The sequence below is a fragment of the Streptomyces sp. bgisy100 genome, from assembly GCF_057709105.1.
Genome location: NZ_JBYITE010000015.1, coordinates 55,141 through 109,506, shown reverse-complemented (window position 1 = coordinate 109,506; position 54,366 = coordinate 55,141). Strand labels below are relative to the sequence as shown.

Annotated in this window: 55 protein-coding genes, 2 pseudogenes and 1 riboswitch (2 of these 58 cut by a window edge); of the genes and pseudogenes, 25 read left to right on the top strand and 32 right to left on the bottom strand. The window is 72.7% G+C overall.

The genetic code is table 11. The features are described 5' to 3' along the window. Both hypB and hypA read right to left on the bottom strand, forming a co-directional pair. A protein-coding gene (gene hypB / locus AC3EQ1_RS13505) for a hydrogenase nickel incorporation protein HypB (protein ID WP_432094558.1) crosses the window boundary here: on the bottom strand, positions 1 to 466 show its 5' portion. Its footprint begins 323 nt before the window's first position; the window shows 466 of its 789 coding nt (coding positions 1-466); it begins with the start codon at positions 464 to 466; its stop codon lies off the left edge, out of view. A gap of 223 nt (positions 467 to 689) precedes the next feature. Then, positions 690 to 1,034, bottom strand: a pseudogene (gene hypA, locus AC3EQ1_RS13500) (hydrogenase maturation nickel metallochaperone HypA); the annotation flags it as partial. Between the two features lie 102 nt (positions 1,035 to 1,136). On the opposite strand from hypA, the gene AC3EQ1_RS13495 reads away from it, so the two are divergent. Then, entirely contained in the window at positions 1,137 to 1,532 is a 396-nt protein-coding gene (locus AC3EQ1_RS13495) for a helix-turn-helix transcriptional regulator (protein WP_432094557.1), read from the top strand. Between the two features lie 122 nt (positions 1,533 to 1,654). Here the strand turns inward: AC3EQ1_RS13495 and AC3EQ1_RS13490 are convergent, their stop codons facing one another. The 8 genes from AC3EQ1_RS13490 to AC3EQ1_RS13455 form a co-directional block, all read right to left on the bottom strand. Further along, entirely contained in the window at positions 1,655 to 2,359 is a 705-nt protein-coding gene (locus AC3EQ1_RS13490; protein WP_432094556.1) for a hydrogenase maturation protease, read from the bottom strand. Continuing rightward, positions 2,356 to 3,903, bottom strand: a complete 1,548-nt coding sequence (locus AC3EQ1_RS13485) for a hypothetical protein (RefSeq protein WP_432094555.1) — start codon at positions 3,901 to 3,903, stop codon at positions 2,356 to 2,358. Before AC3EQ1_RS13485 ends, AC3EQ1_RS13490 begins: the two co-directional genes overlap by 4 nt. Continuing rightward, a complete protein-coding gene (locus AC3EQ1_RS13480; RefSeq protein ID WP_432094554.1) occupies positions 3,900 to 4,607 on the bottom strand; it encodes a DUF6084 family protein in 708 nt (235 codons plus the stop codon). The genes AC3EQ1_RS13485 and AC3EQ1_RS13480 overlap by 4 nt, the downstream gene beginning before the upstream one ends. Next, positions 4,595 to 5,236, bottom strand: coding sequence for a DUF5947 family protein (locus tag AC3EQ1_RS13475; protein WP_432094589.1), 642 nt, complete (start codon positions 5,234 to 5,236; stop codon positions 4,595 to 4,597). The genes AC3EQ1_RS13480 and AC3EQ1_RS13475 overlap by 13 nt, the downstream gene beginning before the upstream one ends. Positions 5,237 to 5,439: 203 nt before the next feature. Then, a complete protein-coding gene (locus tag AC3EQ1_RS13470; protein ID WP_432094553.1) occupies positions 5,440 to 6,366 on the bottom strand; it encodes a NifU family protein in 927 nt (308 codons plus the stop codon). Positions 6,367 to 6,405: 39 nt separating this feature from the next. Beyond that, positions 6,406 to 8,193 (bottom strand): nickel-dependent hydrogenase large subunit, encoded by a 1,788-nt coding sequence (locus tag AC3EQ1_RS13465; RefSeq protein WP_432094552.1) that lies wholly within the window; start codon positions 8,191 to 8,193, stop codon positions 6,406 to 6,408. Between the two features lie 91 nt (positions 8,194 to 8,284). Further along, the gene (locus AC3EQ1_RS13460) at positions 8,285 to 9,370 is read right to left on the bottom strand and encodes an NADH-quinone oxidoreductase subunit B family protein (protein ID WP_432094551.1); all 1,086 of its coding nucleotides are present in this window, start codon (positions 9,368 to 9,370) and stop codon (positions 8,285 to 8,287) included. A 143-nt stretch (positions 9,371 to 9,513) separates the two neighbouring features. Continuing rightward, on the bottom strand, positions 9,514 to 10,773 hold the full coding sequence (locus tag AC3EQ1_RS13455) for a transglycosylase family protein (RefSeq protein WP_432094550.1): 1,260 nt from the start codon (positions 10,771 to 10,773) through the stop codon (positions 9,514 to 9,516). 335 nt (positions 10,774 to 11,108) lie between these two features. Between AC3EQ1_RS13455 and AC3EQ1_RS13450 the strand changes: the two genes are divergently transcribed. Further along, complete coding sequence (locus AC3EQ1_RS13450) at positions 11,109 to 11,606, top strand: cupin domain-containing protein (RefSeq protein WP_432094549.1); 498 nt, start codon at positions 11,109 to 11,111, stop codon at positions 11,604 to 11,606. Next, on the top strand, positions 11,603 to 12,382 hold the full coding sequence (locus tag AC3EQ1_RS13445; RefSeq protein ID WP_432094548.1) for an SDR family NAD(P)-dependent oxidoreductase: 780 nt from the start codon (positions 11,603 to 11,605) through the stop codon (positions 12,380 to 12,382). The genes AC3EQ1_RS13450 and AC3EQ1_RS13445 overlap by 4 nt, the downstream gene beginning before the upstream one ends. Before the next feature lie 31 nt (positions 12,383 to 12,413). On the opposite strand, the gene AC3EQ1_RS13440 is transcribed toward AC3EQ1_RS13445, so the two are convergent. Further along, on the bottom strand, positions 12,414 to 12,770 hold the full coding sequence (locus tag AC3EQ1_RS13440) for a hypothetical protein (protein ID WP_432094547.1): 357 nt from the start codon (positions 12,768 to 12,770) through the stop codon (positions 12,414 to 12,416). A 278-nt stretch (positions 12,771 to 13,048) separates the two neighbouring features. Then, positions 13,049 to 14,281, bottom strand: coding sequence for a transglycosylase family protein (locus tag AC3EQ1_RS13435; RefSeq protein WP_432094546.1), 1,233 nt, complete (start codon positions 14,279 to 14,281; stop codon positions 13,049 to 13,051). Positions 14,282 to 14,286: 5 nt separating this feature from the next. Next, positions 14,287 to 14,428, bottom strand: a riboswitch (cyclic di-AMP (ydaO/yuaA leader). 702 nt (positions 14,429 to 15,130) lie between these two features. On the opposite strand from AC3EQ1_RS13435, the gene AC3EQ1_RS13430 reads away from it, so the two are divergent. Beyond that, the gene (locus AC3EQ1_RS13430; RefSeq protein ID WP_432094588.1) at positions 15,131 to 16,042 is read left to right on the top strand and encodes a permease; all 912 of its coding nucleotides are present in this window, start codon (positions 15,131 to 15,133) and stop codon (positions 16,040 to 16,042) included. After that, complete coding sequence (locus AC3EQ1_RS13425) at positions 16,039 to 16,800, top strand: TIGR03943 family putative permease subunit (protein ID WP_432094545.1); 762 nt, start codon at positions 16,039 to 16,041, stop codon at positions 16,798 to 16,800. Before AC3EQ1_RS13430 ends, AC3EQ1_RS13425 begins: the two co-directional genes overlap by 4 nt. 84 nt (positions 16,801 to 16,884) lie before the next feature. On the opposite strand, the gene AC3EQ1_RS13420 is transcribed toward AC3EQ1_RS13425, so the two are convergent. Continuing rightward, positions 16,885 to 18,126, bottom strand: coding sequence for an acyl-CoA dehydrogenase family protein (locus tag AC3EQ1_RS13420; RefSeq protein ID WP_432094544.1), 1,242 nt, complete (start codon positions 18,124 to 18,126; stop codon positions 16,885 to 16,887). Positions 18,127 to 18,274: 148 nt separating this feature from the next. Between AC3EQ1_RS13420 and AC3EQ1_RS13415 the strand changes: the two genes are divergently transcribed. Continuing rightward, positions 18,275 to 18,919 (top strand): TetR/AcrR family transcriptional regulator, encoded by a 645-nt coding sequence (locus AC3EQ1_RS13415; protein ID WP_432094543.1) that lies wholly within the window; start codon positions 18,275 to 18,277, stop codon positions 18,917 to 18,919. A gap of 76 nt (positions 18,920 to 18,995) precedes the next feature. Here the strand turns inward: AC3EQ1_RS13415 and def are convergent, their stop codons facing one another. Beyond that, entirely contained in the window at positions 18,996 to 19,550 is a 555-nt protein-coding gene (gene def / locus AC3EQ1_RS13410; RefSeq protein WP_432094542.1) for a peptide deformylase, read from the bottom strand. A 185-nt stretch (positions 19,551 to 19,735) separates the two neighbouring features. On the opposite strand from def, the gene AC3EQ1_RS13405 reads away from it, so the two are divergent. The 5 genes from AC3EQ1_RS13405 (at position 19,736) to AC3EQ1_RS13385 (ending at position 24,410) form a co-directional block, all read left to right on the top strand. Further along, positions 19,736 to 20,980 (top strand): Mur ligase family protein, encoded by a 1,245-nt coding sequence (locus AC3EQ1_RS13405; RefSeq protein WP_432094541.1) that lies wholly within the window; start codon positions 19,736 to 19,738, stop codon positions 20,978 to 20,980. A gap of 26 nt (positions 20,981 to 21,006) precedes the next feature. After that, a complete protein-coding gene (locus AC3EQ1_RS13400) occupies positions 21,007 to 21,735 on the top strand; it encodes a type 1 glutamine amidotransferase (RefSeq protein ID WP_351511364.1) in 729 nt (242 codons plus the stop codon). Positions 21,736 to 21,867: 132 nt separating this feature from the next. Next, a complete protein-coding gene (locus AC3EQ1_RS13395) occupies positions 21,868 to 22,893 on the top strand; it encodes a 6-phosphofructokinase (RefSeq protein ID WP_432094540.1) in 1,026 nt (341 codons plus the stop codon). Between the two features lie 132 nt (positions 22,894 to 23,025). Further along, the gene (locus tag AC3EQ1_RS13390) at positions 23,026 to 23,976 is read left to right on the top strand and encodes a cytochrome c oxidase assembly protein (protein WP_432094539.1); all 951 of its coding nucleotides are present in this window, start codon (positions 23,026 to 23,028) and stop codon (positions 23,974 to 23,976) included. A gap of 266 nt (positions 23,977 to 24,242) precedes the next feature. After that, positions 24,243 to 24,410, top strand: coding sequence for a hypothetical protein (locus tag AC3EQ1_RS13385; protein ID WP_432094538.1), 168 nt, complete (start codon positions 24,243 to 24,245; stop codon positions 24,408 to 24,410). 73 nt (positions 24,411 to 24,483) lie between these two features. On the opposite strand, the gene AC3EQ1_RS13380 is transcribed toward AC3EQ1_RS13385, so the two are convergent. Next, on the bottom strand, positions 24,484 to 24,960 hold the full coding sequence (locus AC3EQ1_RS13380) for a cupin domain-containing protein (protein WP_432094537.1): 477 nt from the start codon (positions 24,958 to 24,960) through the stop codon (positions 24,484 to 24,486). 255 nt (positions 24,961 to 25,215) lie between these two features. After that, complete coding sequence (locus AC3EQ1_RS13375; RefSeq protein WP_432094536.1) at positions 25,216 to 26,016, bottom strand: pentapeptide repeat-containing protein; 801 nt, start codon at positions 26,014 to 26,016, stop codon at positions 25,216 to 25,218. Between the two features lie 567 nt (positions 26,017 to 26,583). Between AC3EQ1_RS13375 and AC3EQ1_RS13370 the strand changes: the two genes are divergently transcribed. Next, the gene (locus tag AC3EQ1_RS13370) at positions 26,584 to 27,390 is read left to right on the top strand and encodes a hypothetical protein (RefSeq protein WP_432094535.1); all 807 of its coding nucleotides are present in this window, start codon (positions 26,584 to 26,586) and stop codon (positions 27,388 to 27,390) included. Positions 27,391 to 27,496: 106 nt separating this feature from the next. Here the strand turns inward: AC3EQ1_RS13370 and AC3EQ1_RS13365 are convergent, their stop codons facing one another. Beyond that, positions 27,497 to 28,510, bottom strand: coding sequence for an XRE family transcriptional regulator (locus AC3EQ1_RS13365; RefSeq protein ID WP_432094534.1), 1,014 nt, complete (start codon positions 28,508 to 28,510; stop codon positions 27,497 to 27,499). Between the two features lie 266 nt (positions 28,511 to 28,776). After that, complete coding sequence (locus tag AC3EQ1_RS13360) at positions 28,777 to 30,174, bottom strand: MFS transporter (RefSeq protein WP_432094533.1); 1,398 nt, start codon at positions 30,172 to 30,174, stop codon at positions 28,777 to 28,779. Between the two features lie 153 nt (positions 30,175 to 30,327). Here AC3EQ1_RS13360 and AC3EQ1_RS13355 point away from each other — a divergent pair, with 153 nt between their 5' ends. Next, positions 30,328 to 31,200 carry a helix-turn-helix transcriptional regulator gene (locus tag AC3EQ1_RS13355; protein ID WP_432094532.1) on the top strand — a complete coding sequence of 291 codons (873 nt, stop codon included), beginning with the start codon at positions 30,328 to 30,330 and terminating at the stop codon, positions 31,198 to 31,200. A 319-nt stretch (positions 31,201 to 31,519) separates the two neighbouring features. Then, positions 31,520 to 32,236, top strand: coding sequence for a lysophospholipid acyltransferase family protein (locus AC3EQ1_RS13350; protein ID WP_432094531.1), 717 nt, complete (start codon positions 31,520 to 31,522; stop codon positions 32,234 to 32,236). An 87-nt stretch (positions 32,237 to 32,323) separates the two neighbouring features. On the opposite strand, the gene AC3EQ1_RS13345 is transcribed toward AC3EQ1_RS13350, so the two are convergent. The 8 genes from AC3EQ1_RS13345 to AC3EQ1_RS13310 all read right to left on the bottom strand — a co-directional run bounded on the left by AC3EQ1_RS13345 (position 32,324) and on the right by AC3EQ1_RS13310 (position 39,844). Further along, entirely contained in the window at positions 32,324 to 33,967 is a 1,644-nt protein-coding gene (locus AC3EQ1_RS13345) for an alpha/beta hydrolase (protein ID WP_432094530.1), read from the bottom strand. Between the two features lie 263 nt (positions 33,968 to 34,230). Beyond that, positions 34,231 to 35,031, bottom strand: coding sequence for an urease accessory protein UreD (locus AC3EQ1_RS13340; protein WP_432094529.1), 801 nt, complete (start codon positions 35,029 to 35,031; stop codon positions 34,231 to 34,233). Positions 35,032 to 35,072: 41 nt separating this feature from the next. Further along, positions 35,073 to 35,777: an urease accessory protein UreG gene (gene ureG / locus AC3EQ1_RS13335; protein ID WP_432094528.1), complete on the bottom strand. Its 705-nt coding sequence runs from the start codon at positions 35,775 to 35,777 to the stop codon at positions 35,073 to 35,075. A 41-nt stretch (positions 35,778 to 35,818) separates the two neighbouring features. Beyond that, positions 35,819 to 36,502 carry an urease accessory protein UreF gene (locus AC3EQ1_RS13330; RefSeq protein ID WP_432094587.1) on the bottom strand — a complete coding sequence of 228 codons (684 nt, stop codon included), beginning with the start codon at positions 36,500 to 36,502 and terminating at the stop codon, positions 35,819 to 35,821. 245 nt (positions 36,503 to 36,747) lie between these two features. Continuing rightward, positions 36,748 to 38,469 (bottom strand): urease subunit alpha, encoded by a 1,722-nt coding sequence (locus tag AC3EQ1_RS13325; RefSeq protein ID WP_432094527.1) that lies wholly within the window; start codon positions 38,467 to 38,469, stop codon positions 36,748 to 36,750. 120 nt (positions 38,470 to 38,589) lie between these two features. Next, positions 38,590 to 38,895, bottom strand: coding sequence for an urease subunit beta (locus tag AC3EQ1_RS13320; RefSeq protein ID WP_432094526.1), 306 nt, complete (start codon positions 38,893 to 38,895; stop codon positions 38,590 to 38,592). 13 nt (positions 38,896 to 38,908) lie between these two features. Then, positions 38,909 to 39,211, bottom strand: a complete 303-nt coding sequence (locus tag AC3EQ1_RS13315; RefSeq protein ID WP_388852271.1) for an urease subunit gamma — start codon at positions 39,209 to 39,211, stop codon at positions 38,909 to 38,911. A 336-nt stretch (positions 39,212 to 39,547) separates the two neighbouring features. Continuing rightward, positions 39,548 to 39,844: a type II toxin-antitoxin system Phd/YefM family antitoxin gene (locus tag AC3EQ1_RS13310; protein WP_432094525.1), complete on the bottom strand. Its 297-nt coding sequence runs from the start codon at positions 39,842 to 39,844 to the stop codon at positions 39,548 to 39,550. An 84-nt stretch (positions 39,845 to 39,928) separates the two neighbouring features. Here AC3EQ1_RS13310 and AC3EQ1_RS13305 point away from each other — a divergent pair, with 84 nt between their 5' ends. The 4 genes and pseudogenes from AC3EQ1_RS13305 (at position 39,929) to AC3EQ1_RS13290 (ending at position 42,977) form a co-directional block, all read left to right on the top strand. Next, positions 39,929 to 40,561, top strand: coding sequence for an ATP-dependent Clp protease proteolytic subunit (locus AC3EQ1_RS13305; RefSeq protein WP_432094524.1), 633 nt, complete (start codon positions 39,929 to 39,931; stop codon positions 40,559 to 40,561). 3 nt (positions 40,562 to 40,564) lie between these two features. Then, on the top strand, positions 40,565 to 40,876 hold the full coding sequence (locus tag AC3EQ1_RS13300; RefSeq protein WP_432094523.1) for a hypothetical protein: 312 nt from the start codon (positions 40,565 to 40,567) through the stop codon (positions 40,874 to 40,876). Positions 40,877 to 42,077: 1,201 nt separating this feature from the next. Then, positions 42,078 to 42,422 (top strand): annotated as a pseudogene (locus tag AC3EQ1_RS13295) (C40 family peptidase); the annotation flags it as partial. Positions 42,423 to 42,584: 162 nt separating this feature from the next. Then, positions 42,585 to 42,977 carry a VOC family protein gene (locus AC3EQ1_RS13290; RefSeq protein ID WP_432094522.1) on the top strand — a complete coding sequence of 131 codons (393 nt, stop codon included), beginning with the start codon at positions 42,585 to 42,587 and terminating at the stop codon, positions 42,975 to 42,977. A 219-nt stretch (positions 42,978 to 43,196) separates the two neighbouring features. On the opposite strand, the gene AC3EQ1_RS13285 is transcribed toward AC3EQ1_RS13290, so the two are convergent. Then, positions 43,197 to 43,625 (bottom strand): ATP-binding protein, encoded by a 429-nt coding sequence (locus tag AC3EQ1_RS13285; protein ID WP_432094521.1) that lies wholly within the window; start codon positions 43,623 to 43,625, stop codon positions 43,197 to 43,199. 369 nt (positions 43,626 to 43,994) lie between these two features. Then, positions 43,995 to 45,149 carry an 8-amino-7-oxononanoate synthase gene (locus AC3EQ1_RS13280; RefSeq protein WP_432094520.1) on the bottom strand — a complete coding sequence of 385 codons (1,155 nt, stop codon included), beginning with the start codon at positions 45,147 to 45,149 and terminating at the stop codon, positions 43,995 to 43,997. A 145-nt stretch (positions 45,150 to 45,294) separates the two neighbouring features. Here AC3EQ1_RS13280 and bioB point away from each other — a divergent pair, with 145 nt between their 5' ends. The 4 genes from bioB to AC3EQ1_RS13260 all read left to right on the top strand — a co-directional run bounded on the left by bioB (position 45,295) and on the right by AC3EQ1_RS13260 (position 49,515). Then, a complete protein-coding gene (gene bioB / locus AC3EQ1_RS13275) occupies positions 45,295 to 46,527 on the top strand; it encodes a biotin synthase BioB (protein WP_432094519.1) in 1,233 nt (410 codons plus the stop codon). After that, positions 46,520 to 47,824, top strand: a complete 1,305-nt coding sequence (locus AC3EQ1_RS13270) for an adenosylmethionine--8-amino-7-oxononanoate transaminase (RefSeq protein ID WP_432094518.1) — start codon at positions 46,520 to 46,522, stop codon at positions 47,822 to 47,824. Before bioB ends, AC3EQ1_RS13270 begins: the two co-directional genes overlap by 8 nt. Positions 47,825 to 47,906: 82 nt before the next feature. Then, positions 47,907 to 48,626, top strand: a complete 720-nt coding sequence (gene bioD, locus AC3EQ1_RS13265) for a dethiobiotin synthase (protein WP_432094517.1) — start codon at positions 47,907 to 47,909, stop codon at positions 48,624 to 48,626. 217 nt (positions 48,627 to 48,843) lie between these two features. Further along, the gene (locus AC3EQ1_RS13260) at positions 48,844 to 49,515 is read left to right on the top strand and encodes a class I SAM-dependent methyltransferase (protein WP_432094516.1); all 672 of its coding nucleotides are present in this window, start codon (positions 48,844 to 48,846) and stop codon (positions 49,513 to 49,515) included. 188 nt (positions 49,516 to 49,703) lie between these two features. Here the strand turns inward: AC3EQ1_RS13260 and AC3EQ1_RS13255 are convergent, their stop codons facing one another. Then, the gene (locus AC3EQ1_RS13255) at positions 49,704 to 50,357 is read right to left on the bottom strand and encodes a TetR/AcrR family transcriptional regulator (RefSeq protein ID WP_432094515.1); all 654 of its coding nucleotides are present in this window, start codon (positions 50,355 to 50,357) and stop codon (positions 49,704 to 49,706) included. Positions 50,358 to 50,381: 24 nt separating this feature from the next. On the opposite strand from AC3EQ1_RS13255, the gene AC3EQ1_RS13250 reads away from it, so the two are divergent. After that, positions 50,382 to 50,795 carry a PaaI family thioesterase gene (locus tag AC3EQ1_RS13250; RefSeq protein WP_432094514.1) on the top strand — a complete coding sequence of 138 codons (414 nt, stop codon included), beginning with the start codon at positions 50,382 to 50,384 and terminating at the stop codon, positions 50,793 to 50,795. A gap of 38 nt (positions 50,796 to 50,833) precedes the next feature. Here the strand turns inward: AC3EQ1_RS13250 and AC3EQ1_RS13245 are convergent, their stop codons facing one another. The 3 genes from AC3EQ1_RS13245 to AC3EQ1_RS13235 all read right to left on the bottom strand — a co-directional run bounded on the left by AC3EQ1_RS13245 (position 50,834) and on the right by AC3EQ1_RS13235 (position 52,151). Further along, positions 50,834 to 51,370, bottom strand: coding sequence for a GNAT family N-acetyltransferase (locus AC3EQ1_RS13245; protein ID WP_432094513.1), 537 nt, complete (start codon positions 51,368 to 51,370; stop codon positions 50,834 to 50,836). Between the two features lie 149 nt (positions 51,371 to 51,519). Then, positions 51,520 to 51,891, bottom strand: coding sequence for a fic family toxin-antitoxin system, toxin component (locus tag AC3EQ1_RS13240; protein WP_432094512.1), 372 nt, complete (start codon positions 51,889 to 51,891; stop codon positions 51,520 to 51,522). Then, positions 51,888 to 52,151, bottom strand: a complete 264-nt coding sequence (locus AC3EQ1_RS13235; RefSeq protein WP_432094511.1) for an antitoxin — start codon at positions 52,149 to 52,151, stop codon at positions 51,888 to 51,890. The genes AC3EQ1_RS13240 and AC3EQ1_RS13235 overlap by 4 nt, the downstream gene beginning before the upstream one ends. 231 nt (positions 52,152 to 52,382) lie before the next feature. Between AC3EQ1_RS13235 and AC3EQ1_RS13230 the strand changes: the two genes are divergently transcribed. Continuing rightward, positions 52,383 to 53,174 carry an ABC transporter ATP-binding protein gene (locus AC3EQ1_RS13230; RefSeq protein WP_432094510.1) on the top strand — a complete coding sequence of 264 codons (792 nt, stop codon included), beginning with the start codon at positions 52,383 to 52,385 and terminating at the stop codon, positions 53,172 to 53,174. A 7-nt stretch (positions 53,175 to 53,181) separates the two neighbouring features. Then, positions 53,182 to 54,366: the 5' end (the start) of an ABC transporter permease gene (locus AC3EQ1_RS13225; protein ID WP_432094509.1), read on the top strand. 1,386 nt of this gene lie beyond the right edge of the window; the window shows 1,185 of its 2,571 coding nt (coding positions 1-1,185); it begins with the start codon at positions 53,182 to 53,184; its stop codon lies off the right edge, out of view.

Genomic DNA, 54,366 nt, shown 5'->3' with positions numbered 1-54,366 from the left:
CCGTGGGGTACTTGAGCGGCTTGTCCTCGCCCTCGGTGACCGAGCCGAGGACGAGCCGCAGGGTCTCCCCGAGGTCGTAGGAGGCGGGGCAGACGAGGTTGCCGACGTTCTCGACGAACAGCAGGCGGGTGCCGTCCGGGAGCCAGCCGTCCAGGTGGCGGCGGAGCATGCCCGCCTCCAGGTGGCAGAGGCCGTCGGTGAGCACCTGCTTGACCGGCGCGCCCGCGGCGGCCAGCCGTCGGGCGTCGTTCTCGGTGGCCAGGTCCGCGGTGACGGCGGCGGCGGGGACGCCCCGGCGGACAGCGCCGGCGAGGAGCAGTTCCAGCAGGGCGGTCTTGCCGCTGCCCGGGCTGGAGAGCAGATTCACCTCGGCGACGCCCCGGTCCGCCAGGTGCCGGCGCAGGTCCACGGCGTGCTCGTCGTTGCGAGCGAGTACGGCCTGGTGCAGGTCAACGGTGCGGCACATGGGCTGCCTCCTCGGGGGTGCCGTCGTCGGGCTGGGGGCCGGCGGCGTGGGATGCGCCGGTTCCGGGTGGGCCGGTCGGTACTTCGGGGTCGGGGCCGGCACCGGCGGTGGTCTCGTCACCGAAGCCGGAGGTGTCGTCGTAGCCGCCGGTGTCACCGAGGTCGCCGGTACCACCGGCGTCGTCGAGGCTGCCGGAGTCACCGAGACTGCCGGTGTCGTCGAGGTCGTGGAACACGACGTCCCCGATGTCCAGTTCGCGTCCGGTGAGCAGTTCCGTCAGCGGCTGGCCGCAGGCCGGGCACCACAGGGCAGGGGGCACCCCGACCGCGGTCTCCCGCTCGCAGACCGGGCACCGGGCCCGTGCCGGGACCGTCTCCGTGATCAGTTCCGCGCCCTCCAGCAGGGTGCCGTCGGAGGCGAGGTCGAAGGAGAAGGCCAGGGCGTCGGGCACCACGCCCGAGAGTTCGCCGATCCGGACGCGCAGCGAACCGACGCGCCGGGCGCCGTGGGCGCGGGCGGCCTCCTCGACCTGTGCGACGACGGCCAGGGCGATGGACAGCTCATGCACGCTCCGTCACCTCCCCGCTCGCCGGTCCCGTGGCGGATCACTACCGTGGACGAAGGAGCCCCCTCCGCAGCGGTGGGACCTTCCCGGCAGGAGACCTGAACCATGACCGTTCACGGCTCGGAGCGGCGCGGGCTGATCGTCCCCGTCCTCCTGCTGCTGCTGGCCGAGCGGCCGGACCACGGCTACGAGCTGCTGCAGCGGCTGCGGGCGTTCGGCTGGTCGGACTGCGACTCGGCCGGTGTCTACCGGGTGCTGCGCGGCATGGAGAAGGACGGCATGCTCGCCTCCTCGTGGCGTGCCTCGGAGACCGGCCCGGCCCGGCGCCGGTACGAGATCACTCCGCAGGGGGCCATGGAGCTGGCGCTCTGGTTCCTGCGGCTCGGTGAACTGCACGAGACCCTCCATGTCTTCCTGGAGCGGTACGCCCAGCTGCCCACGGCCGTCCCGGCCCGGGGCACGGGTGTTCCGGGGACCGGCCGCCGGGCGACACGGCGCTAGAGCCTGTCCTCCCGCGGCCCGTCCGGGGACACACACCGCTCCCGGCCCGCGCACCGAATCCCGCGCCGGTCCCCGGCCACGCACGGTCGGCGGCGTGACCGAAGGCGGGCGGGCAGCCGTCGTCACCGCGTCACATCCTGCGGATCCGCAGGTAGCGCCGGAGGTCCGGCAGGGTCCTCGCCATCACGTAGGCCGCGCCCAGTGCCGTCGCGGCGGCCGCGGCGCCCATCCATATCCGTTCCATTCCGGTCTCCTTCGTGGGAGGTGGGGCGGGAAACCTCGTCGCCGGGGCCGGGATACGGCCGTCCGGCGACCTCCAGGGCCAGGTCGGCCGCGTGGTCGACGGCGGCCTCCACCGGTTCGCTGAGTCCGATTCCCTCGTCGGTGCACTGCGGTTCGCAGGCCACCACCAGGACCTGTCCGGGCACCGATCCCCCGGCCCCGGCGCTCAGTTCCCGTACGAGGGCGAGCACGGTGGCGGGGTCCATGCCGTGGCCGTCGAGACCGCCCGGGGCACCGGCGTCCGGTGCCGGGGCCAGCGTCTGGGCGGTGGCGTCGATCAGGGAGACGGTGCCCGGCTCGGCGCCGTGCGGTGCGGCGTCCACCAGCACCAGCCGGGTGTAGCCGTCGAGCAGCCGGTACGCCAGATGGACGCCCCGGATGCCGACGTCCATCAGGTCGGCTCCGGCGGGCAGTGGCCGGCCGGTGAGTCGGCGGACGGTCTCGACACCGAAGCCGTCGTCGCTCAGGAAGACATTGCCCACCCCGGCGATCAGGGTGCGCCCGTCCGTGGGGCGGGCGGCCGAGGGCCGCGGGGCGGTGGTCATGGCCGCTCCCCGGGTCCGTCCGCCGCACCGGGCGGCGCGTCGTCCAGCGGCTCGACCTCGTCGGTCTTGAAGTAGAGGAAGCGTCCCTGGTCCCGGCGTACGTCGGCGCCGGGGTCCCCGTCCACCACCACGGCGATGTGGACCTCGCCGTCGACGTCGCCCAGCACCGCCTCGACCGTCGCGGACCGGCCGCTGAGGAACATGTCCTGCGCGTCGGTGTGCCGCAGCCCGGGGTGCAGCAGCACCCGGCTGCCCGCCCGGACGGCCCGGCCGGACACCATGACGGCGTCCCGGGCGGGGTCGGCTCCGGGGTCGTTCCCGGGGTCCCACCAGGGCAGTCCGGGCCCGGTCGGCAGGCCGGGAGGGGAGGATGGGCGGGGTGTCCCGGCGGGACCCGCGTCGGTGCTCCCGCGGGAGCGGCGTCCCCCGTCGGTGTCCTCGTCACGGCCCCGGGGGCCGGTGGCGTCCCCGCCCTCGTCGGTGACCTCGTGCAGCCCCCGGACCGCGCCGTGCAGCCGCTCCAGCACCGCGGCCGGCATGCCGTCCACCAGGTCGATGACGTCCGCGGCCCGGTCGTCCGTACCGCGTGCCTCGCGCTTCTCCCGGTCGGTGAGGGCCGCGGTGCGCAGCGAGAGGATCTCGTCGATCTCGGTCGCGTCGTACAGGGCGCCGGGGCTCTCCTCGGCGATCCGGGGGTGGTCCTCCAGGATGATCGGGGAGGACAGCAGGACGTCGTCGCGGCCGCCGGCCCCGGCCGGTACCGGCCAGGTGTGCTCGTTGCGGCAGGCCCCGGCGGCCGGACGGGCCCACTCGGGCGGATCCGCCATCGACAGGAACCGCCCGCCGGGCAGCCCGAGCAGCAGATGGGCGGCGACCGCGCTGTGCGGCAGCGCGGCGTCCCGGCCGGCGTCACCGCCGGGCGTCCACGGCGCGGTGTTGCGCACCTCCGCGATCAGCCGCAGCGCGCCGTAGGGGCCGGGGACGGGTTCGGTGGCGAGCCGGATCTCGCCGTGCAGTTCCCGCAGCTCGCGCACCATGCGGCCGAGCGTCCGGCCGCGGTCGTCCCGGACCGGTTCGTACCCGACGGAACCGGGCCGGTGGAACGTCTCGGTGCGGCCTCCGCCGGCCAGTTCGGCGAGCGGCACGGAACAGGCGATCTCCACGGTCACGCCCTCGTCCCAGGGGACGACGACCCGGTCGGGCAGTTCCAGCTCCGGCACGCCGGTGAAGGTCCGGCCGTCGGCGCCGAGGCGTTCGACCGTGCGGCGGCGCACCCGGAGGAAGCGGAGTTCCACCAGGAGCCGGTCGGCGGACTTGGGCTCGAACAGGCAGTCGGTGCGCTGTCCGGAGTGCTCCCCCGCGGCCTCGCCCCAGCCCGGGGGCACGAGCACCCCGAACTGCCAGCGCATCCGGTTCTTCCCGGCCGACGCCCGGTAGGGGTAGAGGACATAGCCCTCGAACAGCACGGCGTCGGCCACGGTGCGGGCGGCGGTGAACCCCTCGGTGACCCGGGTGACCGCCTCCGGGGTGGCGTCGGTGGTCATGGCGCCCATCCCTCTCCGGCCCGGTCCGGGCCGCCGACCTGCGCGGTTCCCTCCCCGGTCGGGCCTGCTCCGGACGGTCCCGGCGCGCTGCTCAGCAGCTCCTCGACGACGCGTTCCCAGGACGGCAGCGCGCGGGCGGAGCGGTACTGCTGCAGGGCGTCCAGGCAGTCCCGGCGCAGCCGCAGCCATCCGGAGTTCGGGAAGTACTGTTCGATCATCTGCTGCCACACCCGGACGGGCAGCCGGAACTGGGTCTCCTTGTGCCAGGGGATCGGCTCGGCCCGGAATCCCTGGTCGCCGCTGAACACGGTGCCCGAGAAGAGCAGCAGCAGCGGCGCCTCTCCCCCGGCCAGCGCCCGGAAGTACTTGGCGGACGCCACTTCCATGTCGTAGGTGCAGGCCACGGGCAGGTCCGTCTCCGTCGAGCCGGTGAACCCGGGGACGGTGAGGGAGGCGTGGGCGAACTGCAGCGGCTTGAGCGTGGTGCCCCAGCGCCCGGGCTCACCGAAGAGATCGCCGAGCAGCTCCGCCTCGCCCGGTTCGTAGCGGCGGCGCACCGGCTCGATGCGCATCTGGCAGCGGAGGGCTATGGCGTGCACCCGCAGGCCCTCGGTCTCCTCGATGCGGAGCCGGAACAGCAGCGTCGGACCGGCCCCGTACGGCTCGGGGCGGACGTCGGTGCAGCTGAAGGTCAGGTCGGCCATGAGCCGCCCCCTTCGTCGGCCGGGGGGTTCGCCGCCTCGTACGGCCGCGCCCGGTCGCGCACCCGCTCGAAGAAGTCGGCCAGGTCGGCGCGGGCCTCGGCGCCGCCGTCGAACCCCTGCCAGTGCAGCCGCATGCGTCCCACCAGCTCGTAACAGACGTCCACGGGCACCAGATGGCACTCCCCCGGCCCGCCCGGTTCGCGGTGGACCAGCAGGGCTTCGACATCGGGCCGGAGCGCGGCGGCCAGCCGGCTGTCGCCGAGCACGGCCCGCCAGGTCTCCGGATCGAGTTCGCTCTCGGTGGCACCGGCGGGGCTGGGATAGAAGGCGACGAGCCGGTCGAGTTCGGAGTTGCGGAAGAAGAACGCGAGGCCGACCGGGATCTGCAGTCGGTTCCAGTCGGCGTCGTCCAGGGTGAACCCCGGGTCGGACAGATACCGGTCGGGAACGGCGCGGAACCGTCCGCCTCCGGCTCCGGGGCGGGTGAACAGCAGGTGGCAGGCGGTGCAGCAGCACTTCAGCGCGCGCCGCTGGGTGTCGACGAGGTGCCGGTGCTCCTCGGCCAGGGGTTCGTTGCACAGTTCGCAGCGCTCCTGGCCCGGTTCGGGCCGCCGGGTGAAGCGACGCAGGCCGGGGAGCGCGGCGGCGGAGTTGCGCGACGGGCTCCCCGCCGTCGGGCCCGCGGCACCGCCCGGCGGACGTGCGGTGTCACTCCGCGACTGCATGGTCCGGCGCACGGGGGGCGCGGGACTGCCCGGCGCCTGCGCGGTGCCGTCCCTCGGCTGCCCGGAGTCGCCCACATGGCGCGCGGTGCCCGGACCCGGTCGGGCCGTCATGATCCCGCTCCGGCCGGCACACCCGGCAGCGCGACGCGGACCCCGTCGTCCTCCTCCAGCAGGGGGACCGGCTCCAGGTGCCCCCGGCTGCCGCGGCCCGCCCGGTGGACGTCGTACTCCGCGGCGCACTGGGCGCAGCGCAGCCGTTCGCCGTCCAGGGCGCCGTCGTGGAGGGTTGCGGCGCACACCGGGCAGTGGTCGCGGTAGGCGTAGAGGCCGGAGGCGAGCCGGACGAGGAACAGCGGCACTCCGGCGGCCCGGTGCACGGTGCTCCCGCCGACGGCGAGCCGCGGGAGACCGTCCAGCGTGAGCCAGTCGGCCGCGCCCCCGCGGTCGGCGGGGACCGCCGCGGCGGGAGGCGGCGGCCCGGCGGGGTCCGGGGGCCGGGACCCGATCTGGAGCAGGGCGGGCTCGCCCGGCTGCTCCTCCTCGACGCCCTCGACCTCCACACCGGCGACCTCCGGTGCGGCCCGTCCCACCGCCCCCTCGATCGTCCAGCGGACGGTCTGGGCCGAGGACGGGCAGCCGTCGCAGCTGCCGCGCAGCCGCAGCCGCAGGATCCCGGTGCCGGGATCCAGTCCGGTGATCTCCACATCCCCGGCGTGGGAGCCCAGGTAGGGGCGCACCTCGTCGAGTGCGCGCTCCACCCGGGTCATGGTGTCGTCGGGGTGCAGATCGTGCAGGACGAGCAGCCCGCAGACGAGTTCGTCACGGGTCAGGACGTCGACGGGGGGCGTGCCCGGGTCCGCCGACTCCAGCAGTTCCACGATCCGGGAGAGGCCCTGTCCGTAGAACTCCACGAGCGCGCGGACGAGTTCGTCGGCGGTGTCGCGCGCCTCCGGGCCGGCGGTCCGGTCGAGGGCCTCGAGGAGTTCCTCGATCCGCCGGCCGGCCTGCTCCTGTTCCTTCGCTGCCGCACTCATGCCGCACCTCCTGCCGGTCGCCGGCCGGAGCGCCCCGGTTCAGCCGGCCAGTCCGCTCAGGCCGCTGGGCGCGTGGGTCTGCCGGAGGGTCCTGCCGCTGCCGAGGTACATGTGCACCCCGCAGGGCAGGCAGGGGTCGAAGCTGCGCACCGCGCGCATGATGTCGATGCCCTTGAAGTTCTCCACGGGGTTCTCTTCGAAGATGGGGGTGTTCTGCACGGCGTCCTCGTAGGGGCCGGGGGTGCCGTAGGTGTCGCGGACGCTGGCGTTCCACGGGGTCGGCGGGTAGGGGTGGTAGTTCGCGATCTTCCCGTCCCGGATCACCATGTGGTGCGACAGCACGCCGCGCACCGCCTCGGTGAAGCCGACGCCGATGGACTCGTCGGGCACCTCGAAGCTCTCCCAGGTCTGGGTGTGGCCGGACCTGACCTCGGCCATGGCCTGCTCGACGAAGTGCAGGGCGGCGGCCGCCGTGTAGGCCTGGAAGTAGGTGCGGGCCCGGTTGCGCTCGATGGCGTTGCTCCAGCGCGGGATCTTCCACTCGAAGGTGGTCTCCGGCCGGGTCATGGTCCGCGGCAGGTTGATCTTCACACTGTGCCCGGTGGCCTGGACGTAGCCGCCGATGTCGACCAGCCCGTTGAGCGCCGTGGACCACAGTCGGGCGATGGGACCGCCGCCGGTGTCCAGGGCCAGGTGCTCGGTGCCGTTGAACCAGCGCGGCGACATGACCCAGCTGTAGTTGCCGTCGAAGTCCCGCTTCTGCGGCACCGGGATGGTGTGCTGGTTCCACGGGTGGCGGATGTCGACGGGGTTGCCCAGCGGGTCGCGCTCGACGAACTTCTCCTGGCCCGCCCAGTCCTCGTAGTAGGAGGAGCCCAGCAGGATGCGGATGCCGAGGTTGATGTCCACCAGGTCGTTGGTGACGAGTTCGCCGTCCACGACGATGCCGGGGGTGACGAACATCCGGCGGCCCCACTCGCTCATGTTGCGGTAGGTGAAGTCGCAGTACTCGGGGTCGTTGAGGGCGCCCCAGCAGTTCAGCAGCACCCGGCGGCGGCCGACCTCCTCGTATCCGGGCAGCGCCTCGTAGAAGAAGTCGAACAGGTCGTCGTGGAGCGGTACGACCCGCTTCATGAACTCCACGTACCGCATGAGGCGGGTGAGGTAGTCGGTGAACAGCTGGATGGTCGCGACCGTACCGACGCCGCCGGGGTAGAGCGTCGACGGGTGCACGTGCCGGCCCTCCATCAGGCAGAACATCTCCCGGGTCATCCGGCTGACCTGGAGTGCCTCGCGGTAGAACTCGCCCTCGAGGGGGTTCAGCGAGCGCATGATGTCGGCGATGGTGCGGTAGCCGTGTTCGGCGGCGTGCGGGGCCTCGGTGCGCTCGGCCTGTTCGAGCACGCCCGGGTTGGTCTCCCGGACCATCTTTTCGCAGTAGTCGACCCCGACCAGGTTCTCCTGGAAGATGTTGTGGTCGAACATGTACTCGGCGGCCTCGCCGAGGTTGATGATCCACTCGCCGAGGTGCGGCGGTGCCACACCGTAGGCCATGTTCTGGGTGTAGACCGAGCAGGTGGCGTGGTTGTCCCCGCAGATGCCGCAGATGCGGCTGGTGATGAAGTGCGCGTCCCGAGGGTCCTTGCCCTTCATGAAGACGCTGTAGCCGCGGAAGACGGACGAGGTGCTGTAGCACTCGGCCACCCGCTTCTGCTTGAAGTCGACCTTGGCGTGGATGCCGAGGCTGCCGACGATGCGTGTGATCGGGTCCCACGACATCTCGAGCAGGCCGCTGCCGTCCGCCGCTTTCTTCGTCTTCGGTGCCATGGCTTCGGCCACCTTCCTCAGCCGCCGGTCGGGCCGTCGGCCGTCGGTGTCGGACCGCGTCGGTCGGCGGCCCCTGGTCCGCGCGCGGGGATCACCACGGCGGGCGGTATCCGGTGAGGATCCGGTCTCCCTTGCGCCGCCACTTCGGTTCCTTGTCGACCGTCCTGGCGGTGATGTTGCGCAGTCTCCGGATGACGGCGCCGTACGCTCCGCTGGCCGCGCTGGAGACCGTGCCGCCCGGCGGTTCGTCCATGAAGGGCATGAACTTGTCGGGGAAGCCCGGCATGGTGCAGGCGATGCAGATGCCGCCGACGTTGGGGCAGCCGCCGATGCCGTTGATCCAGCCGCGCTTGGGGACGTTGCACTTGACGACCGGGCCCCAGCAGCCGAGCTTGACCAGGCACTGCGGCGAGTCGTACTCGTGGGCGAACTGGCCCTGCTCGTAGTAGCCCGCCCGGTCGCAGCCCTCGTGCACGGTGGCGCCGAACAGCCAGGTCGGCCGCAGCTCCGCGTCCAGCGGGATCATCGGTGCCGAGCCGGCGGCCTGGTAGAGCAGGTAGGTGAGGGTCTCGGAGGCGTTGTCCGGGTGCACGGGGCAGCCGGGGACGCAGACGATCGGGATGCCCGCCGAGGACTTCCAGTCCCAGCCGAGGTAGTCGGGCACGCCCATGGCGCCGGTCGGGTTGCCCTCCATCGCGTGGATGCCGCCGTAGGTCGCGCAGGTGCCGAGGGCGACGACAACCAGGGCCTTGGACGCCAGCCGGTCGATCCACTCACTGGTGGTCATGGGCTGGCCGGTCTCGGGGTTGTCCCCGAAGCCGCACCAGTAGCCCTCCTGCTTGATCGCCTCGTTCGGGATGGATCCCTCGATGACCAGGACGAAGGGCTCGAGCTCGCCGCGGTCGGCCTTGAAGAACCACTCGATGAAGGTGTCGGCGCCCTGGACCGGGCCGCACTCGTAGTCGATCAGCGGCCAGTGGACGGCGACCTTGGGCAGGCCGGGCAGGGCTCCGAGAGCGATCTCCTCGACGCTGGGCTGGGTGGCGGCCGTCAGCGCGACGGAATCACCGTCACAGCTCAGGCCCGCGTTGATCCACAGTATGTGAATCGGGGCGTCTTCCGCTTTTTCTCCGTCGACTGTCCCGGCATCGGCGGAGGTGACGGTCGTGTCGCTCATAAGCGCGTCCTCCTCCGGGTCCCTCGGGCGCGCCAGGATGCGGCCCGCCCTCCTTATCCGGCATAGCCCACGCATGCGGGCGCCGGTAAGTGCGGGAAGCCCCTATCGCCTCGAAGGACCCAGGAGGAGGAACACGCGGTGGATCAGATGCCGACGCCCTTCCCGCGCAGGTAGGCGAGGGGGTTGATGTCGGAGCCGAAGCCGGGCCCGGTGCGGACCTCGAAGTGCAGATGGGGTCCGGTGCTGTTGCCTGTCGAGCCGGAGCGGGCGATCCGCTGGCCGCCGCCGACCTGCTGGCCGGCCCGGACGGAGAGCGCGGAGAGGTGGGCGTACTGGCTGTACTTGCCGTCGGCGTGCCGGATCACGACCTGGTAGCCGTACGAGCCGGCCCAGCCCGCGGAGACGACCTCGCCGGCGCCGACGGCCTTCACCGTGGTGCCGGTGGGCACGGGGAAGTCGACCCCGGTGTGGTAGCCCTTGGACCAGCTGCCGCCGGCGGCCCGGTAGGCGGTGCCGGGGGTGACGGCGCCGACCGGCGCCGTGAAGCCCCGGGCCACGGCGGGCTCGGCGGCACGGTGCCGCGGTTCCGGCTGCTGCTTGGGCTTCGGCTGCGGCTTCGGTGCGGCCTTCCTCGGGGCCGGCCGACGGGGCTCCTCCCGGTCCGCCCGCGGTTTGCCGCGGGGCTCCGGTGTGGCGTCCACCGTGAGCCGCTGACCGGGCAGGATGAGGTCCGGGTCGCTGCCGATCACCTCGCGGTTGTCCCGGTAGACCCGCTCCCAGCCGCCGTCCAGGTCCCGCACCCGGGCGATGGTGTACAGGGTGTCACCGCTGGCGACGGTGTAGTTGCCGGGCTTCGTCCGGTCGGCGCGCCCGGCGCGCTCGTCCGCCTTCTCCCGCTGTGCGCCGGGCTTCTCCCGGTGCCCGCCGGACGCGTCGCGCTGCGCCGCGGCCGGCGCACCGCCGGTGGCGCTCTGCGGCGCGGCGGGCGCCCGACGGGGGGCCGGGGCGGCCTGGGGCGCCGGGCCGCCGCGCGCGAGTCCCGCCTTCACCGAGCACACCGGCCAGGCGCCGGGGCCCTGCCCGTCGAGCACCTTCTCGGCGACGGCGATCTGCTGCTCCCGGGTGGCGAGATCGGCCCGCGGCGCGTAAGCGGTGCCGCCGTACGCCTCCCAGGTGCTCTGGGTGAACTGCAGGCCGCCGTAGAAGCCGTTGCCGGAGTTGATGTGCCACTGGTGGGTGCTCTCGCAGGCCGCCACCCGCTCCCAGGTGTCGGCGGACGCCGCCTCGGCTCCGGAGACACCGACCAGCGGCAGGGCTATGCCGGCGCCGCCGGCGGTGACGGTGAGGGATGCCTGGGAGATCCGGTTCGGCTGGTAACGGCGATGGCGTCCACGTGGGGGCATAGAGCTCTTCCTCTCCTGCGCGGGCGCGCCGGGGGTGACGGGAGGCATTTCACGGCCACCAGAGTGTGCCAATTACTGAAGATCGATAGGGTGGTACGCATGAAAGGGCATCACTTTCCTTCGGGAGCAATCCCGTTGTGTCCGGGACGGCGCCCTGAGAATTGACGCGAAGAAACTCGTCCGGCTGTTGAAAATGGCCGGAACATGGCCGTCCGGGCGCAGAGAGCGAAGCGGAATGGCATCTACTGTGAGGTGCGTCACACACCATCAACACTGGCCCCGGACGTCTGAATTCTCCCTTTCCGTGCAACCGGACCCCCCGACGGAGGCAGCACATGCCGGACCCCCTCCCTTCCACGGACGAGCTCGCCCGGATGTACGGCCTGCGGCCGCTGCCCCTCGAAGGCGGCCTCTTCCACCGCACCTGGGCCGGACCGGAACAGCCCGACGGACACCCGGCCGGATCGGCCATCCTGCTGCTGCTCTCCGCCGAGGAGGGCCACTTCTCCGCGCTGCACCGGCTCCCGCGCGACGAGGTCTGGCACTTCCACCTCGGCGACCCGGTGGAGCTGCTCCTCCTGGAGCCCGGCGGCGACTCCCGGGTGGAGGTCCTGGGCCCGGACATCCGCGCCGGAGCGCACCTCCAGTACGTGGTGCCCGGCGGCACCTGGATGGGGGCCCGGGTACGCCCCGGGGGCGCCCGGACGCTCCTCGGCTGCACCATGGCGCCCGGCTTCTCCCCCGTCGACTACGAGGGCGGGGAGGCGGACGAGCTGAGCGCCCGTTATCCGCTGCACGGGGACCTCATCCGCACCCTGTGCCGTACCGCATGACCGGGCAGGGGCGACTGCCCGCGCTCGACGGGCTGGTGGCCGTGGTGACGGGCGCCGCGGGCACCGTGGGGGCGGGCATCGCCGGGGAGTTCGCGCGGGCCGGGGCGCAGGTCGTCGTCCACCACCACACCGGCGCCGAGCGCGCCCGGAACGTGGTCGAACGGATCACCGGCGAGGGCGGCACGGCATGGGCGGTGGCGGCCGACCTCACCGACGAGACGGCGTGTGAACGGCTGATGGACGCCGCGGCGGCGCGCTTCGGCCGGGTGGACGCACTCGTCAACAACGCCGGGGTCCAGCCGGTCCAGGAGCTGGCGTCGATGACCGCCGCCGACTGGCGCGCCGTGGTCGACACCAACCTCATCAGCGCGTTCTGCTGCACCAAGGCGGCCGTACAGGTGATGCGGCGGGCGGGCACGGGCGGCACGGTCACGCATGTCGCCTCGATCGAGGGGTCCTCCCCCGCGCCGGGGCACGCGCACTACGCCGCGTCCAAGGCGGCCCTGATCCAGCACGCCCGGGCGGCGGCGGTGGAGTACGGACCGTCCGGGATCCGGGTGAACACCGTCTCCCCCGGCCTGATCAGCCGCCCCGGCATCGAGGAGGCGTGGCCCGAGGGGGTGGAGCGCTACCGGGCCGCGGCGCCGCTCGGGCGGATCGGCAGCCCGGCCGACATCGGCCGTGCCTGCGTGTTCCTCGCGTCGACGATGGCGGACTGGGTCACCGGCCACGACCTGGTGGTGGACGGCGGGGTGACGGCCCGGTCGCCCTGGTAGGCACCGCACCGGACACGGTCGTCCCGGTACGTCACCAGGCGAGAAGCCGGGGGTCCACCCGGGTGGCGGGCTCCGGCGCCGGGGGCTGCGCCGGGGCCGGGACCGTGCGCGCCGAGCGGCTCACGGTGCGGGGCGGCAGGGTGACGGTGCTGCCGGCGGCCTGCCGGAGCCAGCGGACGATGGTTCCGACGGCGTCCTCGTCGAGCTGCGCGAGATCGTGGATGACCCGCAGGTCGTCGGGGTGCGGCGGGACGGCGGCCCGGGTGAGTTCGGCGTGCAGCATGAGCCGCAGCCCGTCGGCCGGCGTCAGATGGCCGCCGATCCGGGCCGGGTCCGGGGCGTCGGGCCGCGGGGGGAGCTCCATCGTGACTGCCGTCGGATCGGCCATGGTCGGTGCCTTCCTTCAATTCCCCATCGGTCAGGGGGAAATCATGGTCTCCCGTTCCGACGGCCGGTTTCTCCCTCCGGTTGCGGATCGGCCTCCGGGATCACCCATCCGGCCGCACGGCGGGGCCGTTCCCCGCCCTCGGACATCCGCGGTCGCGGTCCCGGACCGCTCGGCCGGGCGGGGGACGGCGAGGCACGGGCGGGCCGCGCCTCGGTCCGTCGGTGAGGCCGGTCGGTCGCCCCGGGCCTCGGTGCCACGCGCCGGGCCGGCGCGTGGGCTCAGATGCTGACGCCGTGCTCGCGCAGGTAGGCGACCGGGTCGATGTCCGAGCCGTAGTCCGGACCGGTGCGGACCTCGAAGTGGAGGTGCGGGCCGGAGGAGTTGCCGGTCGAGCCGGACAGGCCGATCTGCTGGCCGCCGGTGACCGACTGGCCGGCCGAGACGGACAGCGAGGACAGGTGGGCGTACTGGCTGTACTTGCCGTCGGCGTGCCGGATGACGACCTGGTTGCCGTAGGAACCGCCCCAGCCCGCGGAGACGACCTCGCCCGCACCGATGGCCTTCACCTTCGTGCCGGTGGGCACGGGGAAGTCGGTGCCGGTGTGGTAGCCGCTGGACCAGCTGGAACCGGACTGGTGGTACGGGGTGCCCACGGAGAGGTCGTCGACCGGGGCGGTGAAGCCGTCGGCGGACTTCTGCGCGGCGGCCTTGGCCGGGGCGGCCTGCTGCTTCGGCTCGGCCTTCGCGGCGGGCTTCGGCGCGGCCTTGTGCTCGGCGGCCCGGTGGGCCTCGTGCTTGGGGGCCGGCCGCTCGGACTCACGCTTGGGGGCGTCGTGATTCGGGGCGCCCTGCTCCTTGCCGCCCAGGGTGAGCTTCTGGCCCGGGAGGATCAGGTCCGGGTCGCCGCCGACGACCTCGCGGTTGCTCTCGTAGACCCGGTGCCAGCCGCCCTTGACGTCGTGGGTCGTGGCGATCTTGTACAGGGTGTCGCCGCGGACGACGGTGTACGAGCGGGTCCCGGACCCGGTGCCGGCCTTGCGCTCGGCCGGCTTGCCCTGCTCGCCCTGGGGCTTCGGGGCGGACTCGGCCGGGGCGGCCTTCCCGCCGTCGGGGCTGATCTGCGGGGCGGCGCCGCCCTGGGTCAGCCCGGCCTTGCCGGAGCAGACCGGCCAGGCACCGGGGCCCTGGCCGTCGAGAACCTTCTCGGCGATGGCGATCTGCTGGTCCTTGGTCGCCTGGTCGGCGCGCGCGGCGTAGTCGCCGCCGCCGAAGGCCTGCCAGGTGTCGTTGGTGAACTGCAGGCCGCCGTAGAAGCCGTTACCGGTGTTGATGCTCCAGTTGCCGCCGCTCTCGCACTCCGCGACCTTGTCCCAGGTGTCGACGGAGGCGGCCTGCGCCGAACCGACACCGATGAGCGGAAGGGCGATTCCGGCACTACCGGCGGCGGCGATGAGAGAAGCTCGGGAAATACGGCCGGGGCTGTACCGGCGGTGACGTCCGCGTGCAGACATAGGGGTATTCCTCTCCTACGCCTGCGAGGTGAGCTGTCGGGTTCGGGCTGGAGTTGCCCGGCCACGCCCTGAGCAGCGTCGTGCGCTGCGGCGCGTCTTCACCCCAAGCCGTTCCTCGCCTGTTGCGCGGTCCGGCACCTACCTGGTTCCCCCGCTCCTGCCGTGGTGCGTTTGTTGTTTCCCCTCCACCGGCGGCAGGACTCGGCGCTCCGACAGAGTATGGCCCGCCCTTTCATGGGCAGGCAGCGGTAAAAGTAAGCGCACCGAATTCTTTCCGACAAGTGGCGAGTATTCCCCGGAATCGCCTTTCGGTAGATCCACTCGGGACGGCGTCACACTGAGCTCCGGATCTTGATCCGAGAGCTATTCGCATTACTACTGAACGACTCTCACGTTCGGCGGGCGGTAACCGAGTTGCCCGGATTCACGCTTTTCGCGTGTGCGACATCACACCCCGGAAATACCTTTGTGAAATGGGTCACCACGAAGCCAAATGTCCGCTTTTGGGGCTCAATTCGGCTTTACAGGCAGTCGGCAGTATTGATGAGTGTTCGCGGCATACGTCCCGCCGGCCATCATCCGTACCCCGAACCACTCCCCCAGCGGCGCATATCCGGCGAAACGGATGATTCACCGACCCGCTCACCGCAGTGGCAACCCCGGCGGCAGCCTCTCCCCCGGTTATCGTGTGGTCCTTGATCGCGGACGTGCGGAGTCAGTGTGCAGAGAGCGGAAGAGCTGATCGACACCTCGCCGCCGGTGCGGCGCGCCTCCGGCGCGACCGCCCTGCTCCGGGGGCGCAACCGTTCCGCGACTCCCCTGATCGCCGTCGCCGCAGTCGCGGTTGCCGTGGCGGCGGCGCTGGCCCTGGGCGGCGGGAGCCGGCTCGCCCACCCGGGCGTCCAGGCCTGGCGGACGGTCAGCGTGGCCATCGTGATCCAGGCCCTTCCGTTCCTGCTGCTGGGCACGGCCGTGTCCGGCGCCATCAACGCCTTTGTGCCCGCCGACGCGTTCAGCCGGCTGCTCCCGAGGAAGCCGGCGCTCGCCGTCCCCGTCGCCGGCGCCGCCGGTGTGGTGCTGCCGGGGTGCGAATGCGCCTCCGTACCGGTGGCCGGAAGCCTGATCCGGCGCGGCGTCGCCCCGGCCGCCGCCCTGACGTTCCTGCTCTCGGCCCCGGCCGTGAATCCCGTGGTGCTCACCGCCACGGCCGTGGCCTTCCCCGGGAATCCCGGCATGGTGGCCGCCCGGCTCGTCGCCTCGCTCCTCACCTCGGTGATCATGGGATGGCTGTGGATCCGGCTCGGCCGCGCGGAATGGCTGCGCCTGCCGGCCCAGGGCGGCGGCCACACGGCCGGGAACAGCCGGTGGGAGGAGTTCCGGCTAGGATTCCAGCACGACTTCCTGCACGCGGGCGGATTCCTGGTGCTCGGGGCGATGGCGGCGGCGACCTTCAACGTCGTGGTACCGGGTTCGGTGCTGGACGCCTTCTCCGGATCGCCCTGGCTCTCCGTCCTCTTCCTCGCCGGGCTGGCGATCGTCCTCGCGGTCTGCTCCGAGGCGGACGCCTTCGTCGCCGCGTCGCTGACCGGCTTCTCCCCGACGGCCCGGCTGGCCTTCATGGTGGTGGGGCCGATGGTCGACCTCAAGCTCGTCGCCCTGCAGTCGGGCACCTTCGGGCGGGCCTTCGCCGTCCGGTTCTCCTCGGCCACGGCCCTCGTCGCCGTCGGATGCAGCGCGCTGACCGGCTGGTGGCTCCTGTGAAGCGGAACATCCAGGTGCTGCTGCTCCTGCTGTCGGGCGCCGGGCTCCTGCACATCGCGCTCTTCAGCGACATGTACCTGCGCTACGTGAAGGAGGGCCTGCGCGTCCCGCTGGTCCTCTCCGGTGTCCTGCTGGTGGCGCTGGGTCTGGTGGGGGCGGCGCGGGACGGCTTCCCGTTCGCCGGTCCGGGCACCGACGGCGCCGGGACCGGCGAGGAGGGGGACGCGGACGCCACTGACCACGGCCACGACCACCGCCGCGGGCCGCGGGTCGCCTGGCTGCTGTTCCTCCCGGCCCTCACCCTGCTGTTCTTCACCCCGCCCGCGCTCGGCTCGTACACGGCCGCCCGGGAGCGCGTCCCGGCCGCCGAGGAGCAGCAGCGCTTCCCCGCGCTGCCGCGCACCTCCCCCGTGCCGCTGGCCCTGTCGGATTTCCAGGCCCGGGCCCGCCAGGACACGGCGCGCAGCCTGGCGGACCGCCGGGTCCGGCTGACCGGCTTCGTCACCCCCGGCAAGGGCGAGGTCTGGTACCTCACCCGGCTCGTCCTGAGCTGCTGCGCCGCGGACTCCCGGTCCGTGAAGGTCGAGATGCGCGGCATGCCCGAGCCGCCGGCCGACTCCTGGGTGAGCGTGACGGGCACCTGGCACCCCTCCGGCACCCCGGGCAGGCCGTCGGCCGGAGCGGCCCTCGACGCGGACGACGTGGAGCACATCGCGCAGCCGGCCAACCCGTACATGGACTCCGTGCCCCGAATCTGAGCCCGGCCCCCGCCACCGAGGCCAACGTGCCGGTACCGGTACCGGCACGGTGGCCTCCCGCAAGCGGGCTCCCGCCGCGAACCGTCAGCGGATGGGAAGTCCGGAGAGCGTGCGGGCGATCACCAGGCGCTGGATCTCGCTGGTCCCCTCGAAGATCGTGTAAATGGCGGCGTCCCGGTGCATCCGCTCGACGGGGTACTCCCGGGTGAAGCCGTTGCCCCCGAAGATCTGGATCGCCTGGGCGGTGACCTCCTTGGCGGTCTCGCTGGCGAACAGCTTGGACATCGACCCCTCGGCGGAGGTGAACGCCTTGCCCGTGGTCGCCATCCAGGAGGCCCGCCACACCAGCAGCCGGGCCGCGTCGATCCGGGTGCGCATGTCGGCGAGCTGGAAGGCGACGCCCTGGTTGTCGATGATCGGCCGGCCGAACTGGGTGCGGGTCCGGGCGTACTCCAGGGCCTCCTCGTAGGCGGCCCGGGCGGTGCCCACGGCCATGGCCCCGACCGCGGGGCGGGACGCCTCGAAGGTGGCCATGGCCGCGTTCCGCAGCCGCTCGCCGCCACCGGCCGGCGCCGCCTCCCGGGCCCGCTCACGGGCCCGGGCCAGCCGCTCGTCCAGCTTCTCCTTGCCGCCGAGCAGGCAGTGGCCGGGGACCCGGACGTCCTCCAGGACGACCTCGGCCGTGTGCGAGGCGCGGATGCCGTGCTTCTTGAACTTCTGCCCCTGGGAGAGCCCGGGGGTGTCCGGCGGGACGATGAACGAGGCGTGCCCCCTGGAGCCGAGCTCCGGGTCGACGACCGCCACGACCACATGGACGTTGGCTATGCCGCCGTTGGTGGCCCAGGTCTTGATGCCGTTGATCACCCACTCGTCCTTGGCCGCGTCGTACACCGCTCGGGTGCGCATGGAGGCGACGTCCGAGCCCGCGTCCGGCTCGGAGGAGCAGAAGGCGGCGACCTTCACGTCGTCCGGTTCGCCGTACATCTGGGGGATCCAGGTGCCGACCTGCTCCTCGGTGCCGTTGGCCAGCACGCCGACCGCCGCCAGGCCGGTGCCGACGATGGACAGGGCGATCCCGGCGTCACCCCAGAAGAGCTCCTCCATCGCCATGGGGATGCCCAGGCCGGTCGGGTCGAAGTACTGCTGGGCGTAGAAGTCCAGCGAGTACAGGCCGATCTTGGCGGCCTCCTGGATCACCGGCCACGGCGTCTCCTCCCGTTCGTCCCACTCGGCCGCGGCCGGGCGGATAACATCCGCCGCAAATCCATGGACCCAGTCACGGACGGCCTTCTGGTCGTCGTTCAGCTCGAGCGAGAACTCGGGCATCGTCCCCTCCACCTGCCGGTTACTTGCGGTAACGTCAGTGTGTTACCGGCCAGTAAAGCCTGTCAACTCCCTGCTCCCGCTCCGACCTTCCGAGCAGGCAGGTGTTACGTTGCGCGGGTAGCGAGCGCACGGGCGGGGAGTACACGTGATGGAGACCAGTCAGCGGGACAGCCAGCAGCGAAGCGCGGACCAGCGGCGCAGGGAGCTGCTCGAGGCCGCCGACCGGGTGGTGCTCCGTGACGGGCCGGGTGCGTCCATGAACGCCATCGCCGCCGAGGCCGGCATCACCAAGCCGATCCTCTACCGGCACTTCGGCGACAAGGGCGGGCTGTACCGGGCGCTGGCCGTACGGCACACCGACGCCCTGCTCGACGGGCTCCGCGCCGCGCTGGACGCCCCGGCCGAGCGCCGCCAGCGGGTGGAGGCGACGCTGGACACCTATCTGGTGGCCATCGAGGCCCGGCCCCAGGTCTACCGGTTCCTCATGCACCCCGCCGACGACACCCAGACCGGTGACCAGGGCTTCGACGTCGGCCGGCACTCCGCTCCCCTGCTGCGCCGGCTCGGGGAGGAACTCGCCCAGGTCATCGCCGAACGCGTCGACCTCGGCCCGGAGAACGACGAGGCGGCCCGGGTCTGGGGCCACGGCATCGTCGGCATGATGCACGCGGCCGGGGACTGGTGGCTGCGCGAACGCCCGGTCTCCCGCGCCACGTTGGTACGGCATCTGGCCGACCTGCTCTGGGGGCGGCTGGCCGAGGCGGGCGACCGCCCCGGCGGCCCCGCCTTCTGACCCCGCCTCTCCTGACACCGGAGCGAACTCCCGGCCGGTCCACCGGAACTTCCGGTCCGTCCACCGGAACTCCCGGTCAGGAGGTGGCCGCTCCGTCCGCCCAGGGGGCGCGCCGGGCCGCACGCAGGGCGCGGCGGCGCCGCAGCCCGGCCAGCCGGTCCGTGAAGACCCCGCCGTCCAGGTGGTCCATCTCGTGCTGGAGGCAGCGGGCGAAGAAGCCGGTGCCCTCCACCCGCACGGCGGCGCCGGTGCGGTCCGTGCCCTCGACCACCACACGGTCCGGCCGCGGTGTGCCCGCCTCGATGCCCGGCAGCGAGAGACAGCCCTCGGGCCCGCGTACGGTGACGCCGTCCGCGGCGACCAGACGCGGGTTGACCACATGGCCGAGGTGCCGGCGGTCCTCGTCGTCGGGGCAGTCGTACACGAACACCCGCAGGGGCAGCCCGATCTGGTTCGCGGCCAGCCCGACGCCGCGGGCGGCGTACATCGTGGCGTACATGTCCTCGATGAGCTGGCCGAGCGCCCCGTCGAACGCGGTGACCTCCCGGCAGGGTGCATGGAGCACCGGGTCACCCAACAGCCGCATCGGCCGCACAAGTCCTGAACTACCGGGAATCACACTGTGTCGCACGCCCCAAGAGTACGGTCCGCCCCCTGAACGGCAGGTCGGCCGGGTGGCTGGGTTCGGGCCCGCGGGCGGATCTCGATAGGCTGATCTCCGACCGAAGTCTCCCGGCCGGATTCGGCGCGGAGGGGGCGTACTCACCGGAGGACCGGGGGCGGGCGCGGCGCCGGATGCAAGGAGGAACAAGGACGATGGCAGGCGAAGGCAACTCGGATCCGCTGTCGCCGCGGGCCAAACTGGCCGTGACGGCGGGCAGGGCGGCGGCCGCGGTGTCGCGGGCAGCGGGCCGCGGCAGCGGGTCGGTGATCGGCGGCAAGGTGGCGCTCAGGCTCGACCCCGATCTGCTGGCACGGCTGGCGGGGCACCTGGACGTGGTCCTGGTGTCGGCGACGAACGGCAAGACCACCACCACCCGGCTGATCGCCGAGGCGCTGCGGGCCAGCGGCCCGGTCGTCTCCAATGCGCTGGGCGCGAACATGCCGGCCGGCATCACCTCCGCGCTGGCCGGGGGCTCCGACGCCCGGTACGGCGTGATCGAGGTCGACGAGAAGTACCTCGCGGGTGTCGCGCGGGACGTCACGCCGAAGGCCATCGCCCTGCTGAACCTCTCCCGTGACCAGCTCGACCGGGCCGCGGAGACCCGCATGCTCGCCGAGAAGTGGCGGGAGGGCCTGTCCGGCACCAAGGCCACGGTGATCGCGAACTGCGACGACCCGCTGATCGTCTGGGCGGCCTCCTCGTCGCCGAACGTGGTCTGGGTCGCGGCCGGCCAGGAGTGGAAGGACGACGCCTGGTCCTGCCCGTCCTGCGGCGGGGTGCTGCAGCGGCCGGGCGACGACTGGGGCTGCGGCGAGTGCGGCTTCCGCCGTCCCGCCCCGAGCTGGGCGCTCAACGGCGACCACGTCCTGGACCCGCACGGTTCGGCCTGGCCGATCCACCTGCAGCTCCCGGGCCGGGCGAACAAGGCCAACGCGACCACCTCGGCGGCCGTCGCCGCCACCTTCGGGGTGCCCCCGCAGGTCGCGCTGGAGCGGATGTACCAGGTGCAGGCGGTCGCCGGCCGGTACGACGTCGTCGGTTTCCAGGGCCGTGAGCTGCGGCTGCTGCTGGCGAAGAACCCGGCCGGCTGGCTGGAGACGTTCTCGCTGATCGACCCGCCGCCGACCCCGGTGATCCTCTCGGTGAACGCGCGCGGCGCGGACGGCACCGACACCTCGTGGCTCTGGGACGTCGACTACACCCGGCTCGCCGGGCACCCGATCTTCGTTCTCGGCGACCGCAAGCTGGACCTCGCGGTCCGGCTGGAGGTCGCGGGCCTGGACTTCCGGGTCTGCGACAGCATCGACGAGGCGGTCTCGCTGGCCCCGCCCGGCCGGATCGAGGCGATCGCCAACTACACCGCCTTCCAGGACCTGCGCCGCCGCGTCGGCAACTGACCCCGGACCCGTAGAGGATTGTGAGCATGAGCGACAGCAGCCTGCGCCTGGTATGGATCTACCCGGACCTGCTGAGCACCTACGGCGACCAGGGGAACGCCCTGGTCGTCGAGCGCCGGGCACGGCAGCGCGGACTGGACGTGGCACGTGTGGACGTGCGCTCCGACCAGCCGCTGCCCACCTCGGGTGACATCTATCTGATCGGCGGCGGCGAGGACCGGCCGCAGCGGCTGGCCGCCGAGCGGCTGCGCCGGGACGGCGGCCTCAACCGCGCGGTCGCCAACGGCGCGATCGTCTTCTCGGTGTGCGCCGGCTACCAGATCCTGGGGCACGAGTTCATCAACGACCTCGGCGAGCGGGAGCAGGGCCTCGGCCTGCTCGACGTGGTGAGCACCCGCGGCGAGGGCGCCCGCTGCGTCGGTGATGTGCTCGCGGACATCGACGAGCGGCTCGGCCTGCCGCCGCTGACCGGCTTCGAGAACCACCAGGGCGTCACGCACCTCGGCCCCACCGCACGGCCGCTCTCCCGGGTCCGGTTCGGCAACGGCAACGGCACGGGCGACGGCTTCGAGGGCGCATACAACGACACCGTCTTCGGCACCTACATGCACGGCCCCGTGCTGGCCCGCAACCCGCTCATCGCGGACCTGCTGCTGAAGCTCGCGCTGGACGTGAACGCGCTGCCGCCGGTCGACGACCGCTGGTACGAGGCGCTGCGCACCGAGCGCATCGCCGCGGCCACCCAGCCGGCCTGACCGGCCGGCTCCGCCCGACCGCCCACCAGGCGGACAGGTGTGTCCCCGCCTCCCGGCGCTTGTAGGGTGGCGGGGATCCATCCGGACGACGGGGTCCGGCCGTCCGGACCCTTTGCAGAGGTATTTCGAGCAATGCGCATTGGTGTGCTCACCTCCGGTGGCGACTGCCCCGGTCTGAACGCCGTCATCCGCTCCGTCGTGCACCGCGCCGTGGCCGACCACGGTGACGAGGTCATCGGCTTCCACGACGGGTGGAAGGGCCTGCTGGAGTGCGATTACCGCAAGCTGGACCTCGATGCCGTCGGCGGCATCCTGGCCCGCGGCGGCACCATCCTCGGATCGTCCCGGGTACAGCCCGCGCACCTGCGCGACGGGGTGGAGCGCGCCCGGGGCCATGTGGCCGAGCTCGGTCTGGACGCGATCATTCCGATCGGCGGCGAGGGCACCCTCAAGGCGGCCCGGCTGCTCTCCGACGCCGGTCTGCCGATCGTCGGGGTCCCGAAGACCATCGACAACGACATCGCGTCGACCGATGTGACCTTCGGCTTCGACACGGCGGTGGGTGTCGCGACCGAGGCCCTGGACCGGCTGAAGACGACGGCCGAGTCCCACCAGCGGGTGCTCATCGTCGAGGTCATGGGCCGGCACACCGGGTGGATCGCGCTGCACTCGGGCATGGCCGCGGGCGCCCACGCGATCGTCGTGCCGGAACGCCCCTTCGACATCCACGAGTTGGCCGAGGTCGTCGGCGCGCGTTTCTCGGCGGGCAAGAAGTTCGCCATCGTGGTCGTCGCGGAGGGCGCGAAGCCCCGCGAGGGCTCCATGGAGTGGGACGAGGGCGGCAAGGACGTCTACGGGCACGAGCGGTTCGCCGGTGTCGCCCGGCAGCTCTCCGTCGAGCTGGAGGAGCGCCTCGGCAAGGAGGCCCGCCCGGTGATCCTCGGCCATGTGCAGCGCGGCGGCACGCCCACCGCGTACGACCGGGTGCTCGCCACCCGCTTCGGCTGGCACGCGGTGGAGGCCGTGCACCGCGGCGAGTTCGGGACGCTGACGGCGCTGCGCGGGACGGACATCACGCTGGTGCCGCTGGCCGAGGCCGTGGAGACGCTGAAGACGGTGCCGGCCGAGCGCTACACCGAGGCCGAGTGCGTGCTCTGACCTGACGCGCCGCCCACCCGGAGACCGGCCGGACCGGTCCGGGACACCGCGGAGCTGCCCCCGGCCGGAGCCCCGGCCGGGGGCAGCTCTAGTCTGGAGCGGAACATTCGGGTGCGAATCAGGAGCGAGTGGATGGATCACGGCGGGCACGGCATGACGATGGATCTGCCGCCGTTCACGCTGGGGCGGGGTCTGGAGTTCACGGGAGAGCCGTTCTTCCTGATCGGCTCCGTGGTGGCACTGGGGCTGTACGGCTGGGCCGTCGTCCGGCTGCGGCAGCGCGGCGACCACTGGCCGGTGAGCCGCACGGTCGCCTTCGTGACCGGGGTGCTGACGGTCGCGCTCGTCATGTGCACCGCGCTGAACGAGTACGGCATGGTCATGTTCAGCGTGCACATGGTCCAGCACATGGTGATCAGCATGCTGTCGCCGATCCTGCTGCTGCTCGGCGCTCCGATGACGCTCACGCTGCGGGCGCTGCCGTCCGCGGGCCGGGGCCGTACGGGGCCGCGGGAGCTGGTGGTGGCGCTGCTGCACAGCCGCTACATGCGGATCATCACGCACCCGGCGTTCACGATCCCGCTGTTCATCGCGAGCCTGTACGCCCTCTACTTCACCCCGCTCTTCGACTTCCTCATGGGCAGCAAGGCCGGGCACATCGCGATGATGGTGCACTTCCTGGCGGTGGGGCTGGTCTTCTTCTGGCCGATCATGGGCGTGGACCCGGGGCCGCACCGGCCCGGCTATGTGATGCGGATGCTGGAGCTGTTCTCCGGCATGCCGTTCCACGCGTTCTTCGGCATCGCGCTGATGATGGCCACCGAGCCCATGGTGTCGACCTACGCCCATCCGCCGTCCTCGCTGGGGCTGGATGCGCTGTCCGACCAGAACGCGGCGGGCGGCATCGCCTGGGCGTTCAGCGAGATCCCGTCGGTGATCGTGCTGGTGGCCCTGGTCTTCCAGTGGTACCGGTCCGAGCAGCGGCAGGCACGGCGCACGGACCGGGCGGCCGAGCGGGACGGTGACAAGGAGCTGGAGGCGTACAACGCCTACCTCGCCTCGCTGCAGGCCCGCGGCCGGTGACGGTGCGGCGGGGCCATGCGGCGGGGTCGGTAGGGTCGGGGCCCGTACGTCTGGGTCCGTAGGTCTGGGTCCGTGCGGCGCCGGGGCCGGTGGCACCCGGGTGCGTGGGCCGATGCCACGCGTACGCCGGGCTGCCGCGCCCCGCTGACCGGCCGTGCCCGTGACCGGGCGGTAGCGGGAGGAGCCGCCCCGGGGGGACGATGGACTCCTGGGTACCGCCCGGGGCGGAGCGCCGCCCCCGGCCGGGCCCGGGAGGAGGCTGCGGGATGCCCGGATCTGCGAAGGCGATGGCGGGGTGCACGGTGGGCGGCCTGGTGCTGGTGACCGCGTACACCGTGGCACTGGGCGGCAACGGCTGGCTCTGGTTCGCGTGGGTGGTGCTCGGTCTGGTCACCCTGGGCGTTCTGGCCACGAGCGGCACACGCCGCGTCTGACCTGGGCCCTCTCGCTCCCCACCACCGGTGGCCTCGCCGCGGGGGCGGACCGGCGTCGGCCGGCCCGCCTCGTTCAGCTCTGGTGGGAGGCGGTGCGGTAGCGGCTGCGGAATTCGGCGAGCAGTTCGTCGGTGACCTCGGCACCGGCGGCCACCGCCGCGTGCACGTCACGGAAGTAGCCCTCGTACCCGGCGGGCGTGTAGAGACAGAGGGCGCGGCACGTTTCCGTACCGGCGTTCCGGAAGCCGTGCGGGGTGCCGCGGACGGCCGCCAGGAGATGGCCCGGCCCGACGGTCACCTCCCCGTCGCCGTTGTGGAGGGTCAGCTCGCCCTCGAGAACGTAGAAGTATTCGTCGTGCCCGGAATGGACATGGGGCCGGGCGCCGAGCACCCCCGGGGCGAGGGTGAACTCCTCGAACGAGAACTGTCCTCCGGTGTGTTCGGCGGTCAGCCGGAAGAAATGCTGCACTCCCGCCACGTCGATGAGTTCACCGTCCTCGGGGCGGCGTAACAGGGCGCGGGCATCGGAAGAACTCTGCGACTCGGTCATGTCCGCATCCTCGCAGAGGCATTCGGCAGGATCCCCGGAAATGCGACACAGATCACGTACGGACGGACCGCGATACGGCACCACCGCACCGGAACACCGATTTCCGTTCACGAAAAGGGAGTTCACGGCTCCGGTAGTCTCGTCCGGGTGCGGCCACCCGCAATTCCTGGCGGAGTGCGGGGCGGCCGGAGTCCGGCCCGGCCCGCTTCCGGGTACGCGGGCCGAGCCTCCCTGCCGGAGGGCGGGCCGTCCGGATCACCAGTGCGCGGGGCGGTTGAGTCGCGAGGGCAGCCGGGTCCGGTCGTCGCCTCTGGCCGCCTGGAGCTGGGGCTGCGTGAGGAAGAGACTCCCGGTGAGGTCGGCGCCGCGCAGATCGGCGTCCCGGAAGTCCGCGCCGATGACGTCCGCGGTCCGCAGATCGGCCTTCCGCAGGTCGGCCGCGATCAGCAGGGCTCCCCGCAGGTTGGCACCCCGCAGATCCGCTCCGCGCAGATCGGCTCCGACGAGATCGGCGCCCCGGTGGTTCCGCCGTCGGCCGGGGACGCCGGCCCGCACCAGTTCGCCGGCGCGCAGCAGCAACTCGCTGACCTCCCCGCGGAGGGCCGGCACATCGGCCGCCAGGACCGCCTCGGCGCTGCCGCGGGCGAGTCCGTCGAGGGTGCGCAGGGCGCGCCGGAGGTCGGCGTGCAGGGGGCGGGCCCGGGGCAGGGACAGGGCCTCGGTCAGATAGTGGAGCAGCTCGTGGAGCTGCCGCATCACGGGGAACACGGCGAACATCTGCGGAGCGAGACCGGGAGCCTGCCGCCAGTCCTGACCGCCGAAGGTCTCCTGGGAGACCCGCTGTCCCGCGCCGAAGCAGTCGAAGACGGTGCAGCCGGAGAAGCCCCGGTCGCGCAGGTCGGCGTGGATACCGCAGCGGAAGTCCCGCTGGAGGTTGCCGCAGGGCCGCCCGGCGGCCTTGTCGACGGCGAAGTCGGCCGAGGCGGCGAAGGGCAGCGCGACGCAGCACAGCCCGAAGCACGCTCCGCAGTCGGCGCGGAGGGCGGCGGGGTCCACTCCGGTACGGTGAGTGGATTTCTGACGGGACAACAGGACCTCTTCCAACGCTGGGCGGTCACCGGCCGACGACGTATTCGGCAACGGCCGCCATTCTCCTCGATCACCACGCCTCTCCGGCACGGATTTTCCCGCCCGGATCCCCGGGCCCTTCCCGGCGGACCGGGCCAGGGCCGGCGGGCTCTGCCGGTCGTCCACCTGTCGCACCCGGCGCATCCCGTGGCGGCACGGTCGTTTGCGGCTCGCGGCGGGGCCGCTCAGGGCGTACGCCTGGAGCGCGCGCCCGGCCTTCCCCGCGCTGCTGACAATCGGCCACCCCAGCCATAACGTCGTGACGTGCCGTCGGCCGGGGGCCGTCCCTGCCGCTGCGGTCCGGGATCGAGGAAGCCGACGGCTCGGCATCGGTACGCCGCGCACGGCACAGGGGGAGTTGTGGGCGCCCACGCACGTCGACGGCAGTCCATCGAGGGTCGGGCCGGACTTTTCGGGGTCGGCAGCGATCGACGAACGACACGAAGACGCATCCCCCTGGACGATGTTCCCTTCGGGAAGCGCACGTTGCTCGCCGTGGTCCGAGCAGAGCAGCTTCCGGAAGGCCGGAGGGCAACCCTGCTGACGGCACATCGCATGCCGCCCCGGCGGACTCTCACCGGGACGGACGGCGTGCTGATTGCCGGTGCCCGGGGAATCCGGACTGCCATCGCCGACAGCCGCAGGAGAACTCGCCGACAGGCTCTGGGAATCCTGCCGGTCACTCAGGATGAGGCGGGCGTCTTCACCTACCCTGACGGACACCCCAGCCTCGGCACGGTGTACGCGGTTCATCCCTATGCGCACGACACCTACTATCCGCTGACCGACGTTCACGGATACCTGCTCAGAGCATGGGTTCAGGATCTGGCGGACCTGCTTCGCGCGGCAGGTGCAGGGTGCCTTCTCATCCAGGCGGCGGACACCGCCGGCCGGCAGGAGCTCCGCTCGGCCCTCGGCCTGCCCCTGGTCACGGAATCGGGCCTCCCCCCGGGGCGGCCCGACGTCGGCCTCTCGGCCACCCGGCAGCAGCGGGTGGAGGTGGCGTACCGGTGGAAGAGGCAGGGGCCGCCTTGCGTCGATGGCACGGCCAGTCCGCTGTCGCACCCCCTGCTGTCCACGGAACCCTTGATTCTGGACATCGTGCGGACCCTGTTCGACGGAACGGCGACCGAGGCTTCCGCGACCCTCCGGTCGAGCGGCGATTTCGGCTACACGCCCGCACTGGTGTCGAGCATTGAGGGGCAGGGCTTCGAGGTGGGCGGTGCCTTCCGCCGGCATGTGGCGACTCGGCTCGTCGTCCGTGCGGCTCGGGACCCGGAGGGCTTCGCACTGGACGCATAGGAGGAAGCTCAGGGATTCCGTGCACCGCTGCACGGTTGGGTGCAGCCCGCGTCACCTGATCCGGTGCACCGCCGCTCGCCCACGAGGGGGCTCCGGTGCTGACCCGTCATCCCGCCCGGATGAGGAACCGCTGGTCGGCCGCGCCGGTGCATCCTTCCTGGGTCGCCTCGGCCCCCTCGGTGGTGTCGTTGTCGACGATGCCGATGCACCGGCTGCTGTGGTCCGGGCGCAGCCGGAAGCCTGCGGTGCCGCCGGTGGCGGTGGGCTCCAGACGGAACAGGGTGGCCCGGGCACAGTTGTCCCGGGGTTCGAGCATGTTCCTGACCGGGCCGGCGCTCATGACCGTCAGGCACCCTTTCCCCAGTTGCGGATGGTGCCACTGGATGCGATAGAGGCCCTCGCCGGCGGGTTCGAGGTAGGTGCGGGGCACGGTGGCCCGGGCGCAGGGGAGCTGGACGGCGACGGCGCTGGGGTAGGCGGCGTCCCGGTCGCGTCCGTCGGTCAGGCAGAGGCCGGGCGTACGGGCGGGGCGGATGGTGACCCAGCCGTCGGCGGGGGCCCGGGGCGTGGTGGGCGTCGTGGGTCCGGTGGGCTTGGTGGCCGCGGCACCCGGTGTGCTCGGTTCCCCGGAGCTGTCGTGGAGGAGGACCCAGGCGGCCAAGGCGGTGAGCAGGACCGCAAGGGCGGTGGCGAGCGCGACCGTGCGGCTCCTGACGCGGCCCGACCGCGGGGCCAGGGGCTCCGCAAGCTCTGCGAGCTCCGTGGGCTCCGTGGGCTCCGTGAGCTGCTGGGTCTGCGGTTGCGGCTCGGGCCCGGGCGCCGCGGCCGGCTCGGCAGCGGTCTCCGCGGCGATCCGGTCTCTGGCCTCCAGCCAGGCGCCGACCCGCTCCCCGTCCCCGCAGGCGCGGACGAAGGCGGCCAGCACGTCGGGGCGGGGCAGGCTCGTCCGTCGGAGGATGTCGGCCAGTGTGCTGCGCGCCAGCACGTCGCCTTTGCGGGTGGCCCGCTCCTCCAGTTCCCGGTAGGTCAGTCCCGAACGGTCCTTGAGCCGGCGCATCAACAGGACGAAGCCGGCGGCGTCCTGGGCTTCGAACGGTGACAACTCCCCCGGGTGCCCCATGGAACGCCATCCTGCTACGGCCGTGGCAGGGGGAACAACGGCGGATCCCGCCATGTCCTCGTTGTCGGGTCACGACCCGGGCAAGGTCGTGACCCGCACGGACGGTACGGGCCTGCCCGGGACGGCCGGTTGCCGCAGCTCGTGCCCACCGCCCCGTCGACGTCACGACGGCGCCTCTCGTCCGGGGCAGCGTCCAGGGGCGAATCCCCCCATCGCGCTCCGGGTGTTCCGGACGCCGAGCCGAAGACGGCGGTTGCGCCCCGGCCTCACCGCCGTGGCAGCAGTGCCGCCGCGCCCAGCGTCGTGGCTACCAGCAGGCAGGCGGCGAACAGGAAGCTCGCCCGCATCCCCGCCACGAAGTCCCCCGGGAGGAGCGCTCCGAAGACGGCGATGCTGATCGCTCCGCCCGTCTGGCGGCTGGTATTGAGCAGCGCTGCTGCCGTCCCTGCCCGCTCGGCAGCGACGCTGTCGAGTACCAGGGAGGTCAGCGCCGGCATGGCGATGGAGCCGCCGACGCCCAGCGGGATCATCAGCAGGGCCGTCAGCCACGCGGCCGTACCGGTGTCGACGCCGAGCAGAACGCCGCAGCCCAGCGCCGCGGTCAGCAGCCCCGCGACGATCACCGTCCGCGGCCCGAAGCGGGAAACCGCCCGCGGCGAGGCGTAGTTGAAGCTTGCGGTGATCACCGCCATCGGCACGAACATCAGCCCGGCCGACAGCGTCGACTGCCCCCGTTGATCCTGGAAGAAGAGGCTCAGTACGAACACTCCACCGTAGAAGGCGGCGTTGAGGGCGAAGCCCGCGATGACCGGCACGGTGACCCCGCGCCGCCGGAACAGCTCCAGCGGCAGCATCGGCGTGCGTCGTCGCGCCTCAACGGCCACGAAGCCGGCCCCGGAAACCACCGCGACTCCAGCGGCGACGAGCACCGTGCCGGTGAGCCCGGCGTGCCCGCCCTCGATCACCGCGAAGGTCAGGGAGGCGAGCGCCGACACCGCGATCAGCTGCCCCGGCACGTCGAACACAGCCGACTGGCGCGGGGACCGCGCCGCCCGCAGCAGGAACAGGAGACCGGCGAGCCCAGCGGGCGCGTTGAGGCAGAACACGGCGCGCCAGCTCCACTCCGTGGTGACCAGCCCGCCCAGGACGGGCCCGGCAGCGATGGCCACCGCACCGCCGACCGTCCACAGGGCGATGCCACGCGCCCGGGCGCCCGGCTCGGGGAACGCCTGTCGGATCAACGCCAGCGAGGAGGGCACCATCACCGCTGCCGCGCTTCCCTGCACCACGCGCGCCGCCGTCAGCACCCCGAGCGTCGGGGCCGCCCCGCAGGCCAACGAGGCGAGGACGAACGCGCCGAGCCCCCAGGCGTAGGCGCGTCGCGCGCCGACGGCGTCCGAGAGCGCACCGGCGGACAGCATCAGCGCGGCGAACATCAGGGTGTAGCTGTCGGCCACCCACTGGAGGCCGGACAGCGAGCCACCGAGGTCCTCCCGCACAGCGGGCAGCGCGATGTTGACACCGGAGACGTCGACCGTGATCACGAAGAAGCCGAGGACCGCGGCGGCCAGAGCCGCGACCGCGGAGCCCGGCCGTTCCCGCTCGTCCCGGGTGCCGGCCCCCGCCTCGGCTCCCGCGCCTGCCCCGTACTGCGTCACGCTCATGGTGCACTGCTCCTCACTGTTCGCGTGGCCGGATGCGGAGAACAGCGTGCTCGGCGCGTGCGGGCCTCCGGCAGGCCGAGCGGTACGGGGGAGCACTGTTCCGGGCCCTGACACGGCCTCCCTGCCCGGTCGGCCCTTTGCGATAGTGGACGGATGAGCGAAGGTACGGAACTGGGCCGCTTCCTCCGCGCGCGCCGTGGGCAGATCCGCCCGGAGGACGTGGGGCTGCCCATCGGCACCGGCATCCGCCGTACTCCGGGACTGCGCCGCGAGGAGCTGGCGACGCTGGCGGGAGTCAGCATCGACTACTACACACGGCTGGAGCGCGGTCGCGAGACCCGGCCTTCACCCGCCGTCGTCACCGCGCTCGGGGAGGCGCTCCGGCTCTCGGACGACGCGCTGCACCGGCTGCACGAGCTGGTGTCGCTCGCGGCGGGCCAGGTGCCGGCGCCGTCCCCGGGCCCGGCGCGTGCGGTGCGCGAGTCGGTCCGCGCCCTGCTCGAGACGCTGCGTCCGTCACCGGCGTACGTCGTCAGCCGCACCAACGACCTGCTGGCCGCCAACCGGCCCGGCCTGCGCCTCTTCCCCGGCATCACGGACTGGCCGCGGGAGCTCCGCAACACCACGCGCTACATGTTCCTGCATCCCATGGGCCGCACGCTGTACCGGGACTGGGAGAAGATGGCAGCCCACAGCACGGCCCACCTGCGGGCGATCGCGGGCGCCGACCCGGACGCGCCGGAGCTGGCCCGGCTGGTCGGTGAACTCATGCTGAAGAGCCCGGAGTTCGCCCGGTTGTGGGACCGGTACGACGTACGGGCAGGCGGTGGCGGCCGGAAGCATTTCCAGCACCCGGAGGTCGGCTCGATGCACCTCACCTTCGAGGTGATGGCGATCCTCCGCACCGACGGCCAACGCCTCGTCACCTACCAGGCCCGGCCCGGCACCCCGGACCACGACGCGATGCTGCTGCTGGACATGGCCAGCCCCGAGGATGCGGCGCTCCGCGAACGGACCGAGCGGTAGCCGGCCCGGGTCGCCGGAATGCACACTCCTGCTCGCCCGGGCGGGGGGGCGAGCGGCCACCGCCGAGTCGGTACGGCGCGGCACGCCGCCACCGGAGAAACGGCGCTGGATGGCATCGTCTACTAACGGATCACCACAACCCGTAGTTAGAATCCTCACCTGACAAGCCATCATCAATTTCAGCAATGAATCGGCATGCGCTCCGATCAGCGATGGTTGAAGGCGGCGATAATTGCACACAGAATGACCAACCCCGCAACACCGGTTGACCTGGCAAACACAGCCCCGGAGCCGATCCGGTACAGTTGGGAGCGAACCTGTGTTCTATTACGTGCTCAAATACGTGATCCTCGGACCGTTGTTGCGACTGCTGTTCCGGCCACGGATCGAAGGTCTCGAGCACGTACCCGAGGAAGGGGCGGCGATCGTCGCCGGCAATCATCTGTCCTTCTCGGACCACTTTCTGATGCCCGCGATTCTGCGCCGCCGGATCACCTTTCTCGCGAAGGCGGAATACTTCACCGGGCCGGGACTCAAGGGACGACTGACGGCCGCCTTCTTCCGCAGCGCCGGGCAGATCCCCGTCGACCGCTCGGGCGGCAAGGCGGGCCAGAACGCCATCCGGGAAGGACTGGGTGTACTGCGCAAGGACGAATTGCTCGGCATCTATCCCGAGGGCACCCGGTCGCACGACGGACGGCTCTACAAGGGCCGGGTCGGGGTCGCGTCCATGGCGGTCCAGGCGCAGGTCCCGGTGGTGCCCTGCGCCATGGTCGGCACGTTCGAGATCCAGCCGCCCGGCCGGGTGCTGCCGCGGATCAAGCGGGTGACGATCCGGTTCGGCGAACCGATGGAGTTCTCCCGGTACGCCGGGATGGCCGACGAACGCGCCGCCCTCCGAGCGGTCACCGACGAGATCATGTACGAGATCCTCCGGCTGTCCGGCCAGGAGTACGTCGACCGGTACGCCACCGAGGTGAAGGCCGAGCTGAAGGCCGGGACGGCCGAACAGCACCGGCACCGGCTCGTGCACTGACGCGAAGGCCCACACCGGGCCACGGACACGGATGAGGGGACGACCCGGAGATCCGGGCCGTCCCCTCAGTGCTGCGCGGTCGTGCGGTCAGCGCACGGTGGGCAGATCCGCCGCCTTGGCGGCGGTCTTGGCAGCGGCCTTCGCCTCGGCGGGCTTCGGCGTGGCGTGCGGGTCGCACGTCACGTCGCTACGGCCGAGCGTGCCCTTGAGCAGGTAGTCGTCCACCCGCTCGTTGATGCACGGGTTGACCAGGCCGGTGACGCCGTGCGAACCGGCGTTCCGCTCGGTGATCAGCCGCGAGCCCTTGAGCCGCTTGTGCAGCTCGACGGCGCCGTCGTACGGCGTGGCGGCGTCACGGGCGGACTGCACGATGAGCACCTTGGTCGCGCCCTTGCCGGTGCCGACGTTCAGCGGGGTGCGCTGCGGAGCGCCCCACGTGGCGCACGGCAGGTTCATCCAGGCGTTGGACCAGGTGAGGAAGGGGTAGTCCCGGTGCAGCCGGGTGTTGTCCCGGTTCCACTTCTTCCAGCTGGTGGGCCACTTGGCGTCGGCGCACTCGACGGCGGTGTAGACGGCGTTGCCGTTCTCCGCGGAGATGTTGCCCGCGGTGTCGGACAGGTCCGGGCCGGCCGCCTCGACGAGAGCCTTCTCGTCACCGGCGAGGTACTTGCTCCACACCCCGGCGACCTGGGACCAGGACGAGTCGTAGTACGGCGCGCTCTGGAAGAAGCCGAGCAGCTCGGCCGGGCCGACGACCCCGCCGATCGGGTTCTTCTTCGCCTTGGCGCGGAGCTTCTCCCACTGCTTCTGGACCTTCTGCGGCGTGTTGCCGATGTGGTAGGCGGCGTCGTTCTTGGCCACCCACGCCTTCCAGTCGTCCCAGCGCATCTCGAAGGCGACGTCCTGGTCCAGGTTGGCCTGGTACCAGATCTTCTCGCGCGACGGGTTGACCACACTGTCGACGATCATGCGGCGGGTGTGCTTCGGGAACAGCGTGGCGTACACGCCGCCCAGGTAGGTGCCGTACGAGACGCCGAGGTAGTTGAGCTTCTTCTCGCCGAGCGCGGCACGGATGACGTCCATGTCGCGTGCGGTGTTGGGCGTGGTCATGTGCGGGAGCATCGTCCGGCTGCGCTTCTTGCAGCCGTCCGCGTAGTCCTTGGCCAGCTTGCGCTGGACGCGCTTGTCGGCCTCGCTGTCGGGCACCGGGTCCAGCTTGGGCGCCTTCACGAACTCCTGGGGGTCGACGCAGGAGATGGGCGTGGAACGGCCGACACCGCGCGGGTCGAAGCCCACGAAGTCGTACGCCTTGGAGGTCTTGGTCCACAGCGGGTTCTTGCTCGTGACCCGGAGCGGGAACCTCATTCCGGAGCCACCGGGGCCACCCGGGTTGTAGATCAGGGCGCCCTGGCGCTCCCCGGCCGTGCCGGTGTTGCCTATGCGGTCCACCGCGATCTTGATCGTGCGGCCGTTCGGCTTGGCGTAGTCGAGCGGAACGCTCACGTAGCCGCACTGGATGGGCTTGGGAAGGCTCCAGTCCGCAGGACAGTCCTTCCAGTCGATGCCCTGCTGCGCGGCGCGGGCCGCGGCGGCCCGGACACCCCGGGCCTCGGCGTTGCCGCCGTTGTTCTGCTGTGCGTCGGCGCTGGCGCTGGGGGCGGTCATGGCCCCGACGATCAGCGTTCCCGCTATCAGAGTGCCGGCCGAGCCGAGCACTGCTGTGCGTCTCACGTTGTTTTCCCCCTGCTGGGTACGCCACCTGGGGCGGCGGTGATCACAGAGCTTGCAGGAGGATCCTTCCGTCTCCGCCCGGTGGTGCGATAGATCGTGCGACCGAATCTTTACCAAGACGTCAACTTCCGTCCCTCCGCATCCCTTACCAGGGCATCCACAGGACCGGGCCCGGACGGGGCACCCCGCCCGGCCGGAGGGCGCCCTCGGGAAACGCCGGCCCGCCGTCCCCGGTACCGCCGCGGACAGGCAGCCGGCTCCGCTCACCCGGGGCCGGGCAGCGCGGAGTCGAGCATCCGCCGCAGCCGCAGCGCGTCCGGCGCCAGCGCGGTGGCCAGGACCGCGGGACCGGGGAGCGGGGTGACGGCCCCTTCGCCGTCCGCCGGTCCGTTACCGAGACACCGGACCTCGGGGACGTCGTCCTCGAAGGCCGGGTCGACGACGAGGAGTTGGCCGACCGCCCGGTGGGTGTCCAGGACGGCCGGGGTGTCCCAGCCGGGGGCCCCGGGACCGTAGGACGTCTCCTGGTCGAGCAGCAGCCGGTCGCCATGGCGCACGGTGAGCCGGGTGACGAGCCGGCCCGGTCGCTCGCCGGAGCGGCCGAGCACCTGTTCCTCGCGCAGCACCAAGCGGGCCGTCGGAGCCAGCCGGACGCGGGTGGTGAGGAGCAGATCACTGCCGGCGGCGGAGATCAACGGCTCGGGGAGCCAGTGCAGTTCGGCCCCCTCCCCCACCCATACGTCGACGTCGTACGTCGCGGGCCCCGCGGCGCGGCCGGGCAGGGCGACGGTGGCCGCGGCCGCGGTCACCCGCAGCGCCGCCCCCGGTTCCACGGCCACGTCGAGACGGATCCGGTCCCCGCCCAGCGGCGCGCTCATGGCACCGATGACACAGACACCGGCAGCGGATCCCGGGGCCCGGACCCGGCGGAGGGCGAGCGGGCCGTCCCCGTCGAGAACAGGGAGGGCCGTGCCGCCGCGCCCGTCCGGAGCGGCGGTGATCCGGGCGGCGGCCCGGACGGCGGCACCGCTCGCCCGCGAGGCGGGCGCCTGTGCTCCGTTCACCGGTGAACCGCCCACTCGGTCCCCGCTGTTACCGCGTCCGCTCATACGGGTTCCGCGAGCCACGCGGCGCGGCGCTCCCGCACCCAGTCGGCGATCGGCTCGACGCCGTTCTCGGCGACGAGCGAAGTCATCACGACCGGCAGGTCGCCGCGCTGCTCGGCGGCGTCCCGGGCCATGCGGTCCAGGTCGGAGCCCACGTAGGGGGCGAGGTCGGTCTTGTTGACGACGAGCAGGTCGGCGGTGGTGACGCCCGGTCCGCCCTTGCGCGGGATGTCGTCGCCACCAGCGACGTCGATGACGAAGATCTGGGCGTCGACCAGTCCCTTGGAGAACGTGGCCGTCAGGTTGTCGCCACCGGATTCGATGAGGACGAGGTCGAGCCCGCCCGCGGGGGCGATGGCCTCCTCCAGCTCCTCGACGGCTTCGAGGTTGGCGGAGATGTCGTCGCGGATGGCGGTGTGCGGACAGGCTCCGGTCTCGACCGCGGTGATGCGATCGGAGGGCAGGACGGCGTTGCGCAGCAGGAACGCCGCGTCTTCACGGGTGTAGATGTCGTTGGTGACGACGGCGACGGAGAGTTCGTCGCGCAGGGCGCGGCAGAGCGCGGCGACCGTGGCGGTCTTGCCGGAGCCGACCGGTCCGCCGAGGCCGACGCGCAGCGCACGGCGGGTGCCGTCGGGCCGCACGGCGTCGGGCGCACTCCAGGTGTGCCGCTCGGGAAAGGCTTCCGGGTGATCCAGGTGCATGTCGGCTCCAGTGGTTCGGGATCGCGGGGCGGAGATTCCGGTTATGAGGCGAAGAGACGTACGGGCCAGCCGGCGTGCCGCTCGGCGGCGATGTCGAGGAGCGGCGCGGATGCCGCGGGGAGGGCGTCCACGCCCTCGTGGAGGGCCTGTTGGGCAGCGAGGGCGGCCTGCCCGGCGACACGGTCGAGCGCGGGTGCGAGCCGGGCCAGGACCGCGGCGGCCTGGAACGGGTCGAGACCGAGCAGCCGCACCGCGGCGGTGGCCGGGGCACTGACGGATTCGTATGCGGCGGCGTGCGCGGCGTCGAGCGGTGTCAGCCCCGCGGCGCGGGCGGCCAGGCCGAGAACGACGGGCTGGTGCACCCCGCGCGGCCGGGCGGCGGCCAGGGCGTCGAGCTCCGGGGAGGGCCAGACGGCCCGCGCCGCCCGCATCATCTGGCGCCCGAGCCGCCGCGCGGTGACACGGAGAGCGGGTGAGGGGGTACGGGCGTCGGCGGCCTCGTCCAGCAGGACCGGGTCGAGGCCCGTGGCCGCCGCGGCGGCGAGCGCGGCGGCCACCAGCCCCGCGGTGTGCAGCCGGCCGCGGCAGAAGTCGCTCAGGGTCCCGGCGTCGCGGATGCGGCCCGCGTCCACGGCGGCCTCCGCTCCCCCGGAGTGGGCGTGTCCGCCCGCGGGGAACCGCCCGTCGGCGAGCACCAGCAACGCCGCACGGCCCGCGGGCGGCACGGCCCCGTCCGGGGCGCCGGCGGCCGCTGGGGCGCTGCGGCTCGCGGTGACCGGGCCGTCAGGCGATTCCCTGGGGTCGGCGAGGGGCCCGCCGGGGCCGGGCGCGGTGCCGCTGGTGCCGGACGCGGGCGGCGGGCCGGCGGTCGGCGCGGAGTCCACCGTGACGCCGGTGGCGGCCTGCCGTACCGGCCGGCCGAGGGGGGTGCTCATCGTGCGGGCCGCCCGTTTCAGAGGTTTCAGAGATTTCAGAAGAGGAAGTACCGCTGGGCCATGGGCAGTTCCTCCGCGGGCTCCGGTTCGACGGCCGTGCCGTCGATGGTGACCGTGAAGGTGTCCGGGTCGACGACGACCTGCGGGCGCGCGTCGTTCTCCCGCATGTCGGCCTTGCCGACGCCCCGGGTGCTGCTGATGGCGGCGAACCGTTTGTCCAGACCGAGCCGTTCGGGCAGCCCGTCCTCGAGTGCCGCGGGAGCCACGAAGTTGACGGAGTTGGCCGCCGGTGCCCGGCCGGTGGCCCCGAACATCGGGCGGGGCATCACCGGCTGCGGGGTGGGGATGGAGGCATTGGCGTCACCCATCTGCGCACAGGCGATCTGCCCGCCCTTGAGCACCAGCCGGGGTTTGACGCCGAAGAACGCCGGGTCCCAGAGCACCAGATCGGCGAGCTTGCCGGTCTCCACGGACCCGATCTCGCCGTCCAGGCCCTGGGCGACGGCGGGGTTGATGGTGTACTTCGCCACGTAGCGCCGGGCGCGGTGGTTGTCCGCGCGGCCGTCCCCGGGCAGAGCTCCCCGCCGCTTCTTCATGACATGGGCGGTCTGCCAGGTGCGGAGCACCACTTCGCCGATGCGCCCCATGGCCTGGGAGTCGGAGGAGATGATCGAGATCGCTCCGAGGTCGTGCAGCACGTCCTCGGCGGCGATGGTGCTGGGCCGGATGCGGGATTCGGCGAAGGCCAGGTCCTCCGGCACCGCCGGGTTGAGGTGATGGCACACCATCAGCATGTCGAGGTGCTCCTCGACGGTGTTCACGGTGTGCGGGCGGGTCGGATTCGTCGAACTGGGCAGCACATGGGGCTCGGAGACCACGGTGATGATGTCCGGCGCGTGCCCGCCGCCCGCTCCCTCGGTGTGGTACGCGTGGATGGTGCGGCCGGCGATCGCCGCGAGGGTGTCCCCGACGAATCCCGCCTCGTTCAGGGTGTCGGTGTGGATGGCGAGCTGGGCGCCGGTCTCCTCGCACACGCCCAGAGCGGCGTCGATGGCGGCGGGCGTGGCACCCCAGTCCTCGTGGATCTTGAATCCGAGGGCGCCGCCGCGCAGTTGGCTGTGCATCGCCTCACGGGAGGTGGTGTTGCCCTTGCCGAGCAGCCCGATGTTGACCGGAAACGCCTCCATCGCCTCGAACATGCGGGCCAGATGCCAGGGGCCGGGGGTGATGGTGGTCGCCTTGGTGCCCTCGGCGGGTCCGGTGCCGCCACCGACGAGCGTGGTGACGCCCGAGGCCAGGGCCTCGTCGACGAGTTGCGGGCAGATGAAGTGGACATGCGCGTCGATGGCGCCCGCGGTGACGATCCTGCCGTTCCCGGCGATGATCTCGGTTTCCGGCCCGATGACCAGGGCGGGATGGACGCCGTCCATGGTGTCGGGGTTCCCGGCCTTGCCCAGACCGGTGATGCGGCCGTCCCGGATGCCGATGTCGGCCTTGATCACGCCCCAGTGGTCGAGGACGACGGCGCCGGTGATCACGGTGTCCGCGGCGCCCGCGGCCCGGGTGGTACGGGCCTGGCCCATGGACTCGCGGATCACCTTGCCGCCGCCGAAGACGGCTTCCTCGCCCGCCGCTCCGGGGCCGCCGGCCAGGTCGCGCTCGATCTCGACGAGGAGGCCGGTGTCGGCGAGCCGGATGCGGTCGCCCGTGGTGGGACCGAAGAGATCGGCGTATGCGGCACGCGAGAGTTCAGCCATGGTGCACCTCGTGGTGGGTTCCGCCGCGGGTGCGGCTGTGCTGCGTACCGGCTGCCTCGCCGCGGTGCCGGGGGCCGACGGCCCGTCCGGAACCCGCTCCGGCGTTCCGGTGTCCGCCGTTCACAGGGCGCCTCCGGTCTCGCCGCGCAGTCCGGGGACGATCCGGCGCCCGGCGATCGGCACGAGCTCGACCTCGACGGGGATGCCCGGTTCGAAGCGGACGGCCGTACCTGCCGCGATGTTGAGCCGCAGGCCGCGGGCTGCCGCACGGTCGAAGTCGAGACCGGGGTTGGCCTCGGCGAAGTGGTAGTGGGAGCCGACCTGGACGGGCCGGTCGGCGGCGTTGAGAACGGTGACTCGGGTGACCGGGCGGCCGGCGTTGAGCGGCACCGGCGCGTCCTGGAACAGCACCTCTCCGGGGATCATGCGCACACTCCCGTCAGCTGATCGGCTCGTGGACGGTGACGAGCTTGGTGCCGTCCGGGAAGGTCGCCTCGACCTGGACGTCGTGGATCATCTCGGGGATGCCCTCCATGACGTCGTCCCGGGTGAGCACCTTGCGGCCGGAGCGCATGAGTTCGGCGACGGTACGGCCGTCGCGGGCGCCCTCCAGGATGTGCGCGGTGATGAGGGCGACGGACTCGGGGTGGTTCAGCCGCACCCCGCGGGCCCTGCGCTTCTCGGCGACGTCCGCCGCCACATGAATGAGCAGCCGTTCCTGCTCGTGCGGGGTCAGTTGCACGCTTCCCACCTCACCGTCGTCGACGCTCCCGGTCCTGCGGCGGGAGCTGCCCGGATACCGTCCCCGGGCTGCGGCGCGGCGCGTCGCGGAAACAGGCGTACCACGCGCCGTGGCGGTGGCCGCCCTGCCACACCGGCCCGCGGGGACGGCCCTTCCGGGTTCGTTGCCGCAGGCTACTTCGTGGGCGTTTCGGTGACGTTAACTCTGCCGGTCGCCGGTGCCGACCGGTCCGCGGCATCGGCATGAGGCGCCGTGATGCGGGTGCCGCCCTGACGGTGCTCACCCTGTGAAGGCGCCGCTCCGCGAACGGCCCGGCACGACACCGGAGTTGCGCGGTCAGCTGTCCCGGTTGCGGTCCCCGGCCCCGGGACGGCGGTGTTCCGCGGCAATGCCGAAGCGGCGGCGTTCGCCGACAGCGGACTCGCCCTCGCGCACCACCGAGACCGTGCTGATCACCCGGTCGTCCGGGGCGCTCTCCGCCTCTTCGAGTTGTTGCAGGTCAGCTGCTGACACCAGCGCCACGAGGGGCTTGCCGTGGCGGGTGACGACCACCCGCTCACCGCCGTACACGACGCGGTTGATCAGTTCCGCGAGCTCTGCGCGGGCTTGCGTCACCGGAATCTCGTAGGCCATGCTCCCCATTCTAACGGGATGTACGTCCTGTACATTTTTTACAGACGCTTCGCTCCTTCCGGAGCACCGACGAGAGGTGTACCGATGGACCGCCCCACCGCCCGCCACGTCCTGCCACAGTTCTCCGAGCGCACCGGCTCGGAGGTGCGCACGACGGATCCGTACTCCAAGCTCCTCGAGGAGCGGATCGTCTTTCTCGGCTCGCCGGTCGACGACACCTCGGCCAACGACGTCATGGCGCAGCTCATTCACCTGGAGCACGCCGCACCGGACCGCGACATCTCGCTCTACATCAACTCCCCCGGCGGATCGCTGACCGCGATGACGGCGATCCACGACACGATGCAGTTCGTCACCTGTGACATCGAGACCGTGTGCCTGGGGCAGGCCGCGTCCGCGGCCGCGGTGCTGTTCGCGGCCGGGGCGCCCGGGAAGCGGCTGATGCTGCCCGGCTCCCGCATCCTCATCCACCAGCCGTCCTTCTCCGAGCCGGTCCAGGGGCAGGCGTCGGAACTGGAGATCCACGCGAACGAGCTGCTGCGACAGCGCGATCTGCTCGAGGAGCTGCTCGCGCGGCACACCGGCCGGCCACGTGAGCAGATCGCCCGCGACATCGAACGGGACAAGATCTTCCGGGCCGAGGACGCGGTGGCCTACGGGCTGGCCGACCACATCCTGGGCAGCCGCAAGCAGTCGGACCTCCGACGGGCCGGGTGAACCGTGAAGCCACTGCCCGAGCTGCCCCCGCTGCCCGCCCTGACCCGGGCGGAGTGCGAGCTGGTCGACCGGTATCTGGAGGTGCTGGATCTGGTCGGGCGGATCAACCCGACGCGGGGCACCCACACCTACACCGCTCTGCGCGCGGCGCAGGCCCTGGTCGGCAGGGCCACCGCCCTGCGGGACGCACTGACCCTCATGCACGACCGCGGGGAGAGCCGGCTGCACGCCACGACTCTGACGCGGGCCCTGCGGGTCCTGGACGGCGAGCGCCGCGCGACGCGGGCCACCCTGCCACCGGACAGCGAGGGCTGACGGGTCGCCACGTGACACATCGCGCGACCGTCCGTCGGCATCATCCGACGGTCCGTCACCTGACGTGTCCTCAGTTGCGGCTGAACGGACTCGCTCAATCGATGGACCTTCGGACAGACCGTCGCACTGATCGACTTGCGCACAGGCCGGAGCGGATGCAGGCCCGGCGCGACCCGGTCGACACCAGGCTTCCCCCGCATAAGGCAGGAATGCAGAAAAGAGCACTACTCACCCGAACGACATACATGTGATGAACGTCACACAGGTCGCGTCGGTCCGGAATCCTCGGCGGCGGCAGGGAGCATCCGGGGAACGACAAGCCCCCGCCGCCGCGGCGGGGCAGTCCGGACGGACGCCGAATCCTGCCGCCGTCCCGGATGCCGGGTCGACAGAGAGTGCTTTCGGCAGGAGTGGAGGACCCGAGCAGTGCGGGGCGGACCGCGGCCGTGGGCCGGGCAACGGTCCGCTCCTGGGGTGAAGCCGCTGCCCGCGGCCGGGCCACTTCGCCGTCCCGAACCCGACAGGCCATCCCTCACAGGCGGCTGACGAAGGGTCGCACATGGCCGCACCAACGCACGTCCCCTCCCTGTTCTCCCGGGCGGGCGCCGCATCGGCGCTCACACTCGCCGCTGTGGGCGGTACCCTGCTGGGCCCCGGCTCCGCCCCGGCCCAGGCCGCGCCCGTTCCGGAGACGTCCCAGGTCAGTACGGTCTCCCCGGCGCCCGGCGCAGGAGGCACGGCCACGGCGGGGAGCGGCGTCCGGCCGCCCCGGGGCACGACGGCGCCGCCCGGCACCGAGCTGCCCCGCTCCGGACCGCCAGCGCCGCCCGGGATGGCTCCGCCCATGGTCGAGCGGGCCGCGCCCGGGATGGAACCGCCCCCTGATCGGACCGGCCCGCCGGACGCCCCGGGCAGACCGGCCGGCCGGCCGGCTCCGGGAACGGGCGGGCCGGCGGCCCGGCCCCCGAAGGCCGACGCCTCGGGAACGCTGCCGCGGCCGAAAACCGAACCGCCACGGACGGCGCCGGAGCGGCCGAAGGCGCCGAAGGCCGAGCCACCCAGGAGGAAGCCGCCGCGGCGCGAACCGCCGAAGGCCCAGGCGCCCCGGGAGGAGCCAGCGAGGCCGGCGCCCCGCAGGCCCAGGCCCGCCAAGCCGACGAAGCCGAAGGCGCCCCGGCACAAGCGGACCACGTTGGCGCCCGGGATCCGGGCGCTGGCGATCGCCGCCTCGAAGCAGGGCGCGCCCTACGTCTGGGGTGCCGAAGGGCCATACCAGTTCGACTGCTCGGGGCTCACCCAGTACGCGTTCCGGCTGGCGGGCAAGCAGCTTCCGCGCACCGCCGCCCAGCAGTACCACTACACCCGGCACCTCCCGGCGTCCCAACGGCAGCCGGGTGACCTGGTCTTCTTCGGCTCGCCGGGCGGGATCAACCATGTGGGCATCTACGCGGGCGACAACAAGATCTGGCACTCGCCGCGGACCGGCGCCCGGGTCCGGCTGGAGACGATCTGGACCCCAAACGTCACCTATTCACGGGTGAACTGACGAGCCGACGGAGTCTGCACCGACCAGCGTACGGGCCGTCCGGGAACGGCGGCCCGTACGACGGCACCGGCGGCCGGTGCTGACTCCCGTACCGGCTGTCGGTGCCCCGGAGCAGCTTCGGCGGCACCAGTGGACCTCCGGCCCCGGCGATCTGGGAGCAGCATGCCTTTTCTCAACCCCGTCCGGCACATCACCGTCGACTCCCGTGACCCGCACGCGCTGGCGCGCTTCTGGTCGGCGCTCACCGGCTACCGCGTCGAGGACAGCGACCCGGCGGACGATTTCGCGCTGCTCACCGCGGGCGAACCGGGCGTGCCCGGGCTCCTGTTCATGCAGGTGGCGGAGGAGAAGTCGGTGAAGAACCGGATCCACCTGGACATCCAGCCGGCCACCGGCACCCGGGACACCGAGGTGGAGCGGCTGGCCGCCCTCGGCGCCACGGTGGTGGCCGACCACCGCGACGGCGAGGGGCTCGGCTGGGTGGTGATGGCCGACCCGGAGGGCAACGAGTTCTGTGTGGAACGGAGTGCTGCGGAGCGCGGGTTGACGGCATGAGCAGCTGCGCCGAACAGGGCTGGGACACGGCAGCTGGGACACGGCAGGCGGGCCGAGACACGACAGGCCGTGCCCTGAGAGCGGGGCCACGTGCTCCGGTGTGCCCGATCGCGGGGCGCCCGGCGGACGATGCGTGCACGGACGAAGGCCCGTGCCGGACGGGGCGGGACCCGGGACACCCGGACGACGGGGCGCGGCGGCGGTCAGGGGCCGGGGTGGTCAGCGGGCCGGGGTGATCCAGGGCAGCCGGATCCAGACCGTCTTGCCGCCATCCGCCGTGGGTGTGACCGAGAGCTTGCCGCCGGATTCGGCGGTGAGCGACCTGATGATCACGAGGCCGCGGCCGTTGTCCTGCTGCACCGCCGCGGGCAGCCGCTGCGGCCAGCGGGGGTGACTGTCGGTGACCCCGATGCGCAGGGTCTCGTCCCGTTCGAGCTGCAGGACGACGGTGAAGGTGGGCGACTGGCCGAAGGTGTGCAGGATGGCGTTGGTGGCCAGCTCGGACACGATGAGGCGTACGGTGTCGGCCGCTTCGGCGCCCTCCGGCAGGCCCCACTCCGTCAGCACCTCCGTCACCTGGCGGCGGGCTGTGGCGACCGAGACCGGATCGCTCGGCAAGGTGACGGAGGCTTCCAGGTGGTCTGCCATGGCAACGCTGTCCCTTCCCACCGTCCGGGGTCCGACGCGTTGCACGACGGGGTCGGGCTCGGGTTCGGACGGCCGCTTCGCGTCAGAGTGCCACTGATACTGCGGTGTCGGGGGTGATCCCCCAAGATGTACGGAATTCTGTCGCCCGAAGCAGTGAACTCTCCGACGGAAGACCGGATGTGGACAGCGCATGACCCCGGCGGGACAACTCCGCGACAGGGGGCTCTCCGTGGCAGGGGACCATCCCCGGCAGGGGGCTCTCCGCGACAGGAGGCCATCCCCGGCAGGGGACTCTCCGCGACAGGAGGCTCGCAGCCCGTCCGGGAACCGTCCCGGCGCGCGGTCCGGAGCCCGGGCACTGCGGCGGGGTCAGCCGGCCGCCGCCCCGTCCGGGGCCGTCGCGACGATGGTGGCGACGGCCTCCTCGATCTGCCGGTCCGACAGATCGGCGCGTGCGGTCAGCCGCAGCCGGGAGATGCCGTCGGGCACCGACGGGGGGCGGAAGCAGCCGGCGACCAGCCCGGCGGAGCGGCAGTCGGCCGCCCATTGCACGGCCGCCTCCGGGGAGGGGGCGCGCACCGAGACCACACAGGCGTCCGGCCGGACGGCGGCGAGGCCGGCCGCCGTGAGCCGTCCGTGCAGGCCGGAGGCGACCGCGCGGGCCCGCTCCGCCCGCTCCGGCGAGCGCGCGAGCAGCCGCAGGGCCGTCAGGGCGGCGCCGGTGGCGGCCGGCGCGAGCCCGGTGTCGAAGATGAAGGTCCGGGCGGTGTTCACCAGGTGCTCGATCACCCGGGCGGGGCCGAGGACCACGCCGCCCTGGCTGCCGAGGGACTTGGAGAGGGTGGCCGTGGCGACCACGTCCGGTGCCCCGGCCAGCCCGGCCGCGTGCAGGGCGCCGCGCCCGCCCTCGCCGAGGACGCCCAGCCCGTGGGCGTCGTCGACCAGCAGGGCCGCCCCGTGCGCGCGGCAGGCCGAGGCCAGCTCGGGCAGCGGTGCGGCGTCGCCGTCGACCGAGAAGACGGAGTCGGTGACGGTGACGGCCGGGCCCTCGTGCGCCCCGAGGGTCTTGCGGACGGCCGCCGGGTCGGCGTGCGGGACGACGGCGGTCCCGGCCCGGGAGAGGCGGCAGCCGTCGATGAGCGAGGCGTGGTTGCCCGCGTCGGAGACCAGGAGAGTGCCGTGGCCGCTCAGCGCGGTGACGGCCGCGAGATTGGCGGCATACCCGGAGGAGAGCACCAGAGCGGCCTCGAAGCCGCAGAACCGGGCGAGTTCCCCCTCGAGCTCGGCGTGCAGCTCGGTGGTGCCGGTGACCAGGCGGGACCCGGTCGCTCCGGCGCCCCACCGGCGGGCGGCAGCGGCGGCCGCCTCGGTGACCTCGGGGTGGCGGGCCAGCCCCAGATAGTCGTTGCTCGCCAGATCCAGTAGCGGGGAGCCCGCCGGTCGAGGCCGCAGCGTGCGGACCAGCCCGGCGCGGTGGCGCGCCCGCGCCTGCTCGTCGATCCAGTCGAACGGGTCGTGGGGCATCGGCCGTCCTCGCGTCTGTGGGGTCTGCCCAAACCGTAGTCGGGGGATGCGCCGGGCAGGGTGTGGCAATACACACACCTCGATAGGGGCGTCTTGTGCCGTCCCTCCTTGGCCGGGAGCGGTGCGGTAGGCAAGGATCTGCGCCATGGATCTGCTGAACACGCTGGTGGACAAGGGGCTGCGTCGCGAGCTGCCCACCCGGGACGAGGCGCTTGCGGTACTGGCCACGTCGGACGACGAGCTGCTCGACGTGGTGGCCGCGGCCGGGAAGGTGCGCCGCCAGTGGTTCGGCCGCCGGGTGAAACTGAACTACCTGGTCAACCTGAAGTCCGGGCTCTGCCCGGAGGACTGTTCGTACTGTTCCCAGCGGCTCGGCTCGAAGGCCGAGATCCTGAAGTACACCTGGCTGAAGCCGGACGAGGCCGTCGCGGCGGCGGATGCGGGCGTGGCCGGCGGCGCCAAGCGGGTGTGCCTGGTGGCGAGCGGACGCGGGCCGACCGACCGGGACGTGGACCGGGTCACGAAGACGATCGAGGCGATCAAGGAGCACAACGAGGACGTCGAGGTCTGCGCCTGCCTCGGGCTGCTCAACGACGGCCAGGCGGAGCGGCTGCGCGCGGCGGGCGCGGACGCGTACAACCACAACCTCAACACCTCGGAAGCCACCTACGGCGAGATCACCACCACGCACACCTACGCCGACCGGGTGTCGACGGTGCAGCAGGCCCAGGCCGCGGGCCTGTCCGCCTGCTCGGGTCTGATCGCGGGCCTGGGCGAGACCGACGAGGACCTGGTGGACGTGGTCTACTCGCTGCGCGAGCTGGACCCGGACTCGGTGCCGGTCAACTTCCTCATCCCGTTCGAGGGCACCCCGCTCGCCAAGGAGTGGAACCTCACCCCGCAGCGGGCGCTGCGGATCCTCGCGATGGTCCGTTTCGTCTGCCCGGACGTCGAGGTGCGGCTGGCCGGCGGGCGTGAGGTGCACCTGCGGTCGCTGCAGCCGCTCGCGCTGCACCTGGCCAACTCGATCTTCCTTGGTGACTACCTGACCAGTGAGGGCCAGGCCGGCCAGGCCGACCTCGACATGATCGCCGACGCGGGCTTCGAGGTGGAGGGCGCCGGTACGACGACGCTGCCCGAGCACCGGGCCGACGCCCTGGCGGCGGCGGGCGGCGGCTGCGGCTCGCACTCCGGCGGCTGCGCGCCCTGCGGCGACGGCGGTGCCGAGGCCGCACCGGCCGCGGAGGCCGGGACCGAACCGGTCGCGGAGGCCGGGGCCGAGCCGGTGCCCGCGCAGGCCGCGCCGGGCGACGTCCGGCCGGACCTGGTCGCGGTGCGCCGCCGCGGGGCGGGGACGGACGTCGCGCCCAATGCCTGAGCCGCTGACCACGGGCGAGCTCCTCGCCCTGGACCGGCAGCACGTCTGGCACCCGTACGGCCCGATGCCGGGGCGGCAGGACCCGCTGGTCGTGGAGTCCGCGGCCGGGGTCCGGCTGCGCCTGGCGGAACCGGTCGAGGGGCACACCGAGCTGATCGACGGCATGGCGTCGTGGTGGTCCGCCGTCCACGGCTACAACCACCCGGTGCTGAACGAGGCCGCGCGCGCCCAGCTGGACCGGATGAGCCATGTGATGTTCGGGGGGCTCACCCATGAGCCCGCGGTCCGGCTGGCCGCCCGGCTGGTGGAGATCACCCCGGAACCGCTGCAGCACGTCTTCCTGGCCGACTCCGGCTCGGTGTCGGTCGAGGTCGCCGTGAAGATGTGCCGCCAGTACTGGCGCTCGGTCGGCCGCCCGGCGAAGCAGCGCCTGCTGACCTGGCGGGGCGGCTACCACGGTGACACCTGGCAGCCGATGTCGGTGTGCGACCCGGAGGGCGGGATGCACCACCTGTGGTCCGGCACCCTGCCGCGGCAGATCTTCGCCGACGCCCCGCCGTCCGGCTTCGACGCCGAGCCCGACGAGGCGTACGCACGGCATCTGCGGGAGCTGATCGCCCGGCACGCCGACGAGCTGGCCGCGGTGATCGTCGAGCCGGTGGTGCAGGGCGCGGGCGGGATGCGCTTCCACTCCCCCGACTGCCTGCGCGTGCTGCGGGAGGCCTGCGACGAGCACGACGTCCTGCTGGTCCTGGACGAGATCGCCACGGGCTTCGGCCGCACGGGCACGCTGTTCGCGGCGGAGCACGCGGGCATCTCCCCGGACGTGATGTGCCTGGGGAAGGCCCTGACCGGCGGCTATCTGACGATGGCGGCCACCCTCTGCACGTCCCGGGTGGCCGACGGCATCTCCCGCGGCGAGGTGCCCGTGCTGGCGCACGGCCCGACCTTCATGGCCAACCCGCTCGCCGCGGCCGTCTCGCTGGCCTCGGTCGACCTGCTGCTCTCCCACGACTGGCAGGGCGAGGTGAAGCGCATCGAGGCCGGGCTGCGCGAGGGCCTGGCGCCGGCCGGGGAGCTCCCCGCGGTCCGGGACGTACGCGTCCTCGGCGCGATCGGGGTCGTCCAGCTCGACCACGAGGCGGACATGGCGGCGGCGACCCGGGCGGCGGCCCGCGAAGGGGTGTGGGTGCGGCCGTTCCGCGACCTCCTCTACACCATGCCGCCCTACATCACGGGTGACGAGGATCTGGCCCGGATCGGTGCGGCCGTGTGCGCGGCCGCAGCCGCGGGCTGAGGACCGGCCCCACCGCTTTCGGTGGGGCCGGAGCACGGCGGTGCGCCCGGGAACCCGGCGGACCGGAAGGCGGAGGAACGACATGGCAGTTGTGGTCGTCTCGGGGACGGGCACGGAGATCGGCAAGACGGTGGTGACCGCCGCCGTGGCCGCGACGGCGCTGGCGGCGGGCCGCTCGGTGGCGGTGCTGAAACCGGCCCAGACCGGCGTCGGACCGGACGAGCCCGGCGACGCCGCGGAGGTCACGCGGCTCGCCGGCCGGCTCACCACGGCCGAACTGGCCCGCTTCCCGGAGCCGTTGGCCCCCTCCACGGCCGCGCGGCGCGCCGGGATGGCCCCGGTCCGCCCCGACCGGATCGCCGAGGCCGCGGAGAAGCTGGCGGCCGAGCACGACCTCGTCCTGGTCGAGGGGGCGGGCGGCCTGCTCGTCCGGTTCGACGAGCAGGGGGCGACGCTGGCCGACGCGGCGCGGCTGCTGTCCGCCCCGGTGCTGGTCGTCACCACCGCGGGGCTCGGCACGCTGAACGCGACGACGCTGACCTCGGAGGCCCTGCGGGCACGGCGGTTGACCTGTGCGGGCGTGGTGATCGGCAGCTGGCCCGACGACCCGGACCTGGCGGACCGCTGCAACCTGGCGGAGCTGCCGGAGGTGGCGGACGCGCCGCTGGCGGGCGCCGTTCCGCAGCGGGCCGGGGCGCTGAGCCCCGCGGACTTCCGCGCCGGGGCACCGGGCTGGCTGGGGCCCGAGCTGGGCGGCACCTGGTGCGCCCGGAGCTTCACCGCGGGGATGGCGCCGGAGTAGACCCGGCCGGTGCGGGGAGCGTACGGGGCACGGCGCGTACGGCAGGCACAGCGCCCCCGGGCCGCGGCCGGAGGTCCCAGTGCTCTCCGGCGGCTGAGGCCAACCGCCGGACCGGCCGAAACCGGGGCCGGACACGTCCTCCGTACGGAACGGTGCAAGCCCGCCCCACCGGGGGAGAATTCCGGGTGACGCCCGCTGCCGGGAGAAGGGACCTGCCATGGGTCTGCGCCGCAGCACGGTTCCCCGGGACGCCGTGCACCACCCGCTCTTCGCCCGCTTCTACGCCCGGCTCAGCACCGCCGCCGAGGACAGGGGCGGGATCGCCGCGCACCGGGAGGAGTTGCTCGCCGGGCTGTCCGGGCGGGTGATCGAGCTCGGCGCGGGGAACGGACTGAACTTCGCCCACTACCCCGGGGCCGTGTCCGAGGTGGTGGCGATCGAGCCGGAACGCCATCTGCGCAGGCTGGCCGCGGAGGCCGCGCTGCGCTCGGAGGTCCCGGTCGATGTCGTACCGGGCACGGCGGAGGCGCTGCCCGTGAAGAGCGAGGCGTTCGACGCGGCGGTCGCCTCGCTCGTCCTGTGCAGCGTCCGGGATCTGCCGCGGGCGCTGCGCGAGGTCCACCGGGTACTGCGGCCCGGCGGTGAGCTGCGCTTCTTCGAGCACGTCCAGGCGGAAGGACGGGCCATGGCGTTCACCCAGCAGACGCTCGACCGTACGGTCTGGCCCCTGTTGTTCGGTGGCTGCCATACGGGCCGGGACACCCTGGCGGCGGTGCGGGCGGCAGGGTTCGAGCCGGCGCGGTACCGGCGCCTGCGCGTCCCCGAGGGCGGCCCCGCCCTGCCGGTCTCCTTCCACGTGCTGGGGACGGCGAGGAAACCCCGGACCTGAGAACCCGGGACCTGAGAACCCCGGACCTGAGCGTCGCCGGCCGGCGGCGCGCGGGTCGTCGGGTGGAGCGACGGGCTGCCGGGTGTGTCCTTGGCGACGTCGGCCTTCCCACAGGGCGGGCGCTGCTCCTCTCCCGGCTCGGTCCCGAGCGGTGAGCGGGCGGTGGGCCTGTTCGCCGGTGGGCCTGTTCACCGGAGGAGGGACGTGAGCAGCGCCTCATAGGTACGTCCCGCACCGACGACCGTCGAGGCACCCTTCATCGCCACCTCGTGCCCGAGGTAGGTGAGCGCGCCGAGCAGCGCGAGCGCGAGCCGACGGGACGCCTCGGTGTCGGTGTCGTCAGCGTCGGTGTCGGTGTCGGTGTCGGTGCCGGTGTCAGTGCCGGTACCGGGACCGGGACCGTTTCCGCCGGTGGGACGAGCCCGCTCCACGAGCCGGACCGTCGTCGACAGCCACCACCGCTCGTCGATCTGCCGCCACCGTTCGTAGCCGAGCACGGCGGGCGCGTCGAGCAGGAGCAGCCGGGCCACGGCAGGGTCGGCGCACAGGCCGAGGAACGCCTGCCCGGAGCGCAGGAGCCGCGCGACGGGCTCGTCCTCGGCGTCGAGGGACCGGATCCGTACGGCGAGTTCCCGGTGGATGTCGTGCACGACATCCACCAGCAGCGCTTCCTTGCCCGCCCAGTGGTGGTACAGCGCACCGGCCGTGAGCCCGGAAGCCTTCACGATCTCCGCGACGGTCGTCGCGGAATACCCGCGCTCGCCGAACAACTGCCGTGCGGCCGCGATCACTTGGGCACGGGTGCCCGCGGTTCGTTCTGCGTTGGACCGGCGCGTCGACATACCGAATGACGCTATGTTATTTCGATGATGGATGTCGACGCAGCCCAAGCCGTCCTCGACAACAGCCCGTTCGGACCCTGGTGGGGATTCACCGTGGAATCCGTCGGAAAGGGCGAGGCCAGGGTCTCGTTACCCCGGCGCCCGGAACTCTTCCGCCCCGGCGGCGTCCTCCAGGGCGGGTGCGCGATGACGCTCGCCGATGTGACCTGCTGGATCGCGATCATGTCGCTGTTCGGCGAGGACGATCCGTCCGTCACCCAGCAGATGACGACGACCTTCCTCGGCCCGGCGCGCACCGACCTGGTCTGCGAGTCGACGATCGTCCGGCCCGGTCGCCTGATCGTCTACGGCACCGCCGCCACGACCGGCACCGACGGCAAGCTCGTCTCCCACCACACCCTGACCTATGTCCGGCCACCGGAGCGGAACGGAACCTGACGCGTCCGGCCGGCCGCCGCCCCGGGAGGGCGTCCCTGTCAACGAGTGGTCGCGGCGTACTGGTGCGACGACAACTCGAACACGCGCACGCGCCGACCGCCGGTGGGATTGACGGTCTCACGGACCGGACGCATCCCCAGTTTGGTCATGATCCGCTCGGAAGCGTGGTTGCCCACTTGAGCGATGCTGACGATCCGCTCCAGCCCCCGCTCTTCGAACCCGAACCGTACGGCGGCCGCGGCGGCCTCGGTGGCCAAGCCCCGCCCCCAGTGGGACCGCCCCAGCCGCCAGCCGACCTCGACCGCCGGCAGCACCTCCGGCAGGAATCGCGGCACCGAAAGGCCGGTGAACCCGGCCAGCTCGCCGGTGGACCGGATCTCCACGGCGAACAGGCCGAAGCCCTGTGACTCCCACTCGCTCTCCCATGCCCGGACCCCGCCGCGAGTCTGCTGTTCGTCACGGACGCTGCCGTCCCGGATCCACCGCATGACCTCGGGGTCGGCATTGACGGCAGCCATGGGCGCAACGTCTTCCTCGCGCCAGCGGCGCAGGATCAAACGGGGAGTCTCAAGCATGACCATCCCATCATTCCGGATCCCGAATAAGGCTCTCCGCCATCCTCACCAGGCACTCTCGATACACGTCCCAGTGCTTCAACTGCGTGAGTCCGCGGGGGTGTCGGCTTGCGGCGCCGACCGCCCGAGGTGTCTCCGCCCTCAGAGCACTAGAGACTCCAGGTACGCAGTTCGTCGGCGATGGCCCGGACGTCGGCCGTGCCGTCCTTCACCAGCCGGGCCAGGTCACGGACCTGCTCGGGCGAGGTGGTGACCTTGAGTCCACTGGCGACGAGATACGCGTAGGCGACGGCGGAGGCGAACATGGCGTTCGACCGCTCCAAAGCCGGTACATGCAGCAGCAGTTGCAGCAGGGCGGCGGCGCGGTCCTGGGGATCGGCGTAGACCGGTACGCCGAATATCTCGGCGTCGTGCCGGCTGACCGCGGCCACCAGGGCACCCCAGTCGGTGACCTGGGGGTCTCCGGGGGTGTTGCGCTCAGCGATCATGAGGAGCCAGGCGAGGTCGATGCGGAGCGTCACGTGGTGGTGCGGGGGTCGTCTCCGGGAAGCGAGCTCTGCCGGGTGCCGCGCTCCTCGCCGAACTCCTCGGCGAACACGTTCTCGTACTGCTTCATGAAGTCGGCGGCGGCTTCGACGAAGGTATGGCCGACCTCACCGGCGTCCTGCCGGACGAGTTCCTCGATGTAACGGTTCATGCTGAGCCCCCTCTGGAGAGCACGCTGCCGGGCCGTCTCCGCGGTGCTCTCGTCCACCCGCACGTTGAGCTGTGTCTTCGCCACCCCTCAAAGCTAGCGCTCCCCTGCTAGCTCCGGCAAGCGCGGGCCGTGCCGCCACCCGGTCGCCGCCCCGTCGGCGCGGGGCGGCGGGGGACGAGGAGGTGCTCCGGGGCCCCGGGGGCGGGCGGTGCGGGCGACGCGCCGAATCCGCCCGCCGAGGGGATGCCGCTCCGGCCGGTACGGGCCTACGCTCAGGCGCGTACGGACGGTACATCCCGGTTCGGGGAGGCGGCCTTGTCCACATCTGCGGCAGACCCGGCGTCGGGCGCGGCGGCGGCACCCGGCATCGCCGCGCGGGCCGCGGCACTCACCAAGGCGTACGGCTCGGGCGAGACGGCCGTCCTCGCGCTGGACGCGGTGGACGTGACCATCGACCGCGGCCGCTTCACCGCGGTCATGGGCCCGTCGGGGTCCGGCAAGTCCACGCTGATGCACTGCCTGGCCGGGCTGGACACCGTGTCGGCGGGCCAGGTGTGGCTCGGCCGTACCGAGATCACCGGGCTCAACGACCGGGAGCTGACCCGGCTGCGGCGGGACCGGGTCGGCTTCATGTTCCAGTCCTTCAACCTGCTGCCCACCCTGAACGCGGCGGAGAACATCACCCTGCCGATGGACATCGCGGGTCGCACGCCGGACCGGGGGTGGGTGGACCGGGTGATCGACACCCTGGGGCTCCGGGACCGGCTGGAACACCGGCCGGCCCAGCTCTCCGGCGGGCAGCAGCAGCGGGTCGCCTGCGCCCGGGCGCTGGCGTCCCGTCCGGAGCTGATCTTCGCGGACGAGCCGACCGGCAATCTCGACTCGCGGTCCGGGCTGGAAGTGCTGCGCTTCCTGCGGGAGGCGGTGGACGCGCTGGATCAGACGGTGGTGATGGTGACCCACGACCCCGGGGCGGCGGCCCACGCCGACCGGGTGCTGTTCCTGGCGGACGGGCGGATCGTCGACGAGCTGGCGCGCCCGACGGCGGAGGCCGTGCTGGAGCGGATGAAGCGGTTCGATTCCGTGGCCACGAGCGGGAAGGGCTGAGCGCCCGGTGCTGCGGACCACGCTGCGCAGCTTCCTCGCGCACAAGGGGCGGCTGCTGCTGTCGGCGCTCGCGGTCACCCTGTCGGTGGCCTTCGTCGCCGGCAGCCTGATCTTCTCGGGCACCGTCAACCGCACGTTCGACCGGCTGTTCGCCTCCACGGCGGCGGATGTCACGGTGGTGCCGAAGTCGGCGTTCGAGGAGTCGGGCGGGCCGATGTCCGGGCAGATCCCGACGCTGCCCGCGCGGCTGCGGGACCGGGTCGCGGCGGTGCCCGGCGTGGCCGACGCCCGGGCCGACGTACGGGTGCAGAACATCACCGCGGTGAACGCCCGGAACGAGCCGGTCGGACCGACCACCGGCGCCCCCACCGTGGCCACCGACTGGAGCCCCGGCGAACAGCGCCCCGTCGAGCTGACCGGCGGCCACGCCCCGCACGGCCCGCGCGAGGCGCTGATCGACGCGGACACCGCGCGGCGCAAGGACGTGTCCGTCGGCGACACCCTGCGGCTGGTCGCCGCCCCCGGCTCCTTCCGGGTGCGGGTCGTGGGAATCATGACGTTCACGACGACCAACCCGGGCGCGGCGCTGATCGCCCTCGACACGCCGACGGCGCAGAGCCGGCTCCTGGGGAAGGCGGGGGCGGCCACCTCCATCAAGGTCACGGCAAAGGCGGGGACCGGTGACCGGGCGCTGAAGCAGCGCATCGCGGCGGAGCTCGGTCCGCGCTACGACATCCGGACGCGCGGCGAGCAGGCCCGGTCCGCCACCGCCCAGCTGGGCGGCTTCCTGGATGTGATCAAGTACGTGATGCTGGGCTTCGCCGGGGTCGCGGTGCTGGTCGGGATCTTCCTGATCGTCAACACCTTCTCCATGCTGATCGCCCAGCGCACCCGGGAGCTGGGGCTGTTGCGGGCGCTGGGCGCGGACCGCCGGCAGGTGCGCCGTTCGGTGCTCGCGGAGGCCGTTCTGCTCGGCCTGACGGGCTCCACGTTCGGGCTGGTCGGGGGCATCGGTCTGGCGGCCGGGCTGATCGCGCTGATGAGCCTGCTGGGCATGCGGCTGGACGCGGCGGACATGGTGATCCGGTGGACGGCGCCGGTCTCGGCGTACGCGGTGGGCGTGGGGGTCACGTTCGTCGCCGCCTATCTGCCCGCCCGCCGGGCGGCCCGGGTCTCCCCCATGGCGGCGCTC

Coding starts and splice junctions, on each gene's coding strand:
- AC3EQ1_RS13495 (WP_432094557.1), top strand. CDS start 1,137: ATGACCGTTCACGGCTCGGAGCGGCGCGGGCTGATCGTCCCCGTCCTC.
- AC3EQ1_RS13490 (WP_432094556.1), bottom strand. CDS start 2,359: ATGACCACCGCCCCGCGGCCCTCGGCCGCCCGCCCCACGGACGGGCGC.
- AC3EQ1_RS13485 (WP_432094555.1), bottom strand. CDS start 3,903: ATGACCACCGACGCCACCCCGGAGGCGGTCACCCGGGTCACCGAGGGG.
- AC3EQ1_RS13480 (WP_432094554.1), bottom strand. CDS start 4,607: ATGGCCGACCTGACCTTCAGCTGCACCGACGTCCGCCCCGAGCCGTAC.
- AC3EQ1_RS13470 (WP_432094553.1), bottom strand. CDS start 6,366: ATGAGTGCGGCAGCGAAGGAACAGGAGCAGGCCGGCCGGCGGATCGAG.
- AC3EQ1_RS13465 (WP_432094552.1), bottom strand. CDS start 8,193: ATGGCACCGAAGACGAAGAAAGCGGCGGACGGCAGCGGCCTGCTCGAG.
- AC3EQ1_RS13460 (WP_432094551.1), bottom strand. CDS start 9,370: ATGAGCGACACGACCGTCACCTCCGCCGATGCCGGGACAGTCGACGGA.
- AC3EQ1_RS13455 (WP_432094550.1), bottom strand. CDS start 10,773: ATGCCCCCACGTGGACGCCATCGCCGTTACCAGCCGAACCGGATCTCC.
- AC3EQ1_RS13450 (WP_432094549.1), top strand. CDS start 11,109: ATGCCGGACCCCCTCCCTTCCACGGACGAGCTCGCCCGGATGTACGGC.
- AC3EQ1_RS13445 (WP_432094548.1), top strand. CDS start 11,603: ATGACCGGGCAGGGGCGACTGCCCGCGCTCGACGGGCTGGTGGCCGTG.
- AC3EQ1_RS13440 (WP_432094547.1), bottom strand. CDS start 12,770: ATGGCCGATCCGACGGCAGTCACGATGGAGCTCCCCCCGCGGCCCGAC.
- AC3EQ1_RS13435 (WP_432094546.1), bottom strand. CDS start 14,281: ATGTCTGCACGCGGACGTCACCGCCGGTACAGCCCCGGCCGTATTTCC.
- AC3EQ1_RS13420 (WP_432094544.1), bottom strand. CDS start 18,126: ATGCCCGAGTTCTCGCTCGAGCTGAACGACGACCAGAAGGCCGTCCGT.
- AC3EQ1_RS13415 (WP_432094543.1), top strand. CDS start 18,275: ATGGAGACCAGTCAGCGGGACAGCCAGCAGCGAAGCGCGGACCAGCGG.
- AC3EQ1_RS13405 (WP_432094541.1), top strand. CDS start 19,736: ATGGCAGGCGAAGGCAACTCGGATCCGCTGTCGCCGCGGGCCAAACTG.
- AC3EQ1_RS13400 (WP_351511364.1), top strand. CDS start 21,007: ATGAGCGACAGCAGCCTGCGCCTGGTATGGATCTACCCGGACCTGCTG.
- AC3EQ1_RS13395 (WP_432094540.1), top strand. CDS start 21,868: ATGCGCATTGGTGTGCTCACCTCCGGTGGCGACTGCCCCGGTCTGAAC.
- AC3EQ1_RS13390 (WP_432094539.1), top strand. CDS start 23,026: ATGGATCACGGCGGGCACGGCATGACGATGGATCTGCCGCCGTTCACG.
- AC3EQ1_RS13385 (WP_432094538.1), top strand. CDS start 24,243: ATGCCCGGATCTGCGAAGGCGATGGCGGGGTGCACGGTGGGCGGCCTG.
- AC3EQ1_RS13380 (WP_432094537.1), bottom strand. CDS start 24,960: ATGACCGAGTCGCAGAGTTCTTCCGATGCCCGCGCCCTGTTACGCCGC.
- AC3EQ1_RS13365 (WP_432094534.1), bottom strand. CDS start 28,510: ATGGGGCACCCGGGGGAGTTGTCACCGTTCGAAGCCCAGGACGCCGCC.
- AC3EQ1_RS13360 (WP_432094533.1), bottom strand. CDS start 30,174: ATGAGCGTGACGCAGTACGGGGCAGGCGCGGGAGCCGAGGCGGGGGCC.
- AC3EQ1_RS13355 (WP_432094532.1), top strand. CDS start 30,328: ATGAGCGAAGGTACGGAACTGGGCCGCTTCCTCCGCGCGCGCCGTGGG.
- ureG (WP_432094528.1), bottom strand. CDS start 35,777: ATGCACCTGGATCACCCGGAAGCCTTTCCCGAGCGGCACACCTGGAGT.
- AC3EQ1_RS13325 (WP_432094527.1), bottom strand. CDS start 38,469: ATGGCTGAACTCTCGCGTGCCGCATACGCCGATCTCTTCGGTCCCACC.
- AC3EQ1_RS13320 (WP_432094526.1), bottom strand. CDS start 38,895: ATGATCCCCGGAGAGGTGCTGTTCCAGGACGCGCCGGTGCCGCTCAAC.
- AC3EQ1_RS13310 (WP_432094525.1), bottom strand. CDS start 39,844: ATGGCCTACGAGATTCCGGTGACGCAAGCCCGCGCAGAGCTCGCGGAA.
- AC3EQ1_RS13305 (WP_432094524.1), top strand. CDS start 39,929: ATGGACCGCCCCACCGCCCGCCACGTCCTGCCACAGTTCTCCGAGCGC.
- AC3EQ1_RS13290 (WP_432094522.1), top strand. CDS start 42,585: ATGCCTTTTCTCAACCCCGTCCGGCACATCACCGTCGACTCCCGTGAC.
- AC3EQ1_RS13285 (WP_432094521.1), bottom strand. CDS start 43,625: ATGGCAGACCACCTGGAAGCCTCCGTCACCTTGCCGAGCGATCCGGTC.
- AC3EQ1_RS13280 (WP_432094520.1), bottom strand. CDS start 45,149: ATGCCCCACGACCCGTTCGACTGGATCGACGAGCAGGCGCGGGCGCGC.
- bioB (WP_432094519.1), top strand. CDS start 45,295: ATGGATCTGCTGAACACGCTGGTGGACAAGGGGCTGCGTCGCGAGCTG.
- AC3EQ1_RS13270 (WP_432094518.1), top strand. CDS start 46,520: ATGCCTGAGCCGCTGACCACGGGCGAGCTCCTCGCCCTGGACCGGCAG.
- bioD (WP_432094517.1), top strand. CDS start 47,907: ATGGCAGTTGTGGTCGTCTCGGGGACGGGCACGGAGATCGGCAAGACG.
- AC3EQ1_RS13260 (WP_432094516.1), top strand. CDS start 48,844: ATGGGTCTGCGCCGCAGCACGGTTCCCCGGGACGCCGTGCACCACCCG.
- AC3EQ1_RS13255 (WP_432094515.1), bottom strand. CDS start 50,357: ATGTCGACGCGCCGGTCCAACGCAGAACGAACCGCGGGCACCCGTGCC.
- AC3EQ1_RS13250 (WP_432094514.1), top strand. CDS start 50,382: ATGATGGATGTCGACGCAGCCCAAGCCGTCCTCGACAACAGCCCGTTC.
- AC3EQ1_RS13245 (WP_432094513.1), bottom strand. CDS start 51,370: ATGCTTGAGACTCCCCGTTTGATCCTGCGCCGCTGGCGCGAGGAAGAC.